Source organism: Anaerolineales bacterium (assembly GCA_015075725.1).
Lineage (GTDB): Bacteria > Chloroflexota > Anaerolineae > Anaerolineales > Villigracilaceae > Villigracilis.
The window spans coordinates 3,571,811-3,629,481 of record JABTTV010000001.1 but is presented as its reverse complement, the minus strand read 5'-3'; the positions used below and the strand labels follow the sequence as shown (position 1 = coordinate 3,629,481).

Here is a 57,671-nt window from a genome sequence, read left to right as displayed (position 1 = left end):
CGATTGGTTAAAAATGGTCGGATCTTTATAATGCACCGCATATAAGAAAAATAAATTCAAATCGGAGAGCAGCTTTGTTTCTCGGAAAACATGTTTGCAAATTGGAATCAAATAACAAATTGAAACTCCCCAAGGGGTTTATCAAGAATAGGTCCAGGGAGTTTTACCTGATTCAAGGCTTCGAGAAAAACCTTTTATGTCTGGAAAAAAACGCTTTCTCCGAGGTGTTCCAAAAAGCGGCATCACTCAACATCACGGATCCCCTGGCAAGGTTGCTGCTGAGATTGATCATGGGCAGCGCGCATAATGTCCAAATGGAAAAAGATGGTTATTTTCAAATGCCGGAGTCATTGTTCAAGCTGATCGGGAACGGGCCGGAAGTCTGTATTGTGGGGCAGGGCGACTTTTTTGAGATTTGGTCTGTCGAAAGCTGGAAAAAGCAGGAATCCTTGATCATGGATGTCGAAAGCAATTCATCCCGGTTTGCCAATCTTGAGATCACACTTCGATAACGCTAACAAGGTGAAAAATGAAATCCAATCAACCCCATCATTGCCATAAGAAAATTCAAGTCATGCTGGTCGAGGACCAGACCGTTGTCCGCGAAGGACTGGCGGCGATCATCTCTGTTCAGTCGGATATGGAAGTCGTAGCCGAAGCTGAAAATGGGATTCAAGCCGTCCCCCTGGTAAAAAAGCACAAACCGGATGTGGTCATTCTCGACATGGTCATGCCGCAACAGGACGGATTGTCGACGATACCCGGCTTGCTATCTGCTCATCCGGATGTCCGCATCCTCGTCCTGACCGGATTTCCTGAAAGCGATAAGGTCTATCAGGCGGTCAAGGCGGGAGCCCTGGGGTATATGCTCAAAGATGCAACCCGCTCACAATTAATTCAGTCGCTGCGGGACGTTGCGTCCGGGAAGGCGTCCATCCATCCCTCGATTGCAATGAAGGTGATCAATGAGTTCGAGAAACGCAACCTTGTCTCCGAGGGTGTGAAAATCTCACTGACGCGGCGCGAAATTGAAACGCTGAAGTACATTGCAAGGGGATTAAGCAACCAGGAGATCGCCCTTGCCCTAGTTGTTCACGAGCGCACGGTTGCAAAACATGTAAGTTCGATACTCGGCAAGCTCAATGTAACCAATCGGACCCAGGCGGCTCTGTTTGCAATACGGGAAGGCATTGCGATGCCCGCACCTGTTTGAGCTTGCTGAAATTTCACCAGTGTATTTGATTCAATAATTTTTCCATTGGCGAATAGGAATAAACGAATGAACAACCTCGATTACATTACTGCAACTGATTTTGACAGGGCATGGCTTAACTTCGAGTTGGACCTGCCCCTTAAACCGGACAAGAATGGGAATCCCAATCCTTTCTATATCGATCGTCCTGCGAATCCGATCGCCGAGCTGGTCGACTCGCTCTTATCCCCCTTTTACCGTCCGCCAAAATTCTTTTTTTCCGGTCACCGGGGATGCGGAAAATCCACCGAACTTCAACACCTCCTTAGCAATGAACAATTGCGGAAAAAATACTGGCCCATCAATTTCAGCATCCGCGAAGAGACCGACATCATCGATATCGATTTCAGGGATGTCCTTTTGGCGATCGGCGGCCGCCTGTTCAGGGAATATACGAAAAAAGGCGGCGAACTTCCCAGACAGCTGCTTAAAGAATTGAACAACTGGAAGGGCAAGGTCGAGAAGGAGATCGTCACGATTTTGGAAGGCCGCATTTCCGATGTGGAGGTAAACGGCTCAATTGACGCGTTTTTCGCCAACGCGGGAGTCAAAATGAAATTGGAACCCGCGACGAGGGGCGTGCTCAGGCAGGTTGTGGAGAATGACATCACCGGGCTTATTTCGATCATTAATCATATTACTACCGCGATCTATACCCAGGAAAAACTAATTCCCCTCATCCTGATCGACGACATGGACAAACCTGAACTTGAAAGAGCGAGGGCGATCTTCCATGACCGCCGCGAAATCATGATGCAGCCAAGTTGCGCGATCGTTTACACGGTGTCGAGTGCTTTGTTCTACAGCAAGGAATTCGATTCGATTCGGGATCAGGCACTTTTCCTGCCAAATATCAACCTGCATACCAGGATGAATGAACTTGATTTGAATCGTGAAGGTTTCGAGACCCTCAGGAGATTTGTAAGCGTGCGTATGTCGCCCGATCTTTGCGAGCCCGAGGCATTGGATCTTGCGATCACATACAGCGGCGGTGTCTTCCGCGAAATGGCGCGCATCATGCGGACATCCATTGGGCGTGCCCGCCGCAGGCATGCGGCACGGATCGCCGCAGAGGATGTTGAATGGGCGGTCATCGAGATCCGGAACGAATATCGGCGCATCCTGGACAAGGGGGATGTCAAGTTACTCAAAGAGATCTATCGGAATAAGAAGCTTGAGTACAGCGAACAAATGCGCCCGTTATTACAGTTACTTGCGATTCTGGAGTATCGCAACGGCGAAAACTGGTGTGATATCCATCCCGTTTTGAGGAAACTTGTCCATGATTAACGAATTCGATCCTGAAGTCCTTCTTCCAGAAGGATTGGATGACAGAATCGAAGGCATTCTCCGCGAGATGGAGTTGTCGATCCGTTGGCGGCGGCCATGCATCCTGTTCGCAATCTACGGTTCGGAATTCGTGCGCCAGGATGTACAGTCCGATCTCGATAACCACTTCTTCGATCTTGGGCAAAAAACGATCCCGCTGCCAATATCGGACAGTCACAATAATATCGTCCAGATCCTGGATGGCTTTGACGATAAGGCCGGCTCGATTTTTATCGTGGGCGGCTCTCATCTGGTCCCGGGGACGCAGTCTGCGTTCTTCAGTAATTTGAATGGGCTGCGCGAGTTTTTCATCGAGAACAATATAAGAATTATCTTCTGGCTGACCCAGAATGAGATCATCAAACTCGCGCGGCTTGCTCCGGATTTCTGGGGTCTCCGCGCCCAGGTCGTCGAATTCACTGAATCGCCCCGCCGGAACCATATTCTCACACAAACCCTCGAATCGATCTGGCAGGGGACGGGGGAGTATGACGACCAGATCGATGACGCCGACGAGAAGATTTCCTACCGCGAATCTTTGCTGACCGATCTGCCTGCCGGCGGGGAGTCGAGCTCGATCCGGGCAAACATGCTTTTGACCCTTGGCATCCTTCACTGGCGCAAGGGCGAGTATGAAAAAGCGGAATCCCTGCTTGAAGAGGCCATCGAATTATCGGTGAAGTTGGATAATAAATGGCTTGAAGCGGAATGCCTCAATGCGCGCGCCTTTGTTTATACGGGCATGGGCAAGGTCGACCATGCCATCGATTCCTACAAACAGGCGATCCGGCTGCTGCCCAACCAGATCTTTGCCTGGAACAACCTCGGCAACCTTTGCGCAAAGATCGGCAGGAATGACGAGGCGATCGTGACATTCTCGAAGGCAGTCGAATGCAATCCGGAGGATTCCATTGCCTGGAATGGGCTTGGAAACGTGTACCAGGCCATCGGCTATTATGATGACGCCATCACATCCTATCGGAAGTCCATTCAATTCACCTCGACCTTTGCGCAGCCCTGGAATGGGTTGGGTGATGTCTATTCGATCATGGGTCGCATGGAGGATGCGATTGCCGCATACGAAAGGTCCATAAACATAAGCAGGAGTTATGCCGAGCCCTGGAATGGATTGGCAAAGATCTTTCTCAAACAGGAACGCTACCGTGACGCCATAAAAGCGTACCAGCGCATCCTGTCCATCAATGAACGGGATTGCAGGGCTTGGAATCAGCTTGGGATGGCTCAGCTCAATACCGGCGACCTAGCCTCCGCTGAAAAATCCTTCCGCAATGCGATCCGCGTTGACCGCACCTTTGGAAGGTCCTACAACAACCTCGGGGTCCTATTCGCAAAATTGGATCGGGTTGAGGAGGCCATTACTCTCCTGACCAAAAGCCTGGATTTTCTTAATAACGAGGAAGAACGGGCGGAAATTTGGAACGAATTGGGTGAGCTATACAGGCGTGTCAACAAATATGATCTTGCGGTTCAGGCATACAAGAATGCCGACTTAAAGAATCGCGGGAATCAGCCGCATGAGATTGAAGCCGCAACAGCAGTGACGGTTTCCAAAACCGAATCAGATCTCGTAATTGCCCCTCCTCAGCTGATTGAACAGAAAACAGCGGAAGAGACCACCCCGGGATTTGAACTCAGACTGAATGTTGTTGAACCCCCGGCGTGGTTAAAGGTAAGAGAAAGTACCGCCCCGGAGGCAGGTGCAAGAGAAACCATCAAAGGAGTCGATATGCAGCCAGATGCGCAAACAAACATGAACGAATATGAACTCCCCATGGAAAAAAGCGGATCGGAATCCAAAGTGGACGCCCCCGCCTGGAACGAGATCGGAAACGAGCATTTTCGAAAAGGCAATTACGGCGAAGCCATCATCTCCTACAACAAGGCGGTCCAAAAAGACCCTGCCTTTGGAATGCCGTACGCAAACATGGGACTGATCAGCCTGATGCAGGGCCGGTTCTCTGAAGCGATCCTTCTGTATAACAAAAGCGCGCAATTGCTCAAAACCAATACAGAAAGGGCTGTTGTCTACAACGGCCTGGGAAATTCGTACCGGGCTGTCGGCGACTACGAAAAGGCGGCAGTCTGTTTCCGCAAAGCAGCCGAACTTGACCCTGATAGATCCGGCATTCAGGATCGCATGGGAGCCTGCCAAATCGGCGAGTCCTCGACCAGCCCCGCGTTTTGGAAGGAGCTTGGGCTGGCATTCCTCGAAAACAGTTCATTTAATGAGGCGTTGACTTCATTGAATAAAGCCGCCGAACTCGACCCATCCGATGGATGGATCCACCTCAACATCGGAAAGGCGCTTTCATTCTCGGGAAAGTATGCGGAGGCGATTGCGCCTTATGCCAGGAGCCTCGATCATTTCAAGAACAACAAGGAAAAAGCCGTGGCGATGAACCTGATGGGCAATGCCTACCGGAAACTGAACAATTATGACAAGGCGATCGAATGTTTCCAGAGAGCGGTCGTTTTAAATGACGAGGGCGTGAATCTTGTGACGCGTGCTCGTTTTAGCCTGCTGAGCAACTGCTTGGCAGAGTAAATTAACCAACGGAGGTTAAGATGACTAGTTATGAGTTTTGGGAAGAATTGAACAAGATCTTCAGCGCAGTGATTTCCTACCAGGAAAAGTCGATCGAGTTCAATAATCGCTTCATCACGCCCTGGATCCGCTTGGGGAACGTGTTCGACAAGCGGGATCAAAGTCGTGAGAAGATCGATGCGTACAAGAAATCCCTCGAGATGGATCCCGCCAATGTGCAGAACTGGATCGAGCTTGGGAACCTGCAAATGGAGGCGAACGAACTCGAGGAGGCTCTCCAGTCCTTCAAGAACGCCATCGCATTGAATCCCGACCTGGGCTGGGCGTACAGCAATCTCGGCACCGTTTACATGATGATGGGCGATTACGAGAACGCAATCGAAAACTTCCAGCGCGGGATCACTCTCCTGCCGGATGACGACGCGAAAGCCCTGGCATGGAACCGGCTTGGAACGTTGTATCGGAAAACCCAGCAATACGAACTTGCGCTCGATGCGTTCCGAAATGCGGACAGCCTCGATACCGGTTGCGTGCAGGCTCCTTCGGGGATGGAAGCTGTCGGCGAGAGCGATTCAGCTGCTGCTCCCATGCCAGCAAACGACCTGATTCCGTCCGTTCCCGATGGCATGGAATTGGTCACGATCATGCCGGATGCTGCAAATGATATTCCGTCCGATGCGTCCGCTCAAACGGCTGCGGAAGCGCCCGTGGATGAAGCCGCAACGATCGAGGTCGGCTCACAGTACCCGGATGTCACCGAAACCAATACAGACGCCTTCCCCGTTGTCGGGACAGCGACTCTGACCAACGAGCCGCTTCTGCTCGAAGACATTCCCGCTTCGGGCGCGGAACCCGTCGCTGAAGCAGATTCCAGATCTTTGACGGGCGAGGATAACCAGCCGCTTTTGCTCGAAGATATCCCCGTTCCAAGTCAGGAGCCTGCTGTCGAAGAAGACACCCTGCCTTTGATGGTCGAAGCCGCCCAGCCCGCTGAAGAGATTCTTATTGAATCGGTTCAGGCTGCCCCGGTTGTTGATCAGCAGACTGAAGAAGCCCTTGCTCCCGAACAAGACTCGGAAGTGAGTGAATCTACAGATCCCGTGCTCGAGTTGGACCCGATGATCACCGAAATTGAGGAAGAACCGAACATCGAGGCACTCGAAGTGGAATTGCAGGAACAGGCTCAAGATGAACCGGTCCTGGATTCGACCGAGGTGGAAGTTACCCCCGAAGCCGAATCAGCGGATCCCGATGGATCTGACGAGGCGGAGGAAGAACCGCTTGAAATCCCCGAAACCTTGAGCATGGAAGCCGAAAAAGACTCTGTAGTGAATGCCGAAGCAACGGAGTCGCGCGAAAAGGCATACGAGGAATATCTGCTCGCTGAAAACGGACTCTCGATTTCAGAGGATGACCAGGACAACCAGAAATCCCCGTCTGCCACTGCGGATCCCGTTACCATCATCGATTCATCCGGCGATGTTCAAATGGAAGTGGACATCAACAACGCGAAGGTGTGGAACGAACTGGGCAATGTCTATTACAACAATGGCGCGATTGAAGATGCAGTCCTGGCATATGCAAAATCCATCGAATTGGATCGGCAGTTCGCCTGGCCCTACAGCAATCTTGCCCTGGCGTATGTTCAGAAGGACCGTTTCGCCGAAGCCATCCTCCTTTACCAGCGGTCGATCGAGCTGTTCACCTCTGAAAAAGACAAAGCCATCGCCTGGAACCGCCTTGGCAACGTGTACCGCAGAATGGATGATTACGAAAATGCCATTTCCGCCTACCAGCGCGCTGATGAACTTGACCCAGGCAACATCTCCCTCGCTGTCCAGAGCCGGTACAGTTTGTTGGGAACGCTCACCCCGTCCCAAGCCACAGTCACTTCGTAAACCTTCGTGAGGATCCTATGAGCGAGCATGAAGTCTGGAACGAATTGGGTAATCTCTACTTCCTGTCCGGCATGCTGGAACAAGCCGCCTATGCCTACAACCGGTCCATTGGCTTGCAGCCGCAATATGGTATGCCCTACTGCAACCTTGCCTACATCAGGTTGCAGCAGGGTCAACCGGAAGAAGCGGTCGGCCTGTATACACAGAGCATCGAATTGCTCGAGTCAGATCATGACAAGGCTGTTTCGTGGTACCGGCTTGGAGATGCATTCCGCCTCATCAAGAACTACCGTGATGCCATCATGGCGTATCAACAGGCAGACGCTCTCGACGCCGAGGTCAGCAAGAGCATCGAGGATGGAAATGTCTTTCTGTATGGACCATCCAATCTTGCTGCGGACATGTTACCGATCCTCGAGGAACAGGTAAGCCGGCATGAAGTTGCGATGGAACCCGATGTGGAGGCTGGGAATGAATCCGCAATACCTTTGAATAACCCAACCCAGCCTGTAGCCGCCGAAGAGCACGATGCGGAGATCAAATCTCGGGAATCCCAGCAACCATCGGCTGACATGACCCAGCCAACAGACAATATGGATGACCCTGAAGAGGAAAGTAAAAACGCCGCCGAAATGGAGGCTGCGACTGATAAGGACCTTCCTGTTGAACCGCCGGAACTGCCGTACGATGGTCTCCCGCTCCTTGCTGTCGAAACTGTTGATGAAATTGTTTACGAGATGGACTCCAAGGAGCCCATCCAGTTCGAGGAAGCAAAAGCGCTTCCTGCCGGTTATCTGAATTCGATTTCCGTTGAAAGGGAAAACGCCCGGCCGGTGTTCTATTCCGAATCGATGGTGAATCCTGGATCAGCCGTCGTCAAAGAAGCTGCGTCAGATACCGAGGTAATGGTCTGTCCGCCATCCGAAGTAGGATTCTTCTTCCTTCCGGTTGATGAGGGACAGACGACAGCCATGGCCGATCCGGAGGAAGATGAGAAGATCGTCGAGAATGATAGATCGGTTGATTTGCCGCACGATGCGATGGATTCCGTATATGACCAAATCCTAGATCTCGAAGGCGAAATTCAACGAGCCCCCCAGGATGCGTCAAAATGGGATGAATTGGCTGGATTGTATAAGCGGGCAAAGAGGTTCAACGACGCGCTTTTGGCAACTCAGCAGGCGGTTAATCTGAATTCCGAATCGCCGACCTATCTGCACAACCTTGGCGTAATCTTTGCCGTTGTCGGCAGGCATGAGGAAGCCATGCAGTGCATGCAGCGTGTGATCGAACTATGCCCGTCACACAGCCTGGCGCATGCCTCGCTCGGCGGATATTTTCGGAAGATGGGTTTGGAAGAGCTGGCAAATCAACATATAGGTATGGCTATGAAAAATTACATTGATGAAGAGAGTCAGTACAATCGCGCGTGTCTCGAGGCATTATGCGGGAACGTAGATCAGGCGGTCGAATATTTGCGGGCCGCCCTAGATAACAAGCAGATCTATGTCGAATGGGTTCTTCGCGACCCGGATCTTGACGGGATCCGCTTCACTCCGCAATTCAAGGATTTACTTGCCGAATTCGCGCAATAGTGGAATCAGATTGTTTTGTAGTACCGACTGGATTTCCCCTGAAAAGGAGTTGCGTGATGATAGCATGTGAATTTGCCGCCGATAAACGCCTGACAAAACCGGTAGATTCTCCCGTGGGTGGGTTTCCGCGGGCGAATCTACCAGGGCGAAGGGAATCGTGCGGAAGGGCAGCGGTCCGCTACCGGGATTGAAATAATCCCTTGATGAATTCAATAATGAATTCCAGGAATTCTTCGAATGGGGTGGGGGAGGGTTCTGTCTCGTCAGGAGCGACGGTTGGTGGGGTGGTCGAAGTCGGGACGCTTGTAGGCATTCGGGTCGGCGTTTCAGTTGAAGTTACGGTGGGGAGAGGGGTGACGGTTGATTGTTCCCGGGGGCTTTGCGTGATACGCGGATTGATCCAGGCGGCATTATCGTCATTAGTGGCGCCCAGAGAGCTTACCTCCAGAACGATGGAACCGGTTTTACCGGCAAGCGGGGCAAGAGGGATTTCGAATCCGGCGACTTGACCGTCATAAAATTCACCGACTGCCCATAATTCTGCGATCTCGTTATCCGTTCCAATGAAATAGATTCGGAAAAGCACCGAACACGTCAATGCGTTTTCGAGGCATCCTGCATTTCCGGAAAGGGTTTGCCCCGCGGAGATTTCCAGCTCGGGTGAGCGGACGGATCCGGTCGATCCGGCGGAATCCTGTGGGAACCGCAGGGTGATCAACTTACTGTAAAAATCGCCGTTCTCGATCAGCCCAATCATTTCCTTCGAGATCACCGTGTCTGGTCCGCTGACTGCGTTACAGTCAATGGGGGTTTGGTCCACAGTAATTTCTGTTTCACAATAACTATCGAAATAATCGAATACGACCGTGTCGCCTGGCAGCGAACTAGCCGCTGGCGCGGGTAATGTGGTTTCAAAAGTGGGAGTGGAAATTAAGGTTGGTGTCCATGTTGCTAACTCTGCTGGCGTGTTGGCAGATGTCGGCGTATAGGAGGGTGTGCTGGTCGGCGTCGATGTGAGTGTCGGCGTATTGGATGGCGTACTAGTCGACGTGAATGTAGGTGTTGGCGTTCTCGACGGCGTGCTGGTTGCAGTCGAAGTGGGTGTTGGCGTGTTGGACGGCGTGCTGGTCAATGTAAATGTAGGCGCCGGAGTGTGTGACGGTGTACTGGTCGCAGTCGACGTGGATGTCGGTGTGTACGATGGCGTGCTGGTCGGCGTTGATGTTGGCGTATTGGATGGGGTACTCGTCGATGTGAAAGTAGCCGTCGGTGTTCGCGATGGTGTGCTCGTCAAAGTAAACGTGGGCGTTGGTGTGTTCGATGGCGTACCGGTCGGAGTCGACGTGGATGTTGGGGTATTGGATGGGGTACTCGTCGATGTGAATGTCGGTGTCGGTGTTCGCGATGGTGTATTGGTCGGAGTCGACGTGGATGTCGGCGTACTCGTCGATGTAAATGTAGGCGTCGGTGTTCTCGATGGCGTGCCGGTCGGAGTCGACGTGGATGTCGGCGTGTTGGACGGCGTACTTGTCGATGTGAATGTAGGTGTCGGGGTTCGCGATGGTGTGCTAGTCAATGTGAACGTGGATGTTGGCGTATTGGACGGCGTACTAGTCGAAGTGAATGTAGGTGTCGGCGTGTTGGACGGCGTGCTGGTCGATGTGAATGTAGCCGTCGGTGTTCTCGAAGGCGTGCTGGTCGGCGTCGATGTGGATGTCGGCGTGTTGGACGGCGTGCTCGTCAATGTAAATGTAGGTGCTGGTGTTCGCGATGGTGTACTGGTCGATGTGAATGTAGCCGTCGGTGTTCTCGAAGGTGTGCTCGTCAATGTAAATGTAGGTGCTGGTGTTCTCGACGGCGTACTAGTCGATGTGATTGTCGGTGTCGGCGTGTTGGACGGCGTACTAGTCGATGTGAATGTAGGCGTCGGTGTGTTGGACGGCGTACTGGTCGGCGTCGACGTGGATGTTGGCGTATTGGATGGCGTACTCGTCGATGTGAATGTAGGTGTCGGTGTTCGCGATGGCGTACTGGTCGACGTCGATGTGGATGTTGGTGTGTTCGAAGGCGTACTTGTCGATGTGAATGTGGGCGTCGGCGTGTTGGACGGCGTGCTCGTCAATGTAAATGTAGGTGCTGGTGTTCGCGATGGTGTGCTGGTCGGTGTCGACGTGGATGTTGGTGTTCGCGATGGTGTATTGGTCGGAGTCGACGTAGATGTCGGCGTATTCGTCGATGTAAATGTAGGTGTTGGTGTTCTCGATGGCGTACTGGTCGGCGTTGATGTGGATGTTGGCGTGTTGGACGGCGTGCTCGTCAATGTAAATGTAGGTGCTGGTGTTCGCGATGGCGTACTGGTTGGCGTTGACGTGGATGTCGGTGTTCTCGACGGTGTGCTTGTCGATGTCGAAGTGGTTGTCGGTGTGTTGGACGGCGTGCTGGTCGATGTGAATGTAGCTGTCGGTGTTCTCGACGGTGTGCTGGTCGGCGTCGACGTGGATGTTGGCGTATTGGATGGTGTACTTGTTGATGTGAATGTAGGCGTCGGTGTTCGCGATGGCGTGCTGGTCGACGTCGACGTCGATGTCGGTGTGTTCGATGGCGTACTAGTCGACGTGAATGTAGGCGTCGGTGTTCGCGATAGCGTACTAGTCAATGTGAAGGTAGATGTTGGCGTATTCGATGGCGTGCTGGTCGGCGTCGACGTGGATGTTGGTGTATTGGATGGCGTACTGGTCGGCGTCGACGTGGATGTCGGTGTATTGGATGGCGTACTCGTCGATGTGTATGTAGATGTCGGTGTTCGCGATGGTGTATTGGTCGGTGTCGATGTGGATGTAGGCGTATTGGACGGCGTACTCGTCGATATAAATGTATGCGTCGGTGTTCTCGATGGCGTGCTGGTCGGTGTCGACGTGGATGTTGGCGTGTTGGACGGCGTGCTCGTCAATGTAAATGTAGGCGCTGGTGTTCGCGATGGCGTACTGGTTGGCGTTGACGTGGATGTCGGTGTTCTCGACGGGGTGCTGGTCAATGTGAATGTAGGTGCCGGTGTTCTCGACGGCGTGCTGGTCGATGTGAATGTAGTCGTTGGCGTTCGCGATGGTGTATTGGTCGGAGTCGACGTGGATGTCGGCGTATTCGATGGCGTGCTGGTCGGCGTCGACGTGGATGTCGGTGTTATCGATGGTGTGTTGGTCGCAGTCGACGTGGATGTTGGCGTATTCGATGGCGTACTAGTCGACGTGAATGTAGTTGTCGGCGTGTTGGACGGCGTACTTGTCGATGTAAAAGTGGGCGTCGGCGTATTGGAGGGTGTACTCGTCGATGTGAATGTAGCCGTCGGTGTTCTCGAAGGTGTATTGGTCGGAGTCGACGTGGATGTCGGCGTGTTGGACGGCGTACTCGTCGATGTGAATGTAGCTGTCGGTGTTCTCGAAGGCGTGCTCGTCGAAGTAAATGTGGGTGTTGGTGTTCTCGACGGCGTGCTGGTCGGTGTCGACGTGGATGTTGGCGTATTGGATGGCGTACTCGTCGATGTGAATGTAGGCGTCGGTGTTCTCGATGGCGTACTGGTCGACGTCGATGTGAATGTAGCCGTCGGTGTTCGCGATGGCGTACTGGTCGCAGTCGACGTGGATGTCGGTGTGTTCGATGGCGTACTCGTCGATGTAAACGTGGGCGTCGGTGTATTTGACGGCGTAAAGGTGGCTGTCGTCGTATTTGTTGGTGTGTATGTAGGCGTAAAGGTAATGACCGCGCACAATGGGGCTGAATCCACCTGCCCTGAAGGGCTCATCGTTCGCAGGTTCTCGTCATATAGTTTGACGAATTTCACTTCAGACACCTGCTTCAACGTCAACGCCAAAGGATCGAGGAGGCTGTATGAATTGCCAAGCGTGGAGCAATTTCCTGCCAGGAACACACTGAGCACGCCGTCGTCGCTCAATGAATACTCTTTGTGACCGGTAAATCCGCTCCAAACAGCGACCAGACCATTATTTTGTTCGCTTGCAGTGGGTCCGCGGAAATATTCGATCAGCAGGGTATCGATGGCGTCCTGATCCGTCGCAAGTTTGCGGGGTACGCCAACCTCGATGGGTACGCGATTAGTCCTCAGGCTTCCCATTGAGGTGAAATACACGATCATCTCGCGATAAGCGGGTGTCGCTGTGGGCGTGATGGATGGGGTTGGGGAAGCTGTCGGTGTCCGAGTGGGCGTGCTTGTCGATGTGAATGTAGGCGTCGGTGTTCGCGATGGCGTGTTGGTCGGTGTCTTCGAGGAAGTCGGTGTCCGAGTAGGTGTGCTTGTTGATGTTAATGTAGGCGTCAGTGTTTTCGTTGAAGTGTTGGTCGCCGTCGCCGTGGTGGTCGGCGCTTGGGTGGGTGTGCTCGTTGATGTAAAGGTTGGCGTTGGAGTTTTCGATGCCGTATTGGTTGGCGTCGCTGTAGCTGTCGATGTAAATGTAGGCGTACTTGTTACTGTAAATGTGGGCTTGGGTGTATTCGATGGCGTAATGGTTGGCGTAAAAGTCAAAGTGGGCGTGTTCGCGGGTGTGCTGGTCGATGTAAATGTGGTCGTAGGTGTTTTCGATGATGTGCTGGTTGGTGTCTTTGTGGCAGTAGACGTCATTGTGGACGTCGGTGTGCTGGACGCGGTGCTTGTCGAAGTGAGTGTCGGCGTCGGAGTCCTTGATGGCGTATAGGTCGAAGTTGCGGTCGCTGTCGGAGTCCGGGTGGGCGTGCTCGTCGGTGTGAAGGTAGCCGTTGGTGTTTTCGAAGGCGTACCGGTTGGCGTCATCGTGAAAGTCGGCGTTTTTGTCGGTGTGTTGGTTGATGTAAATGTTGGTGTCGGTGTTCGCGATGGCGTGTTCGAAGGCGTTACCGTGGATGTCGGTGTCTGCGTGGCGACCACACAGTCAGGGACCGAATCGACCGGTCCATCCGGTTCACGCGTACGCCGGTATTCATCGAAGAATTTTATGAAGGTTATTCCGTCGATTTGTCGCAAGGTTCTTCCGAGCGGTTGGGCAAAACTGTATTTATCTGATATTGCCTCGCAATAGCCGATAAGGTAGACTTTCAGCACGCCGTCAGTTCCTAGTTCATACTTGTCATACCCCAAAAAGCCGTTCCAAACTGGGGACAAGCCTCGTCGGGTTTCCTGTGCATTCGTTCCGGCGAAGTAGGTCTTCAGGATGGAATCGATCGGGTCGGATGTAAGGATCTCCCTGTCCACGGCCTGGTCGAATGGCTGGATGCCCTGGTTCAAATTATTGATGTTCGTAAAATACACCTGCATGGTGATCGACACCGGGGTGGGGGAGGCGGGGACTGAAGACGGAGGAAATGGGGTCAGAGGAGTGGGACTGTTCAACAATTCCTGCGTGACAGGTGGTTGATCTTCCAGGGTCGGCATCGACGCATCCGTTTGCAAACCAACTTGCAGCGTTGAATCCGGTAGGCCTGTCGTTCCAGGCTGGTTTTGAAAATTTAAGGAGGCTGTGAAATAGGCAAGCCAACCTGATGCGATCAACGACAATAGTGCCCAGAAAAAAGACCATCTCGCCGTGGAAAGGTATTTGTTTCGAATTAGAAAATTGGGAAGCGACCTGCTGTTTTGAATTCCCCGAAACCCGGCGCGGATGCCCAAAATGGCCATGAAAAAAAATAAAACAGCCGCAATGAGAGGCAAAAACGTGGGCATCTTGGCGATTATATCATCCATAAATTGACAGCCCGCAGCCGTCGTTGCGGCAATTTCCCCGGGAGCAGGGGGTTCTGGGATCGGTTTCCGGCGTGGACGAACCTTCTCTCTTCAGCGTGCCGGGCATATGTGTAGGAAGGAGGCGAAAAGATCGTAATTCGACTTCTTGCAGATGCCGAAAACACCGTCCAGCTTTATAATCAAAGATGAGATCATATTTTAAAGGAGAAGAGAGAGATGAAGAAAACGTTTGTTGCCGCGTTATGTGTTTTATTTCTGCTGTCCGCCTGTGGGGGATCTCTCGAACCACAGGTCGTGACTGCGTCCGGCGATATCGCTGCTGCTGTCGAACAGTATCGCGCATTGCTTGGCGCCAATAACGGGGGAGACCCCGGCACGAAGGGATCGGACGGCTACCGCGAGATCAACTGGGACACTTTGCCCGATGAGGAATCCGCTCCGAATTATTATGCGCCGGATTTCTTCAATCAGCCCGAAGCGCCGCGCGCTCGCGGCATCGTGCTCAACACGCCTGGCGAAGGCTTGATGGTCAGCGCGAATGCAAACAATCCTTCAGGAGTTTTGCCGCGTTTCGGCAACATCAACCCGCAATACGCCGACATTTTCAAGGCGTTCAGCGAGGAGAAATTATTTTCACCCCTGGGCAGCAATCTGGTGGTGATCACATTCTTCGTCCCCGGCACAGATGAGCCCGCGGCGGTGCGCGGATTCGGCGCGGTCTATGCCGATGTGGATACAACCCACACCGCCTTTGAGTACTTCGACAGGGACGGCAACTCGCTCGGCAGTTATGAAACGCCGATCTGTGATGGATGTCTATCCTTCCTCGGTGTGGTCTTCGATGATGCCGTCGTCGCCAGTGTGGAGGTCCGGTACGGCACCGGCGCGCTCGGTCCAGACGATGGGGCAGGGGGCGTGGATGTGGCTGTGATGGACAATTTCATCTTCGGCGAGCCGCAGGCGATAAAATAAATTTGATGGATGAAGAGACTGCCGCCTCAAAGGCGGCAGTCTCTTTTATTTTGTTCAGTGGGGTGGGGGAGGAGATCGATTCAACCGGTTTTTCGTTATCGCCTCCGAAGGAAAATCTCCACGTTGCCCGCAGTGACCGCAAGCAGGGCGGCGCAATCCAGGAAGATCGTCAGACCCCAGAGCCGCGTCAGGGAGGTGACCAAACCAAGCAGCACCAACCCAAGGAAGAGTCCGTTGAGTTGGACGATGTTTTTTGTTAATTCATTAAGCGGCCGCAATAGGAGGAGCAGCCAGCCGGCGCCTCCCAGGATCAACACGAGGCTCATTGCAATTAAAAGAAACAGAGAGCCTTTTCCATCCAACTCGAACAGGCTCATGACCAAAATACTGCATGCGTCCTGGCGCGAAGGCAATTCGCGATACGGCCGTTGAAAAATATTGACCAGCACCACGCGCTCGAAGGCGATATCCGAGCCGTTGACCGTCCACTCGAGCGGCTGGCTCTCCAATGGGGCGAGCTCGAGCGTTTCACTGATCACTCTGGCGTTTTCTCCCTGCCCAATGAAGGCATTGACAACCGGCTTGGTCGCCTGATCGGTCAGTGTGTTCGTGATCGTTGTTCGTATGGAGGCGGTTTCCCACGGCGCGATCGCCAGTGGGCAGGAAAGGTCCAGGCTTTCATCGCCGATTTGCTGGTTGATCAGGCGGGCTTCCAATTCGCCCCACAGCATGACAGCGGAGAGGGAAAGGCTGATCGCGATCCCGGTCAGGAAAAGGAACAAACTGAAAACAACGGGAAGAAGTCTTTTCGATTTCATTTTCAGGTTTTACCCTGTTTTGCCCGATTTTCAAAGACCTCGTAGTATGCTTTATCCAATTCCTCGTCTGATAGGTGGGTATATCGCTGGGTGACTTGAATATTCTCATGCCGCGCCAGTTTCTGAGCCAATGCCAGGTTTCCTGTTCCTTGAAGCACCGACGTGACGAAATAATGGCGAAAGGAATGCGGTGTGATCTTTCCGGTCATTTCGCTTCCCAGGAACTGGCGGACGCGTTCCCTGACGATGTTTCGCCCGGTCGTGGTTGTGATCGGCTTGATCTTTTTCCCGGCACCCTTGTCGTGCCGCGCAAAGAGGGGCAGGGAACTCAATTGCCTGCCGGATTTTCCATCCAGTTCTGCTCGCTGGGCGAGATAATCCTTGATGGCTTGCATCGAACGTGAGGCAAAACGCACGACGGCTTGCTTGTTTCCCTTGCCGATGATGATCGTGCGGCTCTCGTTCCAATCGATATCGCCGCGCCTGAGTTTACAAGCCTCATGGACGCGCAGTCCGGTATCTGCCAAAGTGATTAAGAATGCCTTGTCGCGGTATGCGCGTAGTTTAACGCTGGCTTGCTCGGAATCCTCTGTGGTTTCATTTTCCATTAGTGCGTGGACGTCTTCCACTTTTTCCAACAGGGTGTCGATATCGTTGGCGGGGAATTGTGGCAGGCGTTTTCCGGGGCGTCTGGCGCGTTGCTGCATCAGAACGGTGAGCCGCGGAAGGTTTACATCCGCTAAATTGTCTGAAGCCACGAACAGGTAAAAGCCTTTCACAGCCTGCAGGTACAAATGTTCGGTCGCGGTCGCGTATGCGTTGAGGTGATCCACAAAGTCCGCAAAATGATCTTCGCTCAACAGGGCGATGGGGGTGCCGGCTGGCGGGAAATTCTTTTCATCCAGCATCTGGCTGAAAATATTCAAAGCGTTCTTATACGAAAGCATGGTGGGCTTGCTGCGCGCGCGCTCGACCATGCGTAAATAACGGGCAATCGCCTCGGAAATCATTGGATTTTGGTTCACTGGGGCATCTGGCATGTCTTCATTATACGAAATTGCCTGCTTTTGTCAATGGTTTCGATAATAATTCTTATCGAAAGCATAAGATGGAAATGTCATTACGACCTGAGCCTGTCGAAGGGAAGCAATCCCCCGCTCCCCCACGCGGACAATTACCACGCAATACTTTTGATGCAGACACACTTCAAATTACGGACATGAGCCGCTTCCGCCTGCAACTCTACTCCACTGATAACTGATCACTGACCCACTCCCTTCCCCTCCCCTGCCCCACTTTGAAATGTGTATAAACTCACTTGCACCGCCGTCCCGATTATGCGACAATCGATTTGGCAACACACCGTCTCACGGGAGGGACGTTTTCTGTGGGCGATCTGGTAAATCCCTACATTGCGGGGGCACCTGTCACCGAGCAACGCATGTTCTTCGGTCGTGAGGATATTTTCCAATGGATCGAGAACAGCATCACCGGGCAGTACGCAGACCATATACTTGTCATTCACGGACAGCGCCGGGTGGGGAAAACTTCCGTTCTCAAACAATTGGGCAACCGGTTGCCCCAACGCTACATCCCCGTCTTCTTCGATTTGCAGGGTCGCACGCATACCACGCTCGACCGCTTTCTTTGGTGGCTCGCACGTGAGATCGTCCGCGTGCTCAAGCAGGATCATGATATCGATCTGCCCATCCCGGACAGGGACGATTTCACACGCGACGTTGAGTTCTTTGAAAACCGCTTCCTGCCGGACCTCAAGCCTGTCCTGACCGATAAGACCCTTCTCCTCACTTTTGACGAATTCGACAACCTCGAGGAAAGCGAAGTAAAGGAAGAGTTGGCACGTCCGTTGGTGGATTATCTGCGCCGGCTGATGGGGTATGCGAACTTGAACTTCATTTTCTCCATCGGCTCGTCGGGGCGGAAATTGGAAAACATGCAGGCGGCATATACAGAATTTTTCAAGTCCGCACTGTATAAAAAAATCAGCTTCCTGAACGAGGAACAGACCCGTCACCTCATTACCCGCCCGGTCGAAGGCTTGTTGAGATATGACGACAAAGCTGTCGAGCGGATCTTCAGCCTCGCCTCCGGGCATCCCTATTTCACACAGCTCACCTGTCATGAACTTTTCGCCCGCTGTCAACGCACAAAGCAGCGTCACATTGCCGTTGAGGATGTGGAAGCCGTCCTGGATGATGTGATCGAACGCGGGACCGTCAATCTGAAATTCGTTTGGGATGAAGCTTCCGATATCGAAAAATGGAGTTTAGCCGGGCTTGCAGATCTGGATCAAGCAGACTCCCGCGCTCTAGCAGATTATCTCCGCAGGAACCGTGTGCGCTTTAGCGAATCAGACTTAACATCTGGTTTGCTTCACCTGCGGGAGAAGGACATCCTAACGTTTGATAATAGCTTTGTCATCCAGCTAATGCGGCGCTGGCTGCAAAAGAACCGTCCCATCGAACAAGTGCGCGAAGAGTTGACCGAAGTCAACCCGATCGCGAATCGCTATATTGAGATCGGTCTCGAATTCAAGGATGCAAGCCTGTTCGATAAAGCCATCGAAAGTTTCCATCAGGCGCTCGAGATCGCGAACGACAACATCCAGGCGCAGGTCAACATCGCATTGACGTACATGGATCAAAAACTGTACGGGAAGGCTGTGGTCGAATTCGAAAAGACGCTGGCATTGGACGATGAAGACGTCTCGGCTCGTGCCGGGCTTTGCGAGGCTCATCTCGCGCTCGGCGACCTGGCGTTAACCAGGGGGCGCGAAAGGGATGCGGCGCTTTCCTATCAGCGTGTGCTGGCAATCAATGCCGAACATACCGAGGCACGCGGACGCATGGCGGATATCGCGCGTCAGCGCGCCGAGAAAGCGTTGACCGACGGTAAGGACGAGGAAGCCTTCTCCGCGTTTGCAGAGGCGTTGAAATACACGCCGGAAGACGAAGCGTTGTCAATTCGCTTTGAGGAAGTGAAAAAAGAGCGGCGGGAAAAAGTCCTTTCCACATTGTTGGCGCGGGCAGAAAAGGAACTCACCGCAAAGAACTGGGATTCCGCCATCCGTATATTACAGGAGGGTTTGCAACTCTCGGCTGAGGATGAACGCTTCAAGAAAAGGATCGCAACCGCAAAAGAGAATCAACGCGCCGCAAAGCTGGAGTCCTGTCTGGCTCGCGCGTCGCATGCGGAACAGGCTGGTAAATGGGAGGCGGCTGCCGCGGCATTGCAGGAATACCTGTCCATTGAGGCAGATCAACCGCAAGTGCAGGGCAGGCTAGAGAAGGCGCGCGGCAAAATACGTGAGATCGAACTGAGTGAGTTGCGCGAAAGAGCGCGAAGTTTCGCCCGCTCTGAGCGCTGGGACGAGTCACTAACAGCGTGGGACGCTGTCCTTGTGCAGGAACCAACTGACTTGTTGGCGCGAAGTGAAAGAGAGGCGGTTGAAAAAAGCCGTGGGCTTTCAAAGTCGTATGCGGAGGCGCAATCTGCATTCGCAAAGAAGGATTACGATAAGGCGATCGCGCTTTTCAAGAACATCGTCATGGAAGATTCGGATTACAAGGAGGCGACCCGCCTATTGGCGGAGTCTGTCGAATTGCGCCGCACGGTACGCAAATGGTGGCAAAGTCGGTGGGCGTTGGGCGGAGTCGCGATCATAACTTTACTTATTGGTGCGTGGCTCCTGGTCCGTTTTGGGTTGCCATTGTTTACGGCACAGCCTGCATCCCCGATTGGATCAGAACCTGCCATTGCAAACCCATTGCCTGCATCCCCGCCTTCTGTGACATTGGTTCCAACTGCCTCCCCCACTCCCCTACCGCTGAAATGGACGCGGTTGAATTCGGGGCAGTTTTTACCGCGGATGAATGTGAAAGCCATTGTAGTGGATCCCGCGGACTCAGGCGTTATCTATGTTGGTACCGAAACATCAGGTATTTATAAATCAATCGATGGCGGCATATCGTGGCAGCCGTCTCATAAAGGACTGGAACAGGCAAGCATTGCGAAGTTGGTGATCGATCCACAAGATTCAAACATTCTCTATGTGAGCTCAGCAAACGGAATCTACAAGACAATCGATGGCGGCCGCAACTGGAATTTGCTCTATCCAATTGAAGGCTCCCGTAATCTCACCATGGATTCTCAAAATCACGAACACCTCTATTTTGTGGACGGCGATTTTTATCGTGAATCCAATTATTTATACCAAACAATGAATGGCGGTGAGACATGGGATAAATTACAAACGCCTACCTGCCCGAGTTCATTTGCCAATCTGAATTTACTTCCTGAAAATGCGGACACTCTATTCCTCACTTTTACATCCTATTTTGAAATCAACGAGTGTAATCAGGGAGTCTATATATCCGAGAATGGCGGCCAGACCTGGAATTTCACCCCTGCAAATCTTGAAGGAATAGATCAACTGAGAATTCTCAACATTCAAACCCAGCCGGTCGAAATAATTTACAGGTCAATACGGATCAGTGAACAATCCTTTATCCTTTACAAATCCCTAGATCGGGGACAAACCTGGTCGTTGATATTGAACAACCGATGCTTTGCCATAACTATTGATCCAACCAATCCGGAAAAGTTATTCTGCGGCGCCGATGGACAACTCATGCTTACAGAGGATGGCGGAAAAACATGGTCATCCGCGCTTGAGACGGACGGCTGGCTTGTCGCAATAGCATTTTCATCGAACGCCATATTTGTGGGTGAAATGATGGGGAACGGCCTGTATATATCAGATGATGGCGGCAGGGAGTGGAAAGAGCAAAACAGCGGGATGGGTGGCATCTATTTCAACTTGCACGTTAATTTTGCGCAAAGTTCAAACTGGTATGCCGAAGAAGAGGCAGGGGTGTTTCATTCCAGTGACCTTGGTCAGACCTGGGATCTGGTTGACGATCGCGGATGGCTTACGGCATTAGGAAGTGACGGAAATACAATTTATCGGCTTGGAGGAAACGGTATCCTTCGCTCAAAAGATGCTGGAAAAACATGGGTGGAACTGGCCTTACCGTCGAAGGACACTGTTTCAGGTATCGCAACTTTATCTCAACAACCGGAGACTGTTCTTGCTCTTAGAAGAAATGGTTATTATATATCTACAGATGGCGGAGCAACGTGGGATGCTTCATTCGAAAACGCATGGGAACAAATACCATTCGATGGTACAAGTAATCCAAAGCTCTATTCGGACAGCACGCGGCAGCAGTTTTATGTAATCGGTACAAATGGCAATACAGAATTTTTGCACTCCGAGGACGGGGGCAGGAAATGGGATATTTGCGCGCCTATAGACGCATCCTTTATGTTCTCTTCATCAAACTTATCCATTGATCCAATGGATAAGCAACGGCTCATCGTAGCGACAGAGAGAGGCGTATTTTTCAGCACAGACGGGTGTCGCTCTTGGCGGGCCATTAACGATGGCTTGAAAAGTCTATATGTAAATTCTGTAGCCATTGATCCCAACAAACCCGATACACTCTATACAGGCACCGACAGCGGCGCGTATGTCTCTTTCAATGGCGGTGAAACCTGGAACGAGGTCAACGACGGACTGCTCGGCGCGACGGTGGTGTATTCCATCGCTGTTGATAAAGAAAGCAACGTCTACGCCGCGACGCCTTATGGCATATTCAAGCTGGAGGGGAAATGAATGCAAGGCTGGAGCAGCTCTATCAGGAAGTCAAATCTGCCCTCAAAGTAAAAAACTACGACCATGCCGCGGAATTGGAGAGTGTCTAAAACAGTGGGCTAACGAAGTCCATCACATGAGAGACGTAGTTTGGAAAGCGTTGCTTGTGCAGTTGCCTGCTGTTGAAACAATAGACAAATAAGCGCAAAGCACACTCCAGCGCATATGGACAGCGTGAGAAACAACGGGATTTGCGAGCCAGACGAGCCAGATAGTGACGCAGCTCGGCATTGTCAGCTTCCACTGAATATGTGTCCGTCTTGCCTTGCGAAACTTCGTACCTGCCGAAATGATACCAAAGCCATTTGCAAGCATCAAACCCATCACTGTAGTACCACTTGGCTTTCGGCGCTTGATCCACGACTTGCTGGATGGCTTCCTGAGTGCGGATCCAGACCACCGCCCAGCCCAAAATGCAACGAGTCTTGCGATCTACCACAGTGATAATGTAGATTCTGTTTTTTTATCGCCGATAAAGGTGAAGATTTCATCCATTTCGGCTTCTTTGACCTCTTCGGGCACGGGTGCGTTCGGTAAAGCCTCAGCTACATCGGTCACCCAATACGCCACCGTTTGTGGCGCAACTTTCAAATGACGAGCTATCCGCCGCAGATTACCTCCATCCACGTACATTTCCATGGCTCGCTTGCGGAGACTGTCCGGATACCCCTGCTTTTTCGGTTCCGGCGTGTATTTGCGGTGGCAGTGCATACAGCGATACCTTTGCGACCCGGCGTTTGTTCTTCCTGCTTTGTTTTGGCGGGTTGTTTCTTGGCAGTATGGGCATCTTCTCATGTCTCTATTTTAGCCCATTCCTTTGGACACTCCCCGGAATTGCTCAAGCAGATCTTAGCCATTGACGAGAATTACAAGGATGCTTCGCGCCTGCTGGCACAGACGGTCAAGTTGCGGAGGCGGCGCTGGTACAACTATCCCGCCTTATGGGGAACTTTATCTGTTCTGTTTATGATCGGCGTGGGCGTTTTGCTTTTTCCGAAAATTCAAAGTCTTTATTCCAGTCAGGCTTTTTCGCCAACTTTATCCGTGCCGACCGCCGCACTCTTGCAAACATCACCGCCGGTTGCTGTCAGCGAATCGCCAGGCCTGCTTCCCACACCCACAGCCGTCCCGTTGGTATGGAAGCGCATCGCAGTCGGGCAGGAATTCCCGCGTGATACGGTTTCCGCATTCGCAACAGACAAGAACGATCCGGACATCATCTATGCCAGCCTGCAAAACGCCGGGGTGTACAAGTCCATTGACGGGGGTCTTTCATGGCGTCCCGCGCATCAGGGGCTATCGAACACACAGGTCATGTCATTGGTCATTGATTTCCTAAACCCGAATATCCTCTATGCTGGCACCATGGACGGGGTGTACAAGACCGAAGACGGCGGCGGGAACTGGCGCAGGGTCGGCGAAGGGACCTATTTGTTGATGGATCAACAGGATAGTTCTCATTTGTATGCCCGCAATGAAAATGGGATCTATGAAACGAGGGATAGCGGGAGCAGTTGGACGACTACGCACCCATCGGGCAAAGAGTGCCCAACCCCAATTTATGCCTGGGCCATTCATCCCCTTGATGGCATGGCTCTCTATGTGGGCGGCTGGGGTGATTGCGGGCCAGGCCTCTATTACTCTGACAACGGAGGTTTAACATGGACACTTATCGAAATGAAGGGCAGGCCGGATATTGGTTCGCTTGCAATTGGCCTCGATGCGCAGGAAAACATCCCCATCTATGCTGGGTCGGGAACGATTAACACCCCTACGGAAAACCGTGGTCTTTCCGTGTCGTACGACGGCGGGCAGAGTTGGCACTTGATAAATCCTACGGGTTGTGACCCATCTTTCTTTGACCCAGACAATCCATCGATAATCTATTGCGCGAGTTCGGGTTTGTATGTCATACAAGCAATGGAAGGCGCAGTACACAGGCGCGGATTGAACACCATGAAACTTACCACAATCCATGTTGATCGCATCAATGATAAGGTGCGCATCCTCGCAGGCGGGGTTCGGAGCGGGGACGACAAGGATGAAGGGCTTTTCGTCTCGTTGGATGATGGCGCGACATGGGCAAGACATAGCAACGGGCTCGCCTCCGCACAAGCCGAACTCAAGATAGACCCGCATGATGCCGCTAAAATGTATTTGGCAACATACTTTTTTTCCAAAAACGAGAAAGCCAGTTGTGTGTTGTATCGTTCCCGGGATGCTGGAAAAAATTGGTTTGAGATTTACAGCACCATCGGTTGGTGCGGACCAGCCTTCGATACCACTGGTAATTTTTATTTATTGGATTGGTACGCCCTCCAAATGACATGGGACAGTGGCGATCATTGGTTGTTCGAAGAACCGGGGTATTTGGCGCCTTACAGCCTGCAGGGTACAACTCAAAGCATATCCGCAAATCCCTTTATCGATGAGCTCGTCTATGATGTTGGAAATCAGATCTATTATTCCGAACACGCCGGCAGACTCTGGATGCCTGCCAACGGCAGTGAAGGTTTATCGGATGCACGCTTGTTCTTCAAGGATCAAGGGCAGACCTTATATGCCATTGGCAGGGATCACCATATTTACTCCATCGACGGAGGCAGGACGTGGATGAGCTGTGGCGAAGATAAAACCGCTTCCCGCTCAGACACCCGCCTCGCAGTTGACCCGCAGGATTCCCGCCTTTATTTGGCGACACCTGGTCAGGGTGTGTTCATCAGCACAGACAATTGCTCATCATGGCAGGCCAGCAACAATGGATTGGGTAACCTGTTCGTGAATACTGTTGCCGTCGACCCAAACGATCCCAACCTTGTGTATGCAGGCACCGATGGCGGGGCATTTATCTCTTTTGACAGCGGGAAAAGTTGGGACCAGATCAACGACGGGCTGCTCGGCGCGACGGTGGTGTATTCGATTGCGGTGGATAAGGATGGCAATGTCTACGCTGCGACGCCGTATGGAATTTTCAAACTGGAGGGAAAATAATGGCTGAACATGATTTGGAGGCGTTATACCGGGAAGCCGAGTCCGCTTTAAAAGCCAGAGACTATGACCGCGCTGCCGAACTCCTCAAGCAAATCCTCCTTGAAGATCATGAGTACAAGGATGTCTCCCGCCTGCTGGCAGAGACGGTCAAGCTGCGGAGGCGCAGATGGTACAACCATCCGTTCTTGTGGAGCGCGTTGGGGTTGGTAACTTTGATTGTGCTTGGATTCTTTATTACCCCACGCTTGCATGGATTTTATAGGACCGTGGAAGCAACACCGGCAGCCAGCCTACCGACAATGATTCTGCCAACAGAAATGGGAATCCCAACCGAAACTGCCATACCCTCCCCCACCCCAATCCCGCTGTCATGGAAGCGCCTCTGGCTGGGGCAGGAATTGCCTCGCGACAGGGTCACTGCCTTCGCAATTGACCCCAAAGATCCGGATGTGCTCTATGCAGGCATGGAAAATGCGGGAATTTACAAATCCATTGATGGCGGGCTCTCCTGGTATCCGTCGCACCGTGGTTTAACCAACACACAAGTTGCATCAATTTCAATTGACCTCCAAAACCCGGGCATTGTTTATGTAGGGACAAAGGCTGGGATCTTCAAGTCCCATGACGGCGGCGAAATTTGGACAGCTATTGGCGAGGGAACTCATGTGCTGATCGATCCTATGAATACCTCCCATCTTTATACGCGTGATGCTGATAATATTTACGAATCAACAGATGGTGGAAAAACATGGAAAGCAGTCTATTCTTCGCAAGCAGGCTGTCCCGGTAGGATTTTTGCGTGGGCGATCCATCCCTCTGATGACAAGACTCTCTTCATATCCGCAGGAGAGGCGGAATGTCAGCCGGGCATTTACGAATCCGATGACGGTGGGCGCACATGGGTGCTGCTTCAAAAGCTGGAAATTCCACCCGGTTATGAATGGGGATGGGCGTCTTACCTCGTCGAGGAAATGAGTTGGCTCCTCGTCCGGCAGGAGAATGGAAACATTGTATTAGAGTATGGTCCCCTATGGGAAACCCCTCCCTTGGCGGGTTTCGTCTATTATCGTTGCTGGGAGCCATTTCTTCCATTCTTGTGCAGGTCCAAGCCGGATGGGCAACAAGAGGAAAGGCTTGGAAAACCGGATATTTGGGGGGATGCTTTCACATGGGAGGACTATGTTGCAGAAGTTCCCGTGATCACAATTTCGCCTCACGATCCGAATACCATCTATGTTGCCGGAAAAGGCATTGCGCTGTCGAGGGATGGAGGAACAACGTGGGGGCAGGCAAGCAACGGGTTGGGAAATACCATTCTTGATTTGGTAGCGGGTCAAGGAAATGAGCGAACTCTTTTTCTTTTGCCAGGGAATTGCAAAGGGGAATTTACAGCTGGAAAACACGACCTTATGCACTCGCTCTATCTTTCAACAAATGGCGGAACTGCATGGGATTTTGTGACCGAAATGGGCTGCTATTTGATAATGGATGTGTATGGGTCAACCATGTACCGCCTGAGTACAAATTACTGGTGGACAGGGGAGACTTGGATGGGGTGGATGTGGCGTTCACAAGATGGAGGAAGGTCATGGCGCAAAATCTTAATTCCACCGGTGATCGAAACCATTGTTGCGCACAACAGCCAAACGGGGCATTTATACGCGTTTGGCAAAGACCCCTTTTATCAAACCAGTGTTAATCCCGATTTTCAGGAAAAATATTATTATGAATCCAATGATTATGGTGACACGTGGAAAAAACTGGACCCCCCCGCAGGAATAAAAACCTGCTACGGCTCGACCCTGCAATTTATTGATAAATACCGCCCAATGATGATTGATCCCAGCGATGGAGATCACGTCTTCGTAATCGACGATGGGATAATGCTCGAATCGCATGATAGTTGCGACACCACAGAAATATTTGCAACGGCTCCAAATACAAGCATGAATTCCGTTGCTTTCAATCCAAATAATTCCGACACGATTTATGCCGGGACAGACAGCGGCGCGTACGTCTCCTTCGATGGCGGTAAAACATGGAGTGAAATCAGTGACGGCTTGCTCGGTGCGACGGTGGTCTACTCAATTGTGGTGGATAAGGACAGCAACGTCTACGCTGCCACGCCGTATGGAGTATTCAAATTGGGGGGCAAATAATGTCATCGTGGGGAGTGCACACCTTCATTCTTCATAATTCAAATACAATTCCTCACTTGTATCCGCCGCCTAAATATGCCACAATAAGAATGGCACGTCGTCTCGTGGGAGGGACGTCTTCGTGGGTGAAATAATCAATCCCTATATTGCGGGGGCACCCGTCACCGAACAGCGCATGTTCTTCGGTCGTGAGGACATTTTTCAATGGATCGAGAACAGCATCGCTGGGCAGTATGCCGACCACATCCTCGTCCTTCACGGGCAACGCCGCGTCGGCAAAACCTCCGTTCTAAAGCAATTAAGCAATCGCCTCCCCCATCGTTACATCCCCGTCTTCTTTGATCTTCAAGGTCGCACCCATACAACCCTAGATCATTTTTTGTGGTGGCTGGCGCGCGAGATCGTGCGCGTCCTCAAACAGGAACGCGCTATCGAAGTCCCTCCCCCTCCAAAAGAATCCTTCACAACCGATCCCGAATTCTTTGAGAACCAATTCCTCACCAGCCTGCAGGCGCACCTCGGCAGCGACACGCTCCTTCTCACGTTTGACGAGTTCGACAACCTCGAGGAAAGCGAGGTCAGGGAGGAGTTGGCGCGCCCGCTCATCGATCATCTGCGTCGTCTGATGGGGCATCCCAACCTCAACTTCATCTTCTCCATTGGCTCCTCGGGCCGCAAGCTCGAGAACATGCAGGCCGCCTACACCGACTTTTTCAAGACCGCCCTCTACAAAAAGATCAGTTTCCTCAGCGAAGAACAGACTGACCATCTGGTCACGCGTCCCGTCGCAGGCGTGATCGAATACGAGCGCCCTGCGGTCGACCGTATCTACCAGATCGCGTCGGGGCACCCCTACTTCACCCAGCTCACCTGCCACGAACTCTTCGCTCGTTGTCAGCGCACCGAACAGCGCAAGATCGCCGTCGCGGATGTCGAATCCGTACTCGATGATGTTGTCGAACGCGGCACTGTCAATCTCAAATTCGTCTGGGACGAAGCCTCCGACATCGAAAAATGGAGTCTCGCCGCGCTGGTGCAGTTGGAGAAGACCGACAACCGCACCCTTGCCGAGTTCCTGCGCAGGAACCATGTCCGCTTCAGTGAGACCGATCTCACTTCCGGCCTTCTCCGCTTGCGCGAGAAGGATGTCCTTACCCCGCAAAACCGCTTCGTTATCCACCTATTGCACATCTGGCTGCAAAAGAACCGCCCCATCGAACAGGTCCGCGAGGAACTGACCGAGTCCAACCCCATCGCCAACCGCTTCATCGAGATCGGCTTGGAATTCCGCGATGGCGGCCAACCCGAAAAAGCCATTGAATTCTTCCGCCAGGCGCTCTCCGTTGCATCCGATAATCTTCAGGCGCAGGTCAATATTGCGCTGACCTACGCCGTGCAGGGACATTTGGAACAAGCCATCGCCGAATTCGAAAAAGCCCTCACCATCGACGATGAAGACGTAGCCTCGCGTTCCGGCCTCTGTGATGCGCACCTCGCCCTCGGCGATGCGGCGATGAAACGCGGACGCGTAAAAGACGCAGTGCTTTCCTATCAGCGTGTGCTGGCTATTAATGCCGAACATCTCGAAGCGCGCGGGCGCATGGCCGAGTTGAGCCGCCAGCGTGCCGAAAAAGCCCTCGCAGGCGGTCGGGACGAGGAGGCCTTGTCTGCCTTTGCCGAGGCGCTCAAGTTCACGCCTGAAGATCAGGCACTGATCGCCCGTTCGGAAAAAGTACGCGCCGAGAAAAATGCCAAGGTTTTGGCAGATCAGATTTCGAGGTCCGAGAAGGAAGCCGCCGCGCGCAATTGGGCGAAAGCCGTCGAAGCCTTGAACGCCGCGTTGGAGATCGCGCCCGGCGATGCCTCCATCCTGAAGCGGATCGAGACCATTAACCAGAGTCAGTTGCGCGAACGGCTTGATGCCCTCTTGTCGAAGGTCGCCGCCGCCGAAAAAACGGAACGCTGGGACGCCGCCATCGGTGGCTTGAACGAATATCTTCAATTAAAGCCCGATGACACAGCCGTCCAAAAACGCATCGCGGATCTGGTCGAAGCCAGGCACACTGCCTGGCAGAAAGCGGTTCTCGAACGCGTCGATCATGCCGTGGCAGACCGCAATTGGGATGCAGCCCTGAGCGCCCTGAACGAAGCCTTGCGGTTGGAACCGGACAACGCAGTGATGCAGGCCAGGGCTGGTCAGGTGCGTGCCGAGCGTCGCACGGCCGAACTGAACGCCCGTCTGGCGCGCGCCGAGTCTGCCATCAGCGCAGGCCGCTGGGACGAGGCCATCGAAGTGCTCAATGACGGCCTTGCCGCCGAGCCGGAGAATGAAACGCTGAAAACCAAACTGGCGGAGGCGCGCAAAGCCAGGCGGGAGTCACGCTTGCAGGCCGCTCTTCGTCTGGCGGAAAGCGCCGCACAGGCGGGCAAGTGGGAAACCGCCGCCGCCTCGCTTCAGGAAGTGCTGCTCAACGAGCCGGACAATCCTGAATTCATCCAAAAGCTGGCGGAGATCAAAATGCTCGAACGCGAGAGTAGGCTGGGCGGGCTTGAAACCCTGGCACAATCCCTGCTGAAAGCGGAAAAATTCGATGAAGCCCTGGCGGCATGGAATGAATACCTCGCCCTTCTGCCCGCCGACCGCGAAAAGGCGCAGGCTGAGATCGCGGCGGTTAAAAAGGCGCAAACCCTGGCGTCTCTTTATGTCGACGCCGCATCTGCGCACGCCGGTAGGAATTACGAGAAAGCCATAGAACTTTTCAAACGCATCGTGGCGGAGGATGCGGAATATAAAGACACCACAGACCTGCTTGCTGAGGCGGTCCGCCTGCGCCGGTCCGGCTCCAAAACCTCGAAGATCGTCTTCAAGAAAAGCTGGCTCGTCGGCGGGTTGCTGGCGGGTCTTGCGCTTGGCGTTGGCGCGCTGGTTGTTTGGGTCGCTCGGACCGGCTTGCCTGCCATGCCCGCCGTGACCACGGACAACACAAAGACGCCTACCAGCGCCGCACAGCCGGCTTCAACAGTAATTTCCGCCCTTGATCCTGCCATCCAGTCTGCGCTCGATACCATCCAGAACGAAGACCCGCTTTACCAGACCAACTTCGATGACTGGGACACTGAAGAAACAGACCCCAATGCCGCGCTTGTGAATGGGAAATTAATGCTCACAGGCAGGGATGAAAATGGGGTGCATTTTGCTCTGAACACATATCCCTCAGATAACTTCGTGGTTGAATTTGATATTGGTATGTCCGCCTTAATAAACGGGAATTGCTTCTATGGGGCAGGGAATGGCGTTCCCCCCGGTGGGTCGTATAGGGGCTTCACCATGGAATTCTATCCAGAAGGCTCGGCAGTCCTGGCAAGATATGTGCCTGAATCGGGCTTGGATGTACGCCTGGCTGCAGCATCGTTTGACAAAACGAGGTCCAACACGATCACGCTCGTCGTGTTGGGGGATCACATCACCGCCTTTATTAATGGGCAGTTGGCATATTCCGCCCTGGATTATGCCGGGAGCGTGGTGTATGTCACAAATGGTTTCGCCGCATACAATCAGGCAGTTTGTGAATTTGACAACTTCAAGTATTGGGACTTGAGGGATATGGACTCAGCCTTCAAAACTGCGCTAGCAGCAACCCAAAATGAGCAGCCGCTCTACCAGACCAGTTTCGATGCCTGGGAGTTTGGTGAACCTGAGCATAACGCAGGGATCGTCGCCGGAAAACTGGTTGTCCCGAGTGAAGGGCAAGAACATACAGCCGTGCCTGTATACGATCTTGTTTCCGATGGATTCGCGGCTGAATTTAACCTCCATGTCACAGAATCCAGCCCCGAAGGTCATTGTATCTTTGAAACAGGCGACGGCGTCCCTGGCGATGCCTACAGGGCAATCAGCGTTGAATTTCATGCGGATGGACGGGCTGCTCTATCCCACCATGTTGGCGGGGGGGTTCATGAGGTGCTGGCTGAGAGCAGGTACGATATCGAAATAGAGAACAATGTCACGCTGTTCATCCTTGGAGATCAAATTGCCGTTTTCATTGATGGTCGGTTGGCATACACCGCCATCGACCCAGATGGGAGCGCCATGTATGTTCATCAGTCTTTATCAGCCAGTTCTGGAATTGGGTGCGAATATGACAACTTCAAGATCTGGGACATGGGCGAGGTGGATTCGGCGGTCAGAATTGCGCTGGCTGCCATCCAGAGCGAAGAGCCGCTTTACCAGACGAGTTTCGATGCCTGGGATTTTGGGGATCCGGTGGAGAATGCTAAAGTGGAGAACGGGAAGTTGGTTTTAAGCACTGACAGTGATATTAACACATTTGTGCCCCTGGATAACTTCGAATTTAACTCAAAAAGATTTGCTTTTGAGTTTGAGACACAGCTTTTGGAATCTTTGGATGATGCCGGTTGCTCCTTGGTTGTCGGCAGCACTGATACTTATTTTAGTGTCAATTTCCGGCCAAGCGGTCAGGTCAGGGTGGTTCACCCAAAGGATCCTGATGATTTAATCATTGGATCGGGCAAATTTGATCCTTCAATATCTAACGCTGTCACGTTATTCGTTCTCGATGATCGGTTCTCCCTTTTTATTAATGATGAATTGGCATTCACTGCACTTGACCCTGAAGGGAGCACTGTGTATACATATGCGACTTTCCGAGCGTTTTCCACAGTCACGTGCGAATTCGACAATTACAAGTTTTGGGACTTGAGCGGGGTGGATTTCTCTGCTGCGACAACCGCAACCGGGACTAAGTCTTTCTTCGGGTCTGCGCTGGCTTGGGTTGCAGGCAAAACGCCGGACTATGAAGATGATTTCAGCGATCCTTCCAGCGGCTGGACTATCGAACAGAACTCCACCGGCAACGAAGTCCGCTATCTGGATGGCGAATACTTCATTTCCGCCAAGGATATCTGTTATGGCGCGAGTCTTCCGACTGATCCGGTGTTTTCAGACTTTTTCCTGGAAATGGATGCGGGATTTATCAATCAGGGGAAAGGATCAGCAACTATAATTTTTCGGGATGATGGCACTTCCCATTTTGGAGTGAATATTTTTCCAATGGGGCTGGTTGGGTTTCATAAAAACATTAACGGCACCCATACTGATCTGCTTTATACCGAAGTTCCAGCATCATCCTTCCAATCATGGAATACCCCCAAACATCTGACGTTGATTGCCCGGCAGAACCAACTGGCTATCTACATCAACGGGAAGTTGGTCATCGCGCAGGCAGATACTTCATCAAGTCAAGGGACTTTTTATTTTCTTGTGTGCGATGATCACGGTGACAATTTGCAGGTGCTGATTGACAACCTCAAAATATGGGATATCACAGATCTATCACCATGATCTGGCATACGGAGTCACCATGAACCCTTTCACCTTCGGCAACCCCATCAAAGACCCTGCCCGCTTTTACGGGCGCGAGGCGGACCTGCGTCAGATCACGAACCGCCTGCTCTCTTCCGCACACGAATCCACTTCGATAATCGGTGAGAGGCGCATCGGTAAGACATCGCTTCTGTATCACCTATCCGATCCTGAGATTGGCGCGAAGCTTGGGCTCACTCCCGATAAGTTTTGCATGGTCTATGTCGATTTTCAGGGTCTCACCGATATCACCCCGGTGCGTTTCTGGCAGCGCGTCCTCAAAAAATGTCGCGTTCCATTTGCGAGGAAAGCCTCAAACCCGCCATCGAGGAGTTGGGCAAACAGGAATCCTTCGACCTCTTCGACCTCGAAGACCTCTTCGAAGCCTCGCAGGATAAGGGCTTGACCATCGTCCTCATGCTCGATGAGTTCGAACACGTCACCCAAAACCCGAACTTCAAGGGCGATTTCTTTGGCGGCCTGCGTGCGCTTGCCATTCATCACGGTGTCGCACTTTTACCCGCCACCCGCCGTGAACTCGTTGACTTATGTCACTCCGACGAGATCAAAGGTTCGCCCTTCTTCAACATCTTTGCCAATGTCGTCCTGCGCCCCTTCCCCATTCAAGATGCTGCCTCTCTTGTGGATGGATACTTGTCCAGCCTCGAGGGAACATTCTCTCCTGAGGAGCGTGAGTTCATCCTGCGCCTCGGTGGCGGGCAACCCTTCTTCCTTCAAATTGCCGGCCATTATCTGGTGGACGCAAAGGCGCAGGGCTTGAGCGCGCGTCCGCTCTTCGAACGCGCCGTGGCAGATTTCGATCAGCAAGCCGACCCGCACTTTAGTTACCTGTGGGGTCACTGCACCGAAAGCGAGAAGATCACCCTGCTTGGCATTCTGGCATTGCAGCAGGAAAAATCATCGAAGAAAAATACGCAGGCTGAACGCTTGCAGAAGATGAATCCGCGCGCGCATTTGGATGTGCTTGCATTGGCGAAACGCGGCTTGATCGTCGAGGCGGATGGTGAATTCAAACTATTCTCCACCAGCCTCGAACGTTGGGTCCTGCGCGAGATTATGACCGCCCCGGGTGAGGAAGAGTCCCCCGCCAGCGTCGAAGAATGGCTGAAAGGCGGCGGTCGCGACAGGCTGGAAAACGCCAAAGGCGTCCTCCCGAAGATAAAGAAGAAATATTGGGCGATTGCAAGCAGTATCCTGAAGGAAGTTTCCTTCGAAGTGATCGGCGCCACGGTCTTTGAATTGCTGATAAAGTCTCTGGTATAAAAAGCTGGTCCCAATCCATTCCCGTCCAGACCGGAGTGAAACGATGCCGAAGGACGGATTCGTGAATCACTTTCCATTCATCCCTCATCCTTCATAATTCATAAATCATCCTCGCCCTTCCCCCTACTTCCTCGTCATCGGCACCATCCGTCCCCGTCCAAACGCCCGCTCGCTCACCTTCAACACCACCCCCATTTGCCAGCGCTTGTGTTCGCTCGCCTTCATCATCGCGTTCGACTCGTCCGCCAAAACCATCCGCTCCAGTCGCGGCGAAACGACCTCATAATCGAACGGGTCCACCTGGTTTTCCTTCAACTCGGCAGAAGGCTTTCTCTCCATCACAAACTCCGGTATCACCCGACCTATTCCCCATTCACTATTCACCCATTTTCCCAACCCCACCACCTCCATCTTCGTCAGGTCACCCAACGGGCTGATCGCCCCCGCCATATCGCCGTACAGCGTCGAATACCCCAGTGTCAACTCGGTCTTGTTGCTCGTATTGATCAGAAAACCGCCGCCGCTGTTGACGGTGCTCATCAGGATGACCATCCTTAGCCGTGCCTGGATGTTCTCCCCCGAGACTCCCCCGCTTCTGTCGGGACCCAGAACCTGTTCCGCCGCTTCATGCATTTTCTCCAATGAGACTTGTTCGAACTTAATCCCCAAATTCCACGCCAACTCCCTTGCTGATTCAGTTGACCTCGGGTCCGTGAACCGCGAAGGGATCGCAATACCGGTCACGTTCTCCGCCCCCAAAGCCTCCGCTGCAATGACAGCCGCCACTGAAGAATCAATTCCGCCCGAAAGACCGAGGCAGGCTTTCTTCATCCCATTCTTGCGCGCAAAGTCGCGCACACCCAATACCAGCGCGTTAAATACCTCTTCCTCGACGACCTTTGTCATTCGACCATCGACCCTGATCTGCGGTTCATCATCCGCTCTCAAAATCCCCACCTCCTCTTCGAATCCAGCCAGCTCCTCTCCGCCCGCCACAAAACTTCTCCCATCGAAGATCAACTCATCCGTCGCCCCGACGAGATTGACAAATATTAATGGAATCTCCGCGGGTCGAGTGGTCCCGCGATGCTCCTCGCGGGATGTATCGAGACCCGAGACCAGCTGCCTCCTCGCATGATACAACCTGCCTTCCATCGCCCCCTTTCGATACGGCACCGCAGACATCACCACCAGCATCCCCGCGCCCATCGCTTTTAGATCTGCCCCGGGATGAACCGAATATTCCTCGTCCCACATATCCTCGCAGATCATCACACCGATTTTCTTCCCCGCGATCTCGATGGGCGGCAGGGTCTTCTTCCCCGGCACGAACCAGCGCGGTTCGAAGAACACGTCATAGACCGGCAGCAACTGCTTGACCTGCGCCGTTTGCATTTTGCCGTCTTTCATTAGGTACGCAATGTTATGCAAAGCCGGGTGCTGATAATGCTTCTCCCCCGAAGGCGCGAACGAACCCACCAACAGCGGCGGCAAATTCCTGGCTTGCCTTGCCAGGTCCGCGGTCGCGGCTTGAACCGCCTCCACGAATGAAGCATCGTACAACATGTCTCGCGGCGGGTATCCCGGCACCGTCATCTCAGGGAAGACGACCAGGTCCGCCCCGCGCGCTTTATCCGCCGCGTCGAGGATGCGCCGAATATTCCCGGTCAAATCTCCTAACGTGGTATTGATCTGAGCAATCGCTAGCTTCACCTGAATATTTAACTCCTGACTCGTCATTCACTATTCATTATTCACTATTCACTATTTACTCACCCCCCCTTCCTTGAACTTCCTTTGTGACCCTTCGTGACCCTTTGTGGTTAATCTTCTCTCCCCATCGCTTCCAACAAATTCAATGCCTCCATCACGCTGTCACGCTTCATACACACCTGATCTCCCAGCATGAACGTTCGATAACCGATCTCCATCAGAAAAGCGACATCGCTGATATCAGCGCTGACGGGCACGGAAGTCCATGCAAGTGAATCTAAAATTCGGCTTGCCGCAATGGCATTCGGGTCGGTTTGGATGATGGTCTTGAGCGCGGGGATGATTCTGTGCGGCTGTAACACTTCCACATACAGATCCCCTCGCGCCGCCATGAGTTGACCATGCTTTGCCCTCTCCCTTCGCGCAAAATCCAATCCCTTTCGCGTTTCGATCTTCGAGATCACCTCGGCATTCGGCAGCAGGCTTTTCACTTCATCCACATCCTGCGCAGACTCGACATACGAAAGCATCGCCTTCGTCAACCCAAGGTCCTTCATCGCGGCGAGATACTCACGATCCGTTTCGGTCAGCGTCCCTTCGATCTCCAGCGATGGATGAATGATGTTGACCGACTCTCCTGGTCCCACCATGCGCCGCGGACCGTCCTCCATGATCAGCCGGTTGCCGTCCACAGCCGCCACGCGCACGCGCTCGTTTCCATCCGAGAAATACGCGTCCACTGGCGTATCCACTCTGATGACATGACTCAATTTGATTTCAGTGAACGGCGGCATAGCCGGCTCCGCCACGCGCAATTGCCGCCCTTTGAGATCGACCCACAACGGCTGATTGAATTTCGAAAGCCTCGCCAATACATCACGAAAAGCCTCCCTCAGCGGCATGACCGTGTTCAGCCGCAGTCCGCTCACGATGGGATGCGCAGCCACCTCGTCAAGGAACGAGGCGTAAGGCGGAACGGTGACAATGGCGGAGATTTTCATAAGATTCCGGTGGTTGAGTAGACGCAAGCGCTAGCGAGCGTCGTATCGAAACCACCGTGTGTTTAAAGCTATATCCATGTCCAACCTACAATTTCAACGTCGTCCCGCAATACCTGCACTTGAACATCCCCTCGGCATTGACCGGGATCGGCGCGCCGCACCGCGGGCAGATCATCTCGATCGGCTTGCTCACCTGCTTCACCTTGGTCTCATCCTGCCTTGCGCGCATATTGTTCTGGAAATCGTCGAAGTACCCCCACGACCGCGCGATCAGCCCCATGGCGTAATCCACCGCGCGTTGTTCGTCTTCGATGTGGAAGATCTTCTGCGCGCCCACGGCTTTGCCCCACTGCTCGTCCACCTGGTCGCCGCGTTTGCCGGTCGGTCTTCGCAGAAACCAGGTATTCCATTTCTGGGTCAGTTTCTGCCATTCTTTGATCGCATCCAGGTCGCCGGTTTTATCGCCGAGATAATGCTCCACCTGCTTGCCCGAGACTTTCGGGTGCATCGTGATGTCGCCGAAGACGATCAGAAAGGGAGTTTCTTCCGCGTTGGGGATTTCCACATGCGTGTTGACCCAATGCGCGAACAGACCGTACGACTCAGGCGCGTCCCCTCCCCCGCCTTCGCCGAAGAGCGAGCCGAGCAGCTGCTCGAGGTCGAATCCGCTGGCAAAAGTGGTCACTTGCAGCGGCCACCGGTCCACCCCGGCGTCGCCGATCGCGGCGAAACAGATTTCCACATCCGGTCGGTATTGCGCGAGCGTGTTGTATAACAAAGGCAGGCGGTCGAAGATCTCGAAGGGCCACGAAGCCATCGATCCGGTCACGTCAATCGCCACGATCAGCGGATTCTTCGACTGTGTGCTGATTGTCTTCTCCGGGTCGATGATTTTTTCGTTCGGTCCGCTCTTCCCCTGATACGTGCGCGGACCCGCCGCCCTGGCGCGCATCGCCGAGTCGGCGCGCGCGGGAGCCGCCGCCGGGGCATAGACATAACCCGGTTTGCCGTACCACGAACTGGTATCTTCATCCCATGAATACATAAAATCTCTCCTTTATGTGTATCGTAGGGGCGGGGTAACCCCACCCCTAGCGTATAACAGATTGCATCGCCAGCGTCTCCAACCCGAACTCACGCCGGAAGCGTTCATCCAATTTATTCTCCTCGATATACCGCGCCACTTGCTCCGGAACCCAGTCCTGCCACCTCTCCCCTTTCGCCATCATCGCGCGGACAGTGGATCCGTCGATGCGCACCCGTTCGGATGGTGAGAGAAACTCCACGGGCCGCATGAGGCGGTAATCGTCCTTCATTAGATTCGCCACATAAGGGTTATCCGTCACGAAGAGATCCAACTCCCCCAGCACCTCCTTCACCATCGCCCTCCACCGCGGACCGTCATCCAAGTCGGGCACAGGCAAAATACCATAATTCACCCTGCTCCTCCCGCCGTCCCCGGCGGGGGTGGAATCTATTCCATCCAACACCAGCCTCAGCATCGCCTCGGTCTCTTCATACGTGAACGGATTGCGCGCATTATACCGGTTCGACGACCCCACCCCAATCAAAACCTCCTCCGCCCGGTTGCACAACGCGCCAAGGACCGCCGCCTGCCCCAAATGCACAGGTTTCCAACGGGCGATCATCGCGATGCGGTGAAACATGATGCGATTATACACGTGCGCAACGTCCAACTTGCTTATTTAGAACAATTATTCAATAATATGCGCATGAACCCTCTCGACACCCTCATCGAACTCTCCAGCCAGATGAACCTCGAACACGCCGAAGATTCTGTTGATGGTCGAGTAGGTCGAGGCGACAGCCAAGACCGTATCGCGAAGTCCCCGCAGGGGGAGACCACTCCTTCATGTTATTCACCGAAAGAACAACGCGCCGCCTTCGTTTACCCAGCCCAACTCCCCAACGGCAAAAAGATCAATCTGCTCAAGACCCTGCTCTCCTCCGCCTGTGAGCGCGACTGCTACTACTGCCCTTCCGCGCCGGGCGCGATTTTCGCCGCGCCACCTTCAAGCCTGATTAATTCGTCGACCTCTTCAGCAAAATGCATCGAAGCAGCTTCGCCGAAGGCATCTTTCTCAGTTCCGGCATCGCCGCGGAACTGCAAAAGCAAAAAGGATAATCGCTTCCGGGTGTTCAGCTTATTGGATTTCGGTATCACAACCCTTGAATGTATCGTTTCCCGGTCCGCCGATGCATACATCGCCGTTTCCCTTGCCCCCGTTCAGAATATCATCCCCGCCGCCGCCAACGATACAATCCGAGCCGCCTCCGCCTCCAAGATTATCAGCGCCCGCCGTACCCAGGAGAAGGTCGTTCGCACGCGTGCCCTTGGCAGCCACCCCGATATAAATCGCAGCCAGGTTCAATGCCGCGCATTCGGCAGGTTTCAACGCATTGGCGGTGATCGAAAATGCCTGATTGGTCAGCCGGGTAACAGGAACAGAGTTGGTCCCGGCGTAGGCAAAGAAGATGCTGGCGGACACCAGAATCAACAAACTGATCAGGGTCAGGCGAAGGAAATTTCTCCCGATCATTGCTCCTCCTGGCTGGTTGTAATTTCCATTTTCGTGGCAGTTTCCGCTTTAACGGCGAGATCTGGCTGACGCATCTGGACCGGTATGATGAAACGGTACATCATACCTGCTCCCTGTACGTAATATGTTTGCAGGACCGGTTCCTTTAGGTATAGGATCATCAACCCGGACTTTTCCGCAAGCTTCGCCAGGTCATCCATGGAGGCAACATCAATCACGTTGGCTGAGTCCATCGCCGGAGTCTTTTGAATCTCAGTGATCAGCGATTGATAGCGCAGGCGAACAAACTCCGCATAATTCGATTTTGCAAGATCCTGAACTCGCACCGTCAACAGTGCCAAGCCGGCCAGCGATAGGATCAACCCGAGCAGGGCGCTCCACCTCACTGTGGGGATGGCTGCCTTCATGCCCAGGAGAAGCATCGTGTTCGCCACCGTACGTTCTTCATTCAAAATCCCCTTTTGGCTGACATTCAATGGATCGCTGTTCCCTTCGTCTCTGACAAGCGCAAAGTGTATGCGATCATATCGAAAAGTCAGACCGATATCGAATCTGGTTTCCAGGGGTCGTCCTGCCAATACTCCTTTCAAGTGGACGTTTGGCACAATCGTGACAAGATAGGAAGCCGAATGGAAGCCAGCCTCCCGTTCCAGGGATTGGATCAAGCGGTCGATCTCACACACGTTGAGCGGGACCGTGGTGCCAAATGTATTCCCGCTGAATGGAGTTTCGGCTTGCAGTGGCAAACGCCGCGTCCAGCCACTGGCAGGTTCGGTTACGATCGCAGTCAGGCGATGCGTTCCGGCGATATCCTGTGCGGGCTGGGGCATGAGAACATATTGAAAACTGACATCCAACGAACAGGTAAGCTGGGGAAAGATCGGGTCCCCGCTTTTGAGGGCATCGGAATCATAGACACCTTTTGGGGCTGTCGCGCTGTACGAGAAGACCCCGATTTCACTAAAGTCGACAGGGTCGTTTTCAACCCGGAATGGGGGTTTGGAAAAAGAAAGTATGGCGAGGACAGCGGAGCCAAGCGCGACAATTGTCAGCCCGAAAAACACGCCCTCGATCAAGTCGTTATTCCTGCGATTCGGGAGGGTAGGCAGGGATGTGGCTCGCGCGTGTGTCAGCCAGACAGCCATTTTTCGCCGGATGGCAGAAAGTGGTTCCTGGGATGTTTTCCTGTTCATACGTTTTTTACCTTTCAACGATTGTGAGGATACCGGGGTGAGCAAAAGGATTGCCAGAAGACCAACGATCAGGGAAAGCGCAGCTGGGTTGCGCAATTGAAGGAGGCTGCTGCCGCCCCTGGGAATGTGCAGCCACAACCTGCCTAGGACCTCATCCCCGGTTGGTCGGTACGTATCCGTCCAGGGGTTGTTATCGCCTTTCAGCAGGAATCTCCCTGTTTCCTCCGCTATGATCCGGTGGAAGATAAACTGTCCAACCTCCCGGTTCATGTATACGACGGCATCTCCCGCTTCATAGTTAGGTTCTCGGTGAGCAATCACCAGGTCACCGATGTGAAAGTTCGGCTCCATGCTTGAGCCGACAATGATGACGTAGGAGGCAAGCCCTCCAACCTGTCTGGGGGCAAAAGCGGACCAAGTCATTATCATGACGATGATCCAGAAAGCGGACAGTATGTTCGGAGCGAAACGTCTGTTCATAATCATCCTGAGAAAGGCCTGCCATGTCCACCATAATGCGGCAGGCTGTCAAACTTCGAATGATCTTCCATACAGGTTGGTAAGGGGACCGGAAAATCGCCGAGGCGGAAAGCTCTTGTTGAGCCGCTTCGCACGGGACGCCTTTGCCCGATAGTCGAAGCCTGGCAGCCAGCCCCAGTGTCGTCGGCGTTATCAGAAGAACCCTGGGTCAGGATCGGTTTCGGGTCTTCCTCCAAGGGAGAGTCTCCTGGATGTGCTGGTTTACCCAAAAAAACCTGCAGTCTCGGGAGGGCTGTGCAGGTTTTTTGGAACTTTGGGAACGTGCTGATGTGTGATCTAATTCGAAGCAATCACGCGCAGTTCATTCGCCGCGGAAACTGTAACCTGCGGAGAGGTGGTGTTACAGGTCCAGGTGGTGCCTGAAGTGTTGGTGCACGAATAGTAGGAACCCGTTGTGACCAGTCTGACCTTGACCACGGTCGCAGCTGCATTCAAGTTGAAAGTGACGCTGTCAATGTTCGACGGAGTGGTGCCGTTCAACCCATAGACCACATTGGTGACTGTGTAACCGCTGGTCGTGCTGGCTCCTTCACCGGCGTAAGTGTCAGGCACGGTGTTGGTGGCGGCAAACGCATAGGTTGCAAGCATCACGATAAGAACTAGAATGAAGAGCGCAACGAACTTTGGGGTGTGGGAACGAAACATTTTTTATCCTTTCTTTTGTATCAAAGTTATGCCTTTATTATGTTACTTGCGATGAAAACAACAATACGTATAAATACGTATGTTCAGGGGTTTATTATTGCATATTCATTGCAGGTAATTAATCCCTGTAAATGATCATGTTTCCGGTCGCATACCGGCAGGGCCAGACGCGGCAAACGCACGTCACCGCCCCGGCAACCTTTGTTTTGAGCCTTTCAAAATTGTTATTCGATTTCACTTTTGCAATGGGGATGCTTTTATCAATTTCTCGGGCACAATATAGAATGCCCGCCCGAAGCCCGCAACGAATCGTCCGCCCCGGGGCGTGATCTGCCAAAAAATGAGCAGATCGCCAGCCGCCTGCTGCGGTTTTTTCTCGCCAACGTCTACCCACAGGATTTCGAACTCACCCTGATTTTTCAGCGGCTTGTTTTACTAGCTCGGTCTCACCCAAGCCGCCCGAAGCATGGACGCCCACGATCGCGCCGGATTTTCCTTGCTTCATGTGCTCGAATACCTCTACCCTTTTTCTTCGCGGTTGCCCACTTGTATAACAATTCTCCGATCTCTGATCTCCAGTCTCCATTCGTCTGTTCTTTAATTTCCCCAATAAACTGCCTTGATAAATTAGAATTTATGTTCTATAATCGAGTCGGAAAGATAGATCTGATTATGAACCCCCTCGACACTCTTATCGAACTCTCCAGCCAGATGACCCTCGAACACGCCGAAGATTCTGTTGGTGGTCGAGTAGGTCGAGGCGACAGCCGAGACCGTATCGCGAAGTCCCCGCAAGGGGAGACCACCGGAGAACCCGCCAAACCTTCCTGCTTCACTCCGAAGGCTCGCCCTGAGTTTACCGAACGGGAACAACGCGCCGCCTTCGTTTACCCAGCCCAACTCCCCAACGGCAAAAAGATCAAACTGCTCAAGACCCTGCTCTCCTCCGCCTGTGAGCGCGATTGCTTTTATTGTCCCTTCCGCGCCGAGCGCGATTTTCGTCGCGCCTCATTCAAACCCGATGAATTCGCCGACCTCTTCAGCAAAATGAATCGAAGCGGCTTCGCCGAGGGGATTTTCCTCAGCAGCGGCATCGCCGCGGGCGGCGTCCGCACACAGGATAAACTTCTCGACACTGCTGAGATCCTGCGTAGGAAACATCAATTCAAAGGTTATCTCCATCTCAAGATCATGCCGGGCGCAGAGAAGGATCAGGTCTATCGCGCCATGCAGCTCGCCGACCGCGTCTCGGTCAACCTCGAAGCGCCCAATACCGGGCGTCTCGCCAAACTCGCGCCGCACAAAATATTCATCGAAGAACTCATGCGTCCCCTGCGCTGGGTCGAAGAGATTCGCCGCGCAACCCCCGCCTACAAATTTTGGAACGGGAAATATCCCTCCACCGTCACCCAATTCGTCGCGGGCGGCGCCGACGAAAGCGACCTGGAACTGCTCAACACGACCCAATGGCTGATGAAGAACGTCCGCCTCAGGCGCGCTTATTTCTCCGCCTTCCACCCCATTCTTGATACGCCCCTTGAAAACAAACCAGCCGTCGATCCTTTACGTGAACATCGCCTCTATCAAGCTTCATATCTTCTGCGCGATTATGGATTCGAACTCGAAGACCTGCCCTTCGCCTCGGATGAAAACCTCCCGCTTCACACCGACCCGAAACTTGCCTGGGCTCAGATGAACCTGATCCACGCCCCGGTCGAGGTCAACCTTGCGGACAAACACGACCTGCTGAAGATTCCCGGCATCGGTCAACGTGGAGCCGAAGCGATTCTCGCCGCGAGAAGAATGCGCAAACTGCGCGACCTTTCCATGTTGAAAAAACTAGGTGTCATCGCCGAACGCGCCGCGCCGTATGTGTTATTGGATGGACGCAAAGCCGCCCTGCAAATAGGAATGTTCTAAAATCATTGATGAGCATGAATAAAACATCATCCGCATCGCTCGATGATGTTTTTTTATTTTTTAAGATCAATCTTAAAATATTCGAATCGTCTTGATTACATCTTGAAATTATTTTCATAATGACTATACTATGCAGTATCGTTTACCGCTAAAAGAAAAAGGAGATGTGAATGTCATCAGCGAACACGATGGAAAAATTAACCATCAAGACCGAAAATAAATTTAGAACATTGACAACAAAACAGAGTTACAAAAAGGGTGAGATCATCTGCGCCATGCCGAGCGAGGATGTGCGCGAAAAACCGAATCGTTTTACTGTGCAGATCGGCCGCGACCGGCACACGCACGTCGGAAAACTCGCCGCACTCAACCACTCCTGCGACCCGAACGTCATTCTGGACACCGAGAACATGGAAATGGTTGCCGCGCGCGATATCGAAAAGGGCGAGGAACTCTTCTTCTTCTATCCCTCCACCGAATGGCAGATGGACGCGCCTTTCATCTGCCTGTGCGGTTCGGCGAATTGCATCAACGTGGTGGCGGGCGCAAGGTTCCTGCCGCTCTCCACACTCGAACGTCATTACCTCAACCCGCACATCCGCGAAATGATGATCGAACTGCTCGAATCAACGAAGAATAATCTCGATAAGATAAAAGTCTGAAAATAAACATAATTAACCCCGAATTTAAATTGGGACGCGGATGAGCGCAGATTTACGCGGAATAGGTATTATAAATCCGCGTATTCAGCGTTTATCAGCGTCCCATTTGTTCTTTTAAACGAACTCACCCGCGAAACCTTAATTTCGGGGTGAGTCATGTTTATTGATTACAACTTCCGATGAAGGGCAAGCGATGCATACGCTCCCATCCATGGCTTCCCCAATTTATGGTTTTGAGCGATCTCCACCTTGCCGAACTTTTGCGCGATCGCGGGCAGCATCGAAGCGATCGCCGCCCAATCGTCAGCAAGCACGGCGTCTTTCAATTTCGCGGAATATTGACCTGACCAGATCCATTCCATGCGGAATTTATCCGCTTTCACCCAGTACCCGCGTTTTTCCCATGCAGCCACCGAGGCATCGATTCCATCCGATATGCTTTGCAAAGCCAGCGCAATGAAAGCCGCCTGGTCTTTCGCATCCGCGGTCACCTGGTTGTGTTTCGCCAGCTCGCGGATGCTCAATACGATGCATTTCGATAACCGGGTTCTTTCCTTTCCAACAGAGTCGGGGTTGATTATTCGGCTCAAGAGTATTCTCCAGGAAAATTTACAATCGCGCGATTATACCTCCGGTTTCGCCAGGTTCGGATAAAATCATCCGGAAGACCCGAATGCAATTTCATCCCCTTCCCCACCGGGAACTGACAAAAGGAAGCCATCCATGACCGAAACACTGCAACAAACGATGCTGGATGCCATCGAGACCGAACTAAAAAAACAAGTTGGCAGGCTTGCACAGGCGCGAACGCAAGATTTCCATGAAATGCTGACCTATCACATGGGTTGGTCGGGCGAAGGGGCTGGTCCACAGGCGGCCGGGAAGCGTGTGCGCCCGCTGTTACTTTTGCTGTCTGTTGCCTCTTTTGGTGATAGAAAAGGTGGTGATATAAGAAAGGAAACAGCGAATTGGCTACACGCAGTACCAGCATCCGCTTCAGCTGAACTGGTACACAACTTTTCACTCGTCCACGACGATATCCAGGATAACTCAGAACTTCGGCGCGGCAGGAAAACCGCCTGGGTTAAGTGGGGTGCGCCAATGGCGATAAACGTCGGCGACGCTTTATTTGTGATCGCGAATCAATCCATCCTGGACCTGCGAACCCATTATCCGCATGAGATGGTCGTGCGCGCGGCGGAGATCCTTGGTGAATGTTGTCTTCAACTCACCCAGGGTCAATTCCTGGATATGTCATATGAAGAACGCGCCGACCTGACGATGCAGGATTATTGGCCCATGGTCGGAGGAAAGACCTCTGCCCTGCTCGCCGCATGCACCCAGATCGGCGCCCTTCTTGGCTATGCGCAAGACAGTCAGGTGGAAGATTTTCGCCTCTTTGGGCATCACCTTGGGTTGGCATTCCAGGTCCAGGATGACATCCTCGGAATTTGGGGCGACGAAGCTCTCACCGGCAAATCGGCAGCCAGCGATCTGGTGGAAGGAAAGAATTCGCTTCCCGTCCTGTTCGGTCTGGAGAAGAACCAGGAATTCGCAAAACGCTGGCAGCGGGGATCCGTTCTACAAAGCGAAGTGATGGAGATCGCCTCCTTATTGGAGAAGGAAGGCGCGAGAGCGTATGCAGAAAGGATTTCCGAAGATGAAACAAAGCTGGCGCTTCGTCATCTTGAACGGGCACAACCCAGGGGGGAAGCCGCTGAAGCGCTGCTCGGGTTGGCGAACATGCTTCTGAAACGCAAACAATGACCGGGTCCGGCACGGGGCGGCGCCATCCCAGGCTTGACATCGCTTTTTGGCGTGCCGTATAATCCCACCGTTCGTTCGCGCGGGTGTAGTTCAGTGGTAGAACGCTTGCTTCCCAAGCAAGATATCGTGGGTTCGAGTCCCATCACCCGCTCTGAAGCCGAGGAATTCCATTCCCGGCTTTTTTGTTATGCTATACTTATTTGTAAGTTTCCTTGCAAGTTGTAAGGTAGCTGTCATGGACATGCCCCCGCATTAAAGTAAAATTCCACGTGGAGAAAAATGAGAAATGCCGAATGAAGGCAAAGGTACCATTTTGTACGTGGAAGATAATCTCGATAATCGCAACCTGATCCGCAGAGTCTTGAATGCAGAAGGCTATGCGGTCGTTGAGGCGGCGCACGCGGAACACGCCATCCGTAAACTCGAACAGGAAAATATCGACTTGATCCTTATGGACATCAATATGCCCGACATGGACGGCTATACGTTGACAGCAAAGATCAAGCAAATGGATAGGTACGCCGAGATTCCGATCTTGGCTGTTACAGCGAATGTGATGCGCGGCGACCGGGAGAAGTCGCTTGAGGCGGGTTGCGACGGGTATATTCAAAAGCCCATCGACATCGACAACCTGGCCCAGCAGATCGAACGCTTTCTCATAAGGAGAACCAATGGCTGATCAAGACCAATCCCCAGCTATATCCGATACTCAACCGATACGAAAACCGTCCATCCCAAAGGATGCCGCGGTTTTGGTGGTGGAGGATAATGTGTCGAACTTCGTCCTGATCGCCAGAATGCTTGGGTATCTTGGCATCCATTGTGAATGGAAAACTTCGGGGTATGAGGTCGTCGAGTATGCCGACACCCTCCCCCGACTGGATTTGATCCTGATGGATATCCGCCTGCCGTATGAGGACGGCTATGGAGCGCTCAAAAAGATTCGCGCTTCGGATCGGTTCAAATCCGTGCCGATTATTGCAGTCACAGCCGAAGCCAGCCAGGAACAAATGAAGAAGGCAAAGGATTCAGGATTCGATGGCTTTTTAGGTAAACCTCTGGACCCGGATCGATTCCCCGACCAAATCCGCCGGATTTTAAATGGAGAACCTGTCTGGGAATTTAGTTAGTCTTATCGAAAAACCCCCGAATGACAATCCCTGCGGCGCCAACCCCTTATGAGACCACAAAACGAAGGATCAAGGGCAGCCTTACTGGCACCATCGTCAGAACGCTCTTGATCTTTACATTTATTCCGCTTGCCTTGATGGCGGGGACAGCCTACTTGCGGGCGCGAGCGCTTTTACGCGAGCAGGCAAACACACAGCTGGAAAGCCTTCTTGCCAACCAGGTCGATGTAGTGAAAAGGAATATATCAGCCAGGGAGGCTAAGTTACGGGAACAATTCGAGGGGGAACATGCGGCCGTGCTGATCGAAACCGCATTGCACGCGAACCCGCAAAGCGATCAATTCGACTCGATCCGCAGGGAATTTTTTAGCCTCATTCCAAATGTCACACAGGGCGAAAGGTACAGGTTCGATGAATACCTGTTAATTGATCCGGACGGCAACGTTATCCTTGCCACGAACGAAGAATGGCAGGGAAAATCCCTTGACCCATCATTGTTCGAATTCGACGAAAGTGGCACGACGCTGCTCCACGGCTTATCGCCTGTTGCGGAGAATGAACCGATCCTCATTACAGCGATCAAATACAAAACCGCGCGCGGGAGTTCGATCCTTGGTGTGATCGTCGGGATGACGAAAGAAGTCGGGATAAGGGATTTGCTCCAACCATTGAACGGTTTGGCTCCATACGCCAATTCGTATATTGCCTTTTCGGATCGGCAGGTCTTTACCTTCGAAGAGGAGACGGGCAAATTTTCTCCCATGTCCTTGACCCCCGATTCGGAGGAATTTCTCCAGACACAATTGGAGGAAGCCAGGCAAAACGAATTCGGTTCACCGATCCCGATAGAGTTGAATTTCGTCTCTGGCAGGAGCGTGATCGCACAACTGCAATGGCTGCCTTCCATACAAAGCGGTGTAGTCCTGGCTGTCGACTCGCAAACCATCTTTGAGCATGTGGACAGTCTTGCACCCTTCACTCTCCTGCTGGTTGCAGGGACCATCGGCGCGCTGGGGCTCGTCCTTTATTATGGGACGAAACGCTTGATTAAACCCATTCAATCTCTTTCCGAGATTACCCGTAAATTTGCTGAAGGAGATCGCGGTCAGAGGGCGGAAATTACCGGTCCGGGCGACGAGATTGCCCAGCTTTCACAATCGTTCAATTATCTTGCGGATCAGATCGAAGACCACTACAGATTCCTGGAAAGGGGGGTCGAGGAACGCACGCTCCAAATTCGAACAGCTGCCGAAGTGGCCCAGAATGTGACTGCGATACCCGATCTCGACCAGATGCTCCACAAGACCACAGAACTCCTCGTCAAGCAATTCGGTTTCTATCAGGCAACCATTTTTCTGAAGGATAGAAGCGGTAAAAATCTCGAATTCAAGAGCGGATACGGCTCAGCGTCCCGTGAACTTTCTGAACGAAACTACACACTTCCCATCGGATCAGAATCGATTGTTGGCTGGGTCGCCGCGAACAACCAGCCGCGGATTGCCTCAGACGTGACAGAAGACCCGCTTCATCTTAAGAATGAGCTCCTCCCTGAAACACGATCCGAGGCGTGTGTGCCTATTCTGCTTGGAGATCAGGTGTTGGGAGTTCTCGACGTTCAGAGCACACAACCCGCCATATTCAGCCAGGATTCCATCATCATGCTGAAGACTCTGGCCAGTCAGATCGCGGCTGCCATTCAAACCACCAGGCTGATCGAATCCAGCCAGATCAATTTCCAGGAACTGGACCGCCTCTACCGCTCCAGCCGGTTAATCGCCGAAGCCGACAACAAAACCGAGGTCCTTCAAATGGGCGGTCTGATTTTGAGGAACTCCCCCATTCCAGTCATTCTCTTCCGTGCGGCAGATAACCATCTAAAGGCGCTTTCAGTTTCTGAAATGATCCAATCTGATGTGCCAGCTGCATGGATGGGCGCCGGCATAAGGATCAGCAAACAGGATATGGAATCCTTCTTAGCCCGGGGCTCGGTGACCGTATCAGGCATGAGCGCGGATCTGCCAAATGGACTTAAGGAAATCGTGCGAACACTTGGACTATTAAATTGCGTCTTCCTGCCCGTTAAAGGAAGGGAATCGCTTGAGGCCGTGCTCTTGATCGGTTCGCGACAGCAAAGCCCCCTAAGTGCTGCCATACAACCGTATGAAAATCTTACAGATCTCATGTCGGTGGCGATTCAACGCGCAAATGCGATCGAAGAAACAGAACGACATCTGAAGGAGGTCGAATCGCTTGTTTCCATCAACGAATTGAGCGCTTCGATCGCGGACATCCAGGGATTTTTTCACGGTTTGCTCGTCAAGGTTCAACAGATCATCGGCGATTACAACTTGATCGTGGCGATCTATGATAGGAACGCAGACTTCATACGCATTCCGTTTTCCTACGAAAACAGAAAGGTCATTTCAATACCACCCTTCCCGCTTGGAGAGGGGTTGACCTCCATTTTGATCCGGACCCGCCAGCCGCTTTTATTGGTAAAAGATACGGAACGAAAGGCAGCCGAACTCGGGGCAAAAGTGACCGGCAAACCTGCAAAATCATGGATGGGCGCCCCGCTGCTCGTCCAGGGCGAACCGATCGGCGCACTCATCATCCAGGACCTGGACCGGGAGGAAGCCTTCGACGATAACGACCTGAGATTTTTTACAACAGTGGCAAATCAAGTCGCAGGCGTCATCAAGAACGCTGAATTGCTCGAAGAAAGCAACAGAAAAGCGCTTCAGATCGAAACAGCGGCTGAGATCGCCCGCGACATCAGCGGTTCCCTCAACCTCGACGAATTGTTATCCAAAGCCGTTCAATTGATTCGTGAGCGATTCGATTTTTATCATGCGGCTGTGTTTCTCCTCGACCTCCCAGGCGAATTCGCCCTTGTTCGCGAAGCGACCGGGGATGCAGGCGCACAAATGAAAAGACAGGGTTACAAGATCGGTGTCGGGTCGAAATCCATCGTTGGCTATGTTACAGGGAAGGGCGAATTACTCGTTGTAAACGACACAACGAAGGATATGACCTATTTCCCGAATCCGCTTCTTCCTGAAACTCGGGCTGAAGCGGCCATTCCGTTGAGGATCGGCGACCGGATCCTTGGCGCGCTCGATGTTCAAAGCAGGATTCCCTTTGCCTTCCAGGAGGACAACCTTCGGAGTTTGCATATCCTTGCCGATCAACTTGCAATCGCTGTGGAAAATTCGGAACTCTTTGCCGAAACCCAGGAGCATTTGTCTCAGCACCGTCTCCTCCACCACATCACCTCTTCCGCCGCATCAGGCACAACTCTCGAAGAGGCGCTCGAAAGCGCAGTGGGCGGTCTCCAGGTGACGCTCGGCGGGGATCGTGTGATGATCCTCCTCCTCGACAGGGAAAAACAATATCTTGAAGTCAAGGCTTCAATTGGCTACGCGGAGGACATCAGCAACATGAAGGTCGAGATGGGCTCGGGTGTCACAGGCTGGGTGGCGGCACACAGACGGGCTTTGCGCCTTCGCGATGTGAGGGAAGATCCCCGCTATATGCAAATCAGCGCAAATACCAGATCTGAAATGGCAATCCCTTTAATTTACAGGAATGAAGTACTCGGCGTGATCAACGTCGAGAGCGAACAAACAGACGCCTACTCCGAAAACGACGAAGAAATGCTTGGGACGCTCGGCGGAAGCCTTGCCGCGGTGATCGCGAATGCCCGGTTGGTGGAGCAGATACGGGCGCAGTCGGAGCGCGAACGATTGATCAACGAAATCACCGACAGAATCCGCCGCTCCACCGATATCCAGTCAATTCTCCACACAACAGCTAGTGAGATAAGCCGGGCAACCGGCGCCCGTTACACAAAGATCAATGTCGTTCCGAAAAACGGGGAGAGCCGGGAAGAAGGGATTCACTAATGGTCCAGGTTAATCCAGATAATACTTCTTCGGTCAAAACGACGGAGTGGGTATACAGGTCCTGGCGAGAACGATTCGTTCTTCCGCTGCTTGTGGGAGTTCTGATCTTCGGCACTGTCGCCCTTATTCCAGCCATCAGAGCCGCGGAGAGCCCGCTGATCGATGGGATCTTTATTACAACCTATATCATGGTTGTGATCGCCACGGCATTCAAGTTTCCGTACATAATAAGGATTTCCACATTTCTGTTTGGTGTTTATATTCTCGGTATCGCTGAATTGATCAGCCTCGGTATCCTGGGCGACAGCCTGTTCTTTTTCCTTGGGCTTGTGGTCTTTGCGACAATGCTCCTCTCCCCCCGCGCCGGGACCATTGCCATTGCTGTAGGAATCATTACCCTTGGTATCATGGGGTTTCTATGGATGGGAGGACGATTCGAGACCCTGAATCCAGGCGCAACACCCGCCAAATTGGAAGATTGGATCAGCGCAGGCGCGGCATTAATGATGTTCGGCGTGATCATTGTCTACAGCTTCCGCCAGTTGGAAAGTGAATTTTCCGACGCGCAATCCAGGATCTCACAAACGCTTGGCGCTTTGCGTGAGGAAAGGAATAATCTCGAAAACCGTGTTACGGAACGAACCATGCAACTCCGCCGGATCAACGAGGTCGAACGGGCGGTCGCCACAATTCTCGACATCGATGAGATCCTGCCCCTCACGGCAAAATACATCCAGAATGAATTTGAATTTTATTGCACAGTCGTTTATCTGCTTGATCCCTCCAGGCAATGGGTGGAGATGAGGGAGGTGGTGGGCGAAGCGGGCAAGATGATAAAGGAAAAGAAACAACGTTTCAGCGTGAACGGTCGAAGCCTGATTGGGCAGGTGATCCGCTCGAAAACCGGTTTGATTCTGCTTGATAGCGGCCAGATCCGGCAGGAATATCCTTTATTCTTCCCCTACACCCGTTCCTTGATCCTGGTTCCTCTTGTCGTCGGGGATAACGTCCTCGGTGCGCTTGAAATGCACTCATCAAAAGAATCCGGATTTTTCCCCCAAGACCTCGATGCTTTCCAGAATATGGCGAACGGGATTTCCGTTTCTATCGAAAACGCGCGCCTCTACCAGGAAGCCCAGCAAAGCATCATGGAAATGCAGGCGACTCAGCGGCAGTATCTTGAAGGGATGTGGAACTCGCTCGCCAGCGAACGAAACCTGAATTATGCCCTCGGCGACACGGAACAACCGGATGCCAACTCACTTAAGATTCCGCTTGCGCTGAGAAACCAGATCATTGGCGAGATCATCACGTCGAGTGAAAGCGAATGGACAGCCGAGCAAAAGAACCTGATCGAATCAATCGCGGCGCAAGCCACACTCGCTCTGGAGAACGCCCGGCTTGTCGAGGAAAGCCAGTTCACTGCCGCGCAGGAAAAGCTTACCAATGAAATCATAGCACGACTATGGGCTGCGCCGAACATGGACTCAATCCTGCAGACGGTCGTCCGGGAACTAGGACGCAACCTGGAAGCCTCTGAAGTGGAAATTGAAGTTTCGATGGAAGGCATGGGCAATGAGTAGCGAAGCGACGAAACAGGCCTTCGATCTATCAGAATGGAGGGAACGTTTCATCCGTTCCGTTCTTCGTATTGCTTCCGTCCTTGGGGTCATCCTGATATCGGTGTCCTTCCCGACGACAAGCGTCAAGGACCGGATTCTGTTCTTGATTCTTTACACGATATTGATCGTCATTACGATTCTACAAACCCCCTATTTGGTACGGGCTTATTTGCTGCTATTCATCTCCGGGATTATCGGTTTGAATGCGATCCTTGCCTGGGGACCCTGGGCAGACGGAAACATCTTTCTCCTTGCGACAGTCATACTCGCCTCCCTGCTCCTGGATAACAAGACCGATCTTGCCATACTTTCCGCCTCGATGTTGATGATCGCTTCACTCGGATTATTGACGGTGACAGGGATTTACCGCCTCCCTGCGGATGGAGTACCTGCAACTACATTTGCAGGTTGGGGCGTCTATCTAGCAGATTTTGCCGTGATCGGAATTCTCCTCGTCGCTGCGGCAAATATGCTTAAAAACGCTTTCGCAGGAAGCGTCAGTCAAATGCAAGCCGCCAACCAGTCGCTTGCAACCGAGAGACAGAGTCTCGAGGAAACGGTTCGGGAGCGCACATCAGAACTTGAGATGCACGCCTTTCAACTGCGGGCGGCCACAAGCACAGCGCGCTCCATCGCGGAGACTCAGGACATCTCGGAGTTACTGAAGAAGGCCGCCTATTTGATTTCAGAACGATTCGAATACTATCATGTGGGCGTATTCATCCTGGATAACCTACGGAATACGGCATATTTACAGGCATCTTCATCGGAAGCCGGCAAAGCCTTGATGGGACAGGCATACCGGGTCGATACAGATCGGAGACATCCGCTTGCGCGAGCGATCGAGATGAAAGAGGCTTGCATCATCTCCGACCACGATAGACCGCATTTTTACCAGGATGCACACTTTCCATTGACCCGGTCACGCATGACAATACCACTATCTGTCCGCGGGTCGTTGATCGGCATCCTCGATGTCCATTCGGATCAGCCGCATGCATTTTCACCGGAAGACGCAGAAATACTCCAGACCCTGGCAGATCTTACTGCGATATCGTTCGATAATGTCCGCCTCCTGGAGGAAACCCGGAGCCTGCTTTCCCAAGTGGAAGCGGGATCAACGTATCAAACACGGACAACCTGGTCGAAATTCACGAGCCGCCAAAAGAACGCATATCTATATACACCCGCCGGGGTTCGTCCAATCTTTGCCCGGGATAAAACCGGCAGAGAGAACGATGGACTCCTTATCCCAATCGTGCTTCACGGCCAGGCGATCGGACAAATCAAATTGAAAAGGAAAGGGTCATCGAACAAATGGCTGGATCGCGAGCGTGACCTTGTAGGAAAGATCGCAAACCAGGTTGCGCTTGCCCTCGATAACAGCAGACTGGTTGACGAAGCGCAAAAGAATGCCTTAAGAAATCAAATGATCACAAACTTCTCCACATTCGTTCGCGAGACCCTCGATGTGGAGGCGGTCGCTCGTAGTGCGGCATCTGAATTGAGAAAGGTCTTCGATTTGAAAGAAGCCGAAATATTGATCGGTTTCGCTCATTCGGGTTCGCCCACGGCAGGCTCGAACCGCGCGTCGAAATCGTAGCAAGGTCAATATATGGACCATCAAGGCTCTTACGAAATTACATATACAGCCTGGCGTTCCGCGTTCTTACGAGGGACGTTGATCGCTGCATGTATCCTGGGCCTGGCGGCGTTGATTCCCTCCCTGATTGCCAACGCACCTCTTTACCAAGCCATCTATACAGTCCTGTATCTGATCGTCCTGGCGATCACTTTGTTACCGGTGAGCGATAATTTCAAAGCGGGCATACTGGTCGCCATTCTTTATGCGGTCGCCATTGTGGGCATCACGGAAACAGGCATTCGCGGGGACGGACGTCTTTTCATGCTCGGCGCAATCATCATGGCATCTTTGTTGTTTTCCTGGCGAATAGGGTGGGTCGTTTTTTGGCTTGGGGTCGTTACGTATCTGGCGATGGGCTGGCTGATCCTGAACGGCTTAATTGTCACGACCAGCAAAACCGTCGATTCTGGGACGCTTGAAGTCTGGGTCTCAAATTCGGCGTCCATGCTGATGCTTTCGATTCTGGTCATCAATGGAATCCGACTGACCCAGACGGAGTTTGAAAATTCCAAAAATCGTGCGCAATCCTATTTCAATGAACTGACTACAGAACGCCGGAATCTGGAAGAGCGTATTCAGGAACGCACCGGCATTCTTGACAAACGTACCGCCCAGTTACAGGCCGTGGCGGAAGTCGGCAAATCCATCGCCTCTTACCGGAACCTGTCTGAACTCCTGCAAAGGGCCGCGCAGCTTATCTCCGACAAATTTGGCTTTTATCACATCGGGATCTTCCTCCTGGATGACCGAAAAGAGTTTGCCATCCTTGTCGCGTCGAACAGCGAAGGCGGAAAACGAATGCTTGAGAAACGGCATGCCCTGAAAGTCGGCGAAACCGGCATTGTTGGATATGTTGCAGAGAACCTCAGGGCGCGCATTGCGCTTGACGTGGGAACGGATGCCGTTTTCTTCAACAACCCCGACCTGCCAAATACCCGTTCAGAGATGGCGCTTCCCCTGGTGGCGAGCGGACAGATATTGGGAGTCCTCGATGTTCAGAGCACGGAGTCCCGGGCGTTTGTAGACGACGATATCGCCACGTTACAAATCCTCGCAGACCAACTTGCCGTCGCAATTCAAAATACGAATCTATTCAGCGAAACGGAACAGGCGCTCGAAAGCGCGCGTTCGTCCTACGGTCAGGTTAGCCGCGAGGCTTGGAGCAAGATCCTGAGGAACCAGGCGCGGATCAACTTCCTTGCCACCACACCCGCAACGGTAAAAATCCAGGATGACCTTGTCGAAAGCGCCATTTCGAAAGCCATCGAGACCGGCGACTTAATCCTTGGCGAAGACGGTTTGACGATCAGTGTGCCAATCAAGATTCGCGGACAGGTGATCGGCGCGATCCGATTAAAGAAACCGGAGATAGCCGAAGCCTGGACCCAGGACGAGACCAATCTCGCCATTTCATTGACGGATCAGTTGAGCGGCGCACTCGAAAGCGCAAGGCTATATCGCGAATCACAGCAACGCGCAGCACGCGAATCGCTGGTTTCTGATATCTCCGCCCGGATCAGCGCTTCGGCCACCCGCGATTCCATCATCCGCGAGACGGTTCAGGAACTCGGGCAGGCGTTAGGTGATGCTTCGGTATCGTTCCAACTAATAAAACGATCCAATGGCAGGCAACATCCGGAGGATTCAAGTCATGGTGCTGTTCCATGAAGGAACTAAGATAGAACACCGATGAGATATCCAAGATTATTCGACTTTTTATTGAGGGACCGTCCCGGGGATGCGACTGGCAGGCGCGCGGAACTGACTCTCACGCTGACCCTCGGCTTCCTGGTAACAGGTTTATGGGCGTTTATCTATCGGCACCCTGTTGTGGTTGTTATTTCGGTTCTGACAAGCCTTACCGCGCTCCTCAGCCTTGTCCAAACCATACGCGGAAAATCGAATTTTCCGTTCATCTTTCCAACCATGGTGATGGTGGATGTGATTGCCATATCCTTGCTCGATGGATATGGCTTGCATGATTTGATCTGGATGAGCGGATTGGGCGTATTTCTGCTGGTAAATATCTACAGCGTAAATAATCGCAATCCGATACCATTGTTATTTGGGCTTATCATCATCATACCTTTCATCACCATAGGCCTGCTCGAAATGAACGGCTTTCTGCCGAATCCCTATGGCACGGACATTCGATACTTCGTTTTGAGTTCATCCCTGCTGCTTGGCGTCATGGGTGCCATCACTGCGATATTTCACAGACACCGGACCCTCCTTCGAATCGAAAGTCGGATAAGGGAGGAACAGGAACATTCGCGCGAGAATCTTGAACTTGTCAACCGCACCCTTGAAGAGCAGGTCCGCTCGAGGACCGGGGAATTAAACAGCCTGAATGAACAATTATTGGCGAAAACTGCAAGGCTGCAGGCTGCTGCTGAGATTTCTCAAGCGCTCCTCGGAAATCCCTATGAGGTGATGGACGATCTTCTGGTGCGCGCCACAAGGTTGATCAGTGAGAAGCTCGGGTATTATCACGCTGGAATATTCCTCCTGGGCGCAGATCGAAAGTATGCTGTTTTGCGGGCCGCGAACAGCAAAGGCGGACAGGAAATGCTCGCAAAAGGCCACCAGCTAAAGGTCGGTGGGACCGGGATCGTGGGTTATGTCTCACAGAGCGGCATTCCGCGCATCGTCAGAGATACAGGCGCGGATGCAATTTTCTTTAATAATCCATATCTTCCTGAAACCCGCTCTGAAATATCGCTTCCCATAAAATATGGAAACACAACGATCGGTGTCCTTGACGTTCAAAGCACACAGTCCTCGGCCTTCAGCGACGAGGATGCAATTACGTTGACCACGATCGCCAACCAACTCGCCTTGATCCTGAGACTGCGGGAGGAATCAGACATGGCCGCAACACCGGAGATTTCGCGCCGTATCCGGTCTCTTGAGAGGCCTCGAAAAGATGTCGCATACTCCTTCACGATCGACGGCGGCATCGGTGAATCCGGGGCCATACCCTCAAACCCCTATCTGGATAGAGCGGTTGCCTCAGGTGAGACGGTTGCAGTGGGTAAATCCTTAGACGGAAACAATCCTCAATTGATCGTTCCGGTTCGGATTCGCGATCAGGTGGTCGGCGTCATCCATATCGAGTCGGTAAACGAAAACCGGAATTGGACGGAGGAAGAGATCCTGCTGGTGCAGGCGGTTTCTGAACGTGCCGCCCTATCGCTTGAAAATTCGGGGTTGTTCGAAGAAGCCACCCGGCGCGCTGAACAGGAAGAGATGATTTCCAGGATCACGAACCAGATCGGTTCATCCACCGATTTCGAACGCATAATGCAGACGACTATTCAGGAATTAGGGCTGGCTCTTCAAGCCTCCCGATCGTTCATCCAGATTGGAACCGGCACTCCGACAAACGGAGGAGGGGCGGAATGAACAACATGGAGCGCATCCCCTCCCCCTCAGACCTGGTGACAGCGAACGTGAGCCCACCCACCCGGAGGATAAATCTCGGAATAAAACTCCCGGGGGCTGTCATCATCCTTATGCTTGCAGCCCTGACCATTTATACATATCTTAGTATTCGATTTTCCCAACAGGCGCTGGTCGATACGCTTAGAGAGGAGTTAACAAGCGAGTCGCTCACACAGGTGGAACTCATCCAGTCAAAGTTATTGGTTGCGCG

42 protein-coding genes and 1 tRNA gene (1 of these 43 cut by a window edge) are annotated in these 57,671 nt (G+C 52.8%); 29 read left to right on the top strand and 14 right to left on the bottom strand.

Translation table 11 applies throughout. The features are described from left to right. Positions 1–119 precede the first annotated feature (119 nt). From HS100_17465 to HS100_17440, 6 genes are all read left to right on the top strand, one after another. Positions 120–512 (top strand): hypothetical protein, encoded by a 393-nt coding sequence (locus HS100_17465; GenBank protein ID MBE7435708.1) that lies wholly within the window; start codon positions 120–122, stop codon positions 510–512. 62 nt (positions 513–574) lie between these two features. Continuing rightward, on the top strand, positions 575–1,213 hold the full coding sequence (locus HS100_17460) for a response regulator transcription factor (protein ID MBE7435707.1): 639 nt from the start codon (positions 575–577) through the stop codon (positions 1,211–1,213). Between the two features lie 66 nt (positions 1,214–1,279). Next, positions 1,280–2,542, top strand: a complete 1,263-nt coding sequence (locus HS100_17455; protein MBE7435706.1) for a hypothetical protein — start codon at positions 1,280–1,282, stop codon at positions 2,540–2,542. Beyond that, positions 2,535–5,147: a tetratricopeptide repeat protein gene (locus tag HS100_17450; protein ID MBE7435705.1), complete on the top strand. Its 2,613-nt coding sequence runs from the start codon at positions 2,535–2,537 to the stop codon at positions 5,145–5,147. The genes HS100_17455 and HS100_17450 overlap by 8 nt, the downstream gene beginning before the upstream one ends. A 20-nt stretch (positions 5,148–5,167) precedes the next feature. Further along, the gene (locus HS100_17445; protein MBE7435704.1) at positions 5,168–7,045 is read left to right on the top strand and encodes a tetratricopeptide repeat protein; all 1,878 of its coding nucleotides are present in this window, start codon (positions 5,168–5,170) and stop codon (positions 7,043–7,045) included. Between the two features lie 17 nt (positions 7,046–7,062). Then, complete coding sequence (locus HS100_17440; protein MBE7435703.1) at positions 7,063–8,640, top strand: tetratricopeptide repeat protein; 1,578 nt, start codon at positions 7,063–7,065, stop codon at positions 8,638–8,640. A 178-nt stretch (positions 8,641–8,818) separates the two neighbouring features. On the opposite strand, the gene HS100_17435 is transcribed toward HS100_17440, so the two are convergent. Continuing rightward, complete coding sequence (locus tag HS100_17435; GenBank protein ID MBE7435702.1) at positions 8,819–9,460, bottom strand: hypothetical protein; 642 nt, start codon at positions 9,458–9,460, stop codon at positions 8,819–8,821. Positions 9,461–9,635: 175 nt separating this feature from the next. On the opposite strand from HS100_17435, the gene HS100_17430 reads away from it, so the two are divergent. The 5 genes from HS100_17430 (at position 9,636) to HS100_17410 (ending at position 15,340) form a co-directional block, all read left to right on the top strand. Continuing rightward, the gene (locus HS100_17430) at positions 9,636–12,605 is read left to right on the top strand and encodes a hypothetical protein (GenBank protein ID MBE7435701.1); all 2,970 of its coding nucleotides are present in this window, start codon (positions 9,636–9,638) and stop codon (positions 12,603–12,605) included. Between the two features lie 249 nt (positions 12,606–12,854). Continuing rightward, entirely contained in the window at positions 12,855–13,346 is a 492-nt protein-coding gene (locus HS100_17425) for a hypothetical protein (GenBank protein ID MBE7435700.1), read from the top strand. Between the two features lie 30 nt (positions 13,347–13,376). Next, the gene (locus tag HS100_17420) at positions 13,377–13,706 is read left to right on the top strand and encodes a hypothetical protein (protein MBE7435699.1); all 330 of its coding nucleotides are present in this window, start codon (positions 13,377–13,379) and stop codon (positions 13,704–13,706) included. A gap of 132 nt (positions 13,707–13,838) precedes the next feature. Then, positions 13,839–14,042, top strand: coding sequence for a hypothetical protein (locus HS100_17415; protein MBE7435698.1), 204 nt, complete (start codon positions 13,839–13,841; stop codon positions 14,040–14,042). Positions 14,043–14,584: 542 nt separating this feature from the next. Next, positions 14,585–15,340 (top strand): hypothetical protein, encoded by a 756-nt coding sequence (locus HS100_17410; GenBank protein ID MBE7435697.1) that lies wholly within the window; start codon positions 14,585–14,587, stop codon positions 15,338–15,340. A gap of 95 nt (positions 15,341–15,435) precedes the next feature. Here HS100_17410 and HS100_17405 read toward each other — a convergent pair whose 3' ends face one another. Both HS100_17405 and HS100_17400 read right to left on the bottom strand, forming a co-directional pair. Next, on the bottom strand, positions 15,436–16,158 hold the full coding sequence (locus tag HS100_17405; protein MBE7435696.1) for a hypothetical protein: 723 nt from the start codon (positions 16,156–16,158) through the stop codon (positions 15,436–15,438). 2 nt (positions 16,159–16,160) lie between these two features. Then, the gene (locus HS100_17400; GenBank protein MBE7435695.1) at positions 16,161–17,198 is read right to left on the bottom strand and encodes a tyrosine-type recombinase/integrase; all 1,038 of its coding nucleotides are present in this window, start codon (positions 17,196–17,198) and stop codon (positions 16,161–16,163) included. A 74-nt stretch (positions 17,199–17,272) separates the two neighbouring features. Between HS100_17400 and HS100_17395 the strand changes: the two genes are divergently transcribed. Together HS100_17395 and HS100_17390 are read left to right on the top strand one after the other, a co-directional pair. After that, positions 17,273–17,419, top strand: coding sequence for a hypothetical protein (locus HS100_17395; GenBank protein MBE7435694.1), 147 nt, complete (start codon positions 17,273–17,275; stop codon positions 17,417–17,419). A 90-nt stretch (positions 17,420–17,509) separates the two neighbouring features. Then, entirely contained in the window at positions 17,510–21,856 is a 4,347-nt protein-coding gene (locus tag HS100_17390; protein ID MBE7435693.1) for an AAA-like domain-containing protein, read from the top strand. Positions 21,857–21,941: 85 nt separating this feature from the next. On the opposite strand, the gene HS100_17385 is transcribed toward HS100_17390, so the two are convergent. Continuing rightward, complete coding sequence (locus tag HS100_17385) at positions 21,942–22,295, bottom strand: IS1 family transposase (GenBank protein MBE7435692.1); 354 nt, start codon at positions 22,293–22,295, stop codon at positions 21,942–21,944. Positions 22,296–22,327: 32 nt separating this feature from the next. After that, positions 22,328–22,606: a helix-turn-helix domain-containing protein gene (locus HS100_17380; protein MBE7435691.1), complete on the bottom strand. Its 279-nt coding sequence runs from the start codon at positions 22,604–22,606 to the stop codon at positions 22,328–22,330. Between the two features lie 123 nt (positions 22,607–22,729). Here HS100_17380 and HS100_17375 point away from each other — a divergent pair, with 123 nt between their 5' ends. The 4 genes from HS100_17375 (at position 22,730) to HS100_17360 (ending at position 33,712) form a co-directional block, all read left to right on the top strand. Beyond that, positions 22,730–24,886, top strand: coding sequence for a hypothetical protein (locus tag HS100_17375; GenBank protein MBE7435690.1), 2,157 nt, complete (start codon positions 22,730–22,732; stop codon positions 24,884–24,886). A 266-nt stretch (positions 24,887–25,152) separates the two neighbouring features. Then, positions 25,153–27,045, top strand: coding sequence for a hypothetical protein (locus tag HS100_17370; GenBank protein MBE7435689.1), 1,893 nt, complete (start codon positions 25,153–25,155; stop codon positions 27,043–27,045). A gap of 121 nt (positions 27,046–27,166) precedes the next feature. After that, positions 27,167–32,407 carry a tetratricopeptide repeat protein gene (locus HS100_17365; GenBank protein ID MBE7435688.1) on the top strand — a complete coding sequence of 1,747 codons (5,241 nt, stop codon included), beginning with the start codon at positions 27,167–27,169 and terminating at the stop codon, positions 32,405–32,407. A 306-nt stretch (positions 32,408–32,713) separates the two neighbouring features. Further along, entirely contained in the window at positions 32,714–33,712 is a 999-nt protein-coding gene (locus tag HS100_17360; protein ID MBE7435687.1) for a hypothetical protein, read from the top strand. Between the two features lie 123 nt (positions 33,713–33,835). Here the strand turns inward: HS100_17360 and nadE are convergent, their stop codons facing one another. From nadE to HS100_17320, 8 genes are all read right to left on the bottom strand, one after another. Beyond that, positions 33,836–35,425, bottom strand: coding sequence for an NAD(+) synthase (gene nadE, locus HS100_17355; GenBank protein MBE7435686.1), 1,590 nt, complete (start codon positions 35,423–35,425; stop codon positions 33,836–33,838). A 110-nt stretch (positions 35,426–35,535) separates the two neighbouring features. After that, positions 35,536–36,426 (bottom strand): hypothetical protein, encoded by an 891-nt coding sequence (locus HS100_17350; GenBank protein MBE7435685.1) that lies wholly within the window; start codon positions 36,424–36,426, stop codon positions 35,536–35,538. 85 nt (positions 36,427–36,511) lie between these two features. Further along, entirely contained in the window at positions 36,512–37,471 is a 960-nt protein-coding gene (locus HS100_17345; protein MBE7435684.1) for a hypothetical protein, read from the bottom strand. Positions 37,472–37,517: 46 nt separating this feature from the next. Continuing rightward, positions 37,518–38,093, bottom strand: a complete 576-nt coding sequence (locus tag HS100_17340; GenBank protein ID MBE7435683.1) for a hypothetical protein — start codon at positions 38,091–38,093, stop codon at positions 37,518–37,520. Between the two features lie 323 nt (positions 38,094–38,416). Then, on the bottom strand, positions 38,417–38,563 hold the full coding sequence (locus HS100_17335; protein MBE7435682.1) for a hypothetical protein: 147 nt from the start codon (positions 38,561–38,563) through the stop codon (positions 38,417–38,419). Positions 38,564–38,591: 28 nt separating this feature from the next. Then, complete coding sequence (locus HS100_17330; GenBank protein MBE7435681.1) at positions 38,592–38,987, bottom strand: hypothetical protein; 396 nt, start codon at positions 38,985–38,987, stop codon at positions 38,592–38,594. Further along, the gene (locus HS100_17325) at positions 38,984–40,660 is read right to left on the bottom strand and encodes a signal peptidase I (protein ID MBE7435680.1); all 1,677 of its coding nucleotides are present in this window, start codon (positions 40,658–40,660) and stop codon (positions 38,984–38,986) included. Before HS100_17325 ends, HS100_17330 begins: the two co-directional genes overlap by 4 nt. 336 nt (positions 40,661–40,996) lie before the next feature. Beyond that, a complete protein-coding gene (locus tag HS100_17320) occupies positions 40,997–41,365 on the bottom strand; it encodes a hypothetical protein (GenBank protein MBE7435679.1) in 369 nt (122 codons plus the stop codon). Between the two features lie 672 nt (positions 41,366–42,037). Here HS100_17320 and HS100_17315 point away from each other — a divergent pair. Next, positions 42,038–43,285 (top strand): hypothetical protein, encoded by a 1,248-nt coding sequence (locus tag HS100_17315; GenBank protein ID MBE7435678.1) that lies wholly within the window; start codon positions 42,038–42,040, stop codon positions 43,283–43,285. A 170-nt stretch (positions 43,286–43,455) separates the two neighbouring features. Beyond that, a complete protein-coding gene (locus HS100_17310) occupies positions 43,456–43,947 on the top strand; it encodes an SET domain-containing protein (protein ID MBE7435677.1) in 492 nt (163 codons plus the stop codon). Between the two features lie 167 nt (positions 43,948–44,114). Here HS100_17310 and HS100_17305 read toward each other — a convergent pair whose 3' ends face one another. Then, complete coding sequence (locus HS100_17305; GenBank protein MBE7435676.1) at positions 44,115–44,537, bottom strand: hypothetical protein; 423 nt, start codon at positions 44,535–44,537, stop codon at positions 44,115–44,117. Between the two features lie 133 nt (positions 44,538–44,670). Here HS100_17305 and HS100_17300 point away from each other — a divergent pair, with 133 nt between their 5' ends. The 10 genes from HS100_17300 to HS100_17255 all read left to right on the top strand — a co-directional run. Continuing rightward, positions 44,671–45,714, top strand: a complete 1,044-nt coding sequence (locus tag HS100_17300) for a polyprenyl synthetase family protein (protein MBE7435675.1) — start codon at positions 44,671–44,673, stop codon at positions 45,712–45,714. A gap of 79 nt (positions 45,715–45,793) precedes the next feature. Further along, a tRNA-Gly gene (locus HS100_17295) sits at positions 45,794–45,865 on the top strand. A 135-nt stretch (positions 45,866–46,000) separates the two neighbouring features. Next, the gene (locus tag HS100_17290; protein ID MBE7435674.1) at positions 46,001–46,393 is read left to right on the top strand and encodes a response regulator; all 393 of its coding nucleotides are present in this window, start codon (positions 46,001–46,003) and stop codon (positions 46,391–46,393) included. Next, positions 46,386–46,844: a response regulator gene (locus HS100_17285; protein ID MBE7435673.1), complete on the top strand. Its 459-nt coding sequence runs from the start codon at positions 46,386–46,388 to the stop codon at positions 46,842–46,844. Before HS100_17290 ends, HS100_17285 begins: the two co-directional genes overlap by 8 nt. Before the next feature lie 20 nt (positions 46,845–46,864). After that, the gene (locus HS100_17280; GenBank protein MBE7435672.1) at positions 46,865–50,749 is read left to right on the top strand and encodes a GAF domain-containing protein; all 3,885 of its coding nucleotides are present in this window, start codon (positions 46,865–46,867) and stop codon (positions 50,747–50,749) included. Beyond that, complete coding sequence (locus tag HS100_17275; GenBank protein ID MBE7435671.1) at positions 50,749–52,332, top strand: GAF domain-containing protein; 1,584 nt, start codon at positions 50,749–50,751, stop codon at positions 52,330–52,332. Before HS100_17280 ends, HS100_17275 begins: the two co-directional genes overlap by 1 nt. Beyond that, positions 52,325–53,974 carry a GAF domain-containing protein gene (locus tag HS100_17270; GenBank protein MBE7435670.1) on the top strand — a complete coding sequence of 550 codons (1,650 nt, stop codon included), beginning with the start codon at positions 52,325–52,327 and terminating at the stop codon, positions 53,972–53,974. The genes HS100_17275 and HS100_17270 overlap by 8 nt, the downstream gene beginning before the upstream one ends. 12 nt (positions 53,975–53,986) lie before the next feature. Then, entirely contained in the window at positions 53,987–55,684 is a 1,698-nt protein-coding gene (locus tag HS100_17265; protein MBE7435669.1) for a GAF domain-containing protein, read from the top strand. 21 nt (positions 55,685–55,705) lie between these two features. Further along, complete coding sequence (locus tag HS100_17260) at positions 55,706–57,421, top strand: GAF domain-containing protein (GenBank protein ID MBE7435668.1); 1,716 nt, start codon at positions 55,706–55,708, stop codon at positions 57,419–57,421. Further along, positions 57,418–57,671, top strand: partial view of a GAF domain-containing protein gene (locus HS100_17255; protein MBE7435667.1) — the beginning only. It continues 2,077 nt past the right edge of the window; only the first 254 of its 2,331 coding nucleotides appear in the window; the start codon lies at positions 57,418–57,420; its stop codon lies off the right edge, out of view. The genes HS100_17260 and HS100_17255 overlap by 4 nt, the downstream gene beginning before the upstream one ends.

Bases quoted from the DNA above. Each gene is read 5' to 3' on its own strand.
- HS100_17320 (MBE7435679.1), bottom strand. From the start codon at position 41,365: ATGTTTCGTTCCCACACCCCAAAGTTCGTTGCGCTCTTCATTCTAGTT.
- HS100_17275 (MBE7435671.1), top strand. From the start codon at position 50,749: ATGGTCCAGGTTAATCCAGATAATACTTCTTCGGTCAAAACGACGGAG.
- HS100_17265 (MBE7435669.1), top strand. From the start codon at position 53,987: ATGGACCATCAAGGCTCTTACGAAATTACATATACAGCCTGGCGTTCC.
- HS100_17310 (MBE7435677.1), top strand. From the start codon at position 43,456: ATGTCATCAGCGAACACGATGGAAAAATTAACCATCAAGACCGAAAAT.
- HS100_17460 (MBE7435707.1), top strand. From the start codon at position 575: ATGCTGGTCGAGGACCAGACCGTTGTCCGCGAAGGACTGGCGGCGATC.
- HS100_17455 (MBE7435706.1), top strand. From the start codon at position 1,280: ATGAACAACCTCGATTACATTACTGCAACTGATTTTGACAGGGCATGG.
- HS100_17330 (MBE7435681.1), bottom strand. From the start codon at position 38,987: ATGATCGGGAGAAATTTCCTTCGCCTGACCCTGATCAGTTTGTTGATT.
- HS100_17325 (MBE7435680.1), bottom strand. From the start codon at position 40,660: ATGAACAGACGTTTCGCTCCGAACATACTGTCCGCTTTCTGGATCATC.
- HS100_17345 (MBE7435684.1), bottom strand. From the start codon at position 37,471: ATGTATTCATGGGATGAAGATACCAGTTCGTGGTACGGCAAACCGGGT.
- HS100_17450 (MBE7435705.1), top strand. From the start codon at position 2,535: ATGATTAACGAATTCGATCCTGAAGTCCTTCTTCCAGAAGGATTGGAT.
- HS100_17350 (MBE7435685.1), bottom strand. From the start codon at position 36,426: ATGAAAATCTCCGCCATTGTCACCGTTCCGCCTTACGCCTCGTTCCTT.
- HS100_17260 (MBE7435668.1), top strand. From the start codon at position 55,706: ATGAGATATCCAAGATTATTCGACTTTTTATTGAGGGACCGTCCCGGG.
- HS100_17405 (MBE7435696.1), bottom strand. From the start codon at position 16,158: ATGAAATCGAAAAGACTTCTTCCCGTTGTTTTCAGTTTGTTCCTTTTC.
- HS100_17415 (MBE7435698.1), top strand. From the start codon at position 13,839: ATGGAATCGATCGGGTCGGATGTAAGGATCTCCCTGTCCACGGCCTGG.
- HS100_17410 (MBE7435697.1), top strand. From the start codon at position 14,585: ATGAAGAAAACGTTTGTTGCCGCGTTATGTGTTTTATTTCTGCTGTCC.
- HS100_17270 (MBE7435670.1), top strand. From the start codon at position 52,325: ATGAGTAGCGAAGCGACGAAACAGGCCTTCGATCTATCAGAATGGAGG.
- HS100_17445 (MBE7435704.1), top strand. From the start codon at position 5,168: ATGACTAGTTATGAGTTTTGGGAAGAATTGAACAAGATCTTCAGCGCA.
- HS100_17315 (MBE7435678.1), top strand. From the start codon at position 42,038: ATGAACCCCCTCGACACTCTTATCGAACTCTCCAGCCAGATGACCCTC.
- HS100_17380 (MBE7435691.1), bottom strand. From the start codon at position 22,606: ATGCACTGCCACCGCAAATACACGCCGGAACCGAAAAAGCAGGGGTAT.
- HS100_17290 (MBE7435674.1), top strand. From the start codon at position 46,001: ATGCCGAATGAAGGCAAAGGTACCATTTTGTACGTGGAAGATAATCTC.
- HS100_17400 (MBE7435695.1), bottom strand. From the start codon at position 17,198: ATGCCAGATGCCCCAGTGAACCAAAATCCAATGATTTCCGAGGCGATT.
- HS100_17280 (MBE7435672.1), top strand. From the start codon at position 46,865: ATGACAATCCCTGCGGCGCCAACCCCTTATGAGACCACAAAACGAAGG.
- HS100_17360 (MBE7435687.1), top strand. From the start codon at position 32,714: ATGTCGCGTTCCATTTGCGAGGAAAGCCTCAAACCCGCCATCGAGGAG.
- HS100_17300 (MBE7435675.1), top strand. From the start codon at position 44,671: ATGACCGAAACACTGCAACAAACGATGCTGGATGCCATCGAGACCGAA.
- HS100_17340 (MBE7435683.1), bottom strand. From the start codon at position 38,093: ATGTTTCACCGCATCGCGATGATCGCCCGTTGGAAACCTGTGCATTTG.
- HS100_17440 (MBE7435703.1), top strand. From the start codon at position 7,063: ATGAGCGAGCATGAAGTCTGGAACGAATTGGGTAATCTCTACTTCCTG.
- HS100_17285 (MBE7435673.1), top strand. From the start codon at position 46,386: ATGGCTGATCAAGACCAATCCCCAGCTATATCCGATACTCAACCGATA.
- HS100_17395 (MBE7435694.1), top strand. From the start codon at position 17,273: ATGTCATTACGACCTGAGCCTGTCGAAGGGAAGCAATCCCCCGCTCCC.